Annotated in this window: 49 protein-coding genes and 1 riboswitch; of the genes, 17 read left to right on the forward strand and 32 right to left on the reverse strand. The window is 70.8% G+C overall.

The features are described 5' to 3' along the window. The 6 genes from EJK15_RS34675 to EJK15_RS34700 form a co-directional block, all read left to right on the forward strand. Nucleotides 1–534: DUF418 domain-containing protein (locus EJK15_RS34675; protein ID WP_138714706.1), on the forward strand; the 534-nt coding region annotated here is incomplete at its 5' end. Next, nucleotides 494–1,270 carry a carbon-nitrogen hydrolase family protein gene (locus EJK15_RS34680; protein WP_138714707.1) on the forward strand — a complete coding sequence of 259 codons (777 nt, stop codon included), beginning with the start codon at nt 494–496 and terminating at the stop codon, nt 1,268–1,270. The genes EJK15_RS34675 and EJK15_RS34680, both read left to right, overlap by 41 nt. Before the next feature lie 26 nt (nt 1,271–1,296). Then, the gene (locus EJK15_RS34685) at nt 1,297–1,743 is read left to right on the forward strand and encodes a hypothetical protein (protein ID WP_240777400.1); all 447 of its coding nucleotides are present in this window, start codon (nt 1,297–1,299) and stop codon (nt 1,741–1,743) included. A gap of 42 nt (nt 1,744–1,785) precedes the next feature. Then, complete coding sequence (locus EJK15_RS34690) at nt 1,786–2,181, forward strand: hypothetical protein (RefSeq protein ID WP_138714708.1); 396 nt, start codon at nt 1,786–1,788, stop codon at nt 2,179–2,181. A gap of 34 nt (nt 2,182–2,215) precedes the next feature. Next, on the forward strand, nt 2,216–2,713 hold the full coding sequence (locus EJK15_RS34695) for a sigma-70 family RNA polymerase sigma factor (protein ID WP_240777401.1): 498 nt from the start codon (nt 2,216–2,218) through the stop codon (nt 2,711–2,713). Next, nucleotides 2,710–4,623 carry a hypothetical protein gene (locus tag EJK15_RS34700; RefSeq protein ID WP_138714709.1) on the forward strand — a complete coding sequence of 638 codons (1,914 nt, stop codon included), beginning with the start codon at nt 2,710–2,712 and terminating at the stop codon, nt 4,621–4,623. Before EJK15_RS34695 ends, EJK15_RS34700 begins: the two co-directional genes overlap by 4 nt. A 174-nt stretch (nt 4,624–4,797) precedes the next feature. Here EJK15_RS34700 and EJK15_RS34705 read toward each other — a convergent pair whose 3' ends face one another. From EJK15_RS34705 to EJK15_RS76535, 5 genes are all read right to left on the reverse strand, one after another. Next, nucleotides 4,798–6,039, reverse strand: a complete 1,242-nt coding sequence (locus EJK15_RS34705; protein ID WP_138714710.1) for an FAD-dependent oxidoreductase — start codon at nt 6,037–6,039, stop codon at nt 4,798–4,800. 11 nt (nt 6,040–6,050) lie between these two features. After that, nucleotides 6,051–7,280 (reverse strand): FAD-dependent oxidoreductase, encoded by a 1,230-nt coding sequence (locus EJK15_RS34710; protein WP_138714711.1) that lies wholly within the window; start codon nt 7,278–7,280, stop codon nt 6,051–6,053. Nucleotides 7,281–7,291: 11 nt separating this feature from the next. Next, the gene (locus EJK15_RS34715) at nt 7,292–7,567 is read right to left on the reverse strand and encodes a hypothetical protein (protein ID WP_138714712.1); all 276 of its coding nucleotides are present in this window, start codon (nt 7,565–7,567) and stop codon (nt 7,292–7,294) included. A gap of 260 nt (nt 7,568–7,827) precedes the next feature. Then, nucleotides 7,828–8,088, reverse strand: coding sequence for a hypothetical protein (locus EJK15_RS34720; protein ID WP_138714713.1), 261 nt, complete (start codon nt 8,086–8,088; stop codon nt 7,828–7,830). 4 nt (nt 8,089–8,092) lie between these two features. Further along, entirely contained in the window at nt 8,093–8,221 is a 129-nt protein-coding gene (locus tag EJK15_RS76535; RefSeq protein ID WP_276615456.1) for a hypothetical protein, read from the reverse strand. Nucleotides 8,222–8,354: 133 nt separating this feature from the next. On the opposite strand from EJK15_RS76535, the gene EJK15_RS34725 reads away from it, so the two are divergent. Then, nucleotides 8,355–11,108, forward strand: a complete 2,754-nt coding sequence (locus EJK15_RS34725; RefSeq protein ID WP_138714714.1) for a helix-turn-helix transcriptional regulator — start codon at nt 8,355–8,357, stop codon at nt 11,106–11,108. 70 nt (nt 11,109–11,178) lie between these two features. Here EJK15_RS34725 and EJK15_RS34730 read toward each other — a convergent pair whose 3' ends face one another. Together EJK15_RS34730 and EJK15_RS34735 are read right to left on the reverse strand one after the other, a co-directional pair. Continuing rightward, nucleotides 11,179–12,666: a carboxyl transferase domain-containing protein gene (locus EJK15_RS34730; RefSeq protein ID WP_138714715.1), complete on the reverse strand. Its 1,488-nt coding sequence runs from the start codon at nt 12,664–12,666 to the stop codon at nt 11,179–11,181. Between the two features lie 77 nt (nt 12,667–12,743). Then, complete coding sequence (locus tag EJK15_RS34735) at nt 12,744–13,901, reverse strand: CaiB/BaiF CoA transferase family protein (protein ID WP_138714716.1); 1,158 nt, start codon at nt 13,899–13,901, stop codon at nt 12,744–12,746. A 76-nt stretch (nt 13,902–13,977) separates the two neighbouring features. Between EJK15_RS34735 and EJK15_RS34740 the strand changes: the two genes are divergently transcribed. The 3 genes from EJK15_RS34740 to EJK15_RS34750 are packed head-to-tail and all read left to right on the forward strand — an operon-like array spanning nt 13,978 to nt 15,535. Further along, complete coding sequence (locus EJK15_RS34740) at nt 13,978–14,508, forward strand: uridine kinase family protein (RefSeq protein ID WP_138714717.1); 531 nt, start codon at nt 13,978–13,980, stop codon at nt 14,506–14,508. A gap of 42 nt (nt 14,509–14,550) precedes the next feature. Continuing rightward, the gene (locus tag EJK15_RS34745) at nt 14,551–15,072 is read left to right on the forward strand and encodes an RNA polymerase sigma factor (protein WP_240777402.1); all 522 of its coding nucleotides are present in this window, start codon (nt 14,551–14,553) and stop codon (nt 15,070–15,072) included. Beyond that, entirely contained in the window at nt 15,062–15,535 is a 474-nt protein-coding gene (locus EJK15_RS34750; protein ID WP_138714718.1) for a hypothetical protein, read from the forward strand. Before EJK15_RS34745 ends, EJK15_RS34750 begins: the two co-directional genes overlap by 11 nt. 12 nt (nt 15,536–15,547) lie before the next feature. Here the strand turns inward: EJK15_RS34750 and EJK15_RS34755 are convergent, their stop codons facing one another. From EJK15_RS34755 to EJK15_RS71090, 6 genes are all read right to left on the reverse strand, one after another. Next, a complete protein-coding gene (locus tag EJK15_RS34755) occupies nt 15,548–16,225 on the reverse strand; it encodes a histidine phosphatase family protein (protein ID WP_206061264.1) in 678 nt (225 codons plus the stop codon). A gap of 24 nt (nt 16,226–16,249) precedes the next feature. Beyond that, nucleotides 16,250–17,005, reverse strand: a complete 756-nt coding sequence (locus EJK15_RS34760) for an ABC transporter ATP-binding protein (RefSeq protein ID WP_138714719.1) — start codon at nt 17,003–17,005, stop codon at nt 16,250–16,252. Continuing rightward, entirely contained in the window at nt 17,002–17,889 is an 888-nt protein-coding gene (locus EJK15_RS34765; protein WP_206061265.1) for an ABC transporter permease, read from the reverse strand. The genes EJK15_RS34760 and EJK15_RS34765 overlap by 4 nt, the downstream gene beginning before the upstream one ends. Then, complete coding sequence (locus EJK15_RS34770) at nt 17,886–18,872, reverse strand: ABC transporter substrate-binding protein (protein WP_138714720.1); 987 nt, start codon at nt 18,870–18,872, stop codon at nt 17,886–17,888. The genes EJK15_RS34765 and EJK15_RS34770 overlap by 4 nt, the downstream gene beginning before the upstream one ends. Further along, nucleotides 18,869–20,008 (reverse strand): agmatinase family protein, encoded by a 1,140-nt coding sequence (locus EJK15_RS34775; protein ID WP_138714721.1) that lies wholly within the window; start codon nt 20,006–20,008, stop codon nt 18,869–18,871. The genes EJK15_RS34770 and EJK15_RS34775 overlap by 4 nt, the downstream gene beginning before the upstream one ends. Nucleotides 20,009–20,059: 51 nt before the next feature. Continuing rightward, a riboswitch (guanidine-I (ykkC/yxkD leader) is annotated at nt 20,060–20,158 on the reverse strand. A gap of 127 nt (nt 20,159–20,285) precedes the next feature. Continuing rightward, entirely contained in the window at nt 20,286–22,295 is a 2,010-nt protein-coding gene (locus tag EJK15_RS71090; RefSeq protein ID WP_171074701.1) for a PQQ-binding-like beta-propeller repeat protein, read from the reverse strand. 195 nt (nt 22,296–22,490) lie between these two features. On the opposite strand from EJK15_RS71090, the gene EJK15_RS34785 reads away from it, so the two are divergent. Continuing rightward, a complete protein-coding gene (locus EJK15_RS34785) occupies nt 22,491–23,336 on the forward strand; it encodes an amidohydrolase family protein (protein ID WP_240777403.1) in 846 nt (281 codons plus the stop codon). Next, nucleotides 23,336–24,094 carry an amidohydrolase family protein gene (locus tag EJK15_RS34790; protein ID WP_138714723.1) on the forward strand — a complete coding sequence of 253 codons (759 nt, stop codon included), beginning with the start codon at nt 23,336–23,338 and terminating at the stop codon, nt 24,092–24,094. The genes EJK15_RS34785 and EJK15_RS34790 overlap by 1 nt, the downstream gene beginning before the upstream one ends. Before the next feature lie 14 nt (nt 24,095–24,108). On the opposite strand, the gene EJK15_RS34795 is transcribed toward EJK15_RS34790, so the two are convergent. Together EJK15_RS34795 and EJK15_RS34800 are read right to left on the reverse strand one after the other, a co-directional pair. After that, nucleotides 24,109–25,050: a dihydrodipicolinate synthase family protein gene (locus EJK15_RS34795; protein ID WP_206061266.1), complete on the reverse strand. Its 942-nt coding sequence runs from the start codon at nt 25,048–25,050 to the stop codon at nt 24,109–24,111. Nucleotides 25,051–25,166: 116 nt separating this feature from the next. Beyond that, a complete protein-coding gene (locus tag EJK15_RS34800; RefSeq protein WP_138714724.1) occupies nt 25,167–26,318 on the reverse strand; it encodes a DegT/DnrJ/EryC1/StrS family aminotransferase in 1,152 nt (383 codons plus the stop codon). Between the two features lie 38 nt (nt 26,319–26,356). Between EJK15_RS34800 and EJK15_RS34805 the strand changes: the two genes are divergently transcribed. After that, nucleotides 26,357–27,583 (forward strand): hypothetical protein, encoded by a 1,227-nt coding sequence (locus tag EJK15_RS34805; RefSeq protein ID WP_420847117.1) that lies wholly within the window; start codon nt 26,357–26,359, stop codon nt 27,581–27,583. A 171-nt stretch (nt 27,584–27,754) separates the two neighbouring features. Here EJK15_RS34805 and EJK15_RS34810 read toward each other — a convergent pair whose 3' ends face one another. The 5 genes from EJK15_RS34810 to EJK15_RS34830 all read right to left on the reverse strand — a co-directional run bounded on the left by EJK15_RS34810 (nt 27,755) and on the right by EJK15_RS34830 (nt 33,976). After that, nucleotides 27,755–28,771 (reverse strand): NAD-dependent epimerase/dehydratase family protein, encoded by a 1,017-nt coding sequence (locus tag EJK15_RS34810; protein ID WP_138714726.1) that lies wholly within the window; start codon nt 28,769–28,771, stop codon nt 27,755–27,757. Nucleotides 28,772–28,850: 79 nt separating this feature from the next. Further along, complete coding sequence (locus EJK15_RS34815) at nt 28,851–29,735, reverse strand: Gfo/Idh/MocA family protein (RefSeq protein WP_138714727.1); 885 nt, start codon at nt 29,733–29,735, stop codon at nt 28,851–28,853. 45 nt (nt 29,736–29,780) lie between these two features. After that, complete coding sequence (locus EJK15_RS34820) at nt 29,781–31,595, reverse strand: hydantoinase B/oxoprolinase family protein (protein WP_138714728.1); 1,815 nt, start codon at nt 31,593–31,595, stop codon at nt 29,781–29,783. Beyond that, a complete protein-coding gene (locus EJK15_RS34825; protein WP_138714729.1) occupies nt 31,592–33,631 on the reverse strand; it encodes a hydantoinase/oxoprolinase family protein in 2,040 nt (679 codons plus the stop codon). Before EJK15_RS34825 ends, EJK15_RS34820 begins: the two co-directional genes overlap by 4 nt. A 6-nt stretch (nt 33,632–33,637) precedes the next feature. Further along, nucleotides 33,638–33,976, reverse strand: coding sequence for a hypothetical protein (locus EJK15_RS34830; protein ID WP_240777404.1), 339 nt, complete (start codon nt 33,974–33,976; stop codon nt 33,638–33,640). 107 nt (nt 33,977–34,083) lie between these two features. Here EJK15_RS34830 and EJK15_RS34835 point away from each other — a divergent pair, with 107 nt between their 5' ends. Further along, nucleotides 34,084–34,731 (forward strand): thymidine kinase, encoded by a 648-nt coding sequence (locus EJK15_RS34835; RefSeq protein ID WP_138714731.1) that lies wholly within the window; start codon nt 34,084–34,086, stop codon nt 34,729–34,731. Nucleotides 34,732–34,766: 35 nt separating this feature from the next. Here the strand turns inward: EJK15_RS34835 and EJK15_RS34840 are convergent, their stop codons facing one another. The 7 genes from EJK15_RS34840 to EJK15_RS34870 all read right to left on the reverse strand — a co-directional run bounded on the left by EJK15_RS34840 (nt 34,767) and on the right by EJK15_RS34870 (nt 40,917). Beyond that, nucleotides 34,767–35,174: a MarR family winged helix-turn-helix transcriptional regulator gene (locus EJK15_RS34840; protein ID WP_138714732.1), complete on the reverse strand. Its 408-nt coding sequence runs from the start codon at nt 35,172–35,174 to the stop codon at nt 34,767–34,769. 32 nt (nt 35,175–35,206) lie between these two features. Further along, nucleotides 35,207–35,878 (reverse strand): DsbA family oxidoreductase, encoded by a 672-nt coding sequence (locus EJK15_RS34845; protein ID WP_138714733.1) that lies wholly within the window; start codon nt 35,876–35,878, stop codon nt 35,207–35,209. A 47-nt stretch (nt 35,879–35,925) separates the two neighbouring features. Then, nucleotides 35,926–36,822 (reverse strand): hypothetical protein, encoded by an 897-nt coding sequence (locus EJK15_RS34850; RefSeq protein ID WP_138714734.1) that lies wholly within the window; start codon nt 36,820–36,822, stop codon nt 35,926–35,928. 349 nt (nt 36,823–37,171) lie between these two features. Continuing rightward, nucleotides 37,172–37,900 (reverse strand): SRPBCC family protein, encoded by a 729-nt coding sequence (locus tag EJK15_RS34855; RefSeq protein ID WP_138714735.1) that lies wholly within the window; start codon nt 37,898–37,900, stop codon nt 37,172–37,174. Between the two features lie 102 nt (nt 37,901–38,002). Then, complete coding sequence (locus EJK15_RS34860) at nt 38,003–38,800, reverse strand: hypothetical protein (protein WP_138714736.1); 798 nt, start codon at nt 38,798–38,800, stop codon at nt 38,003–38,005. Nucleotides 38,801–38,813: 13 nt separating this feature from the next. Continuing rightward, a complete protein-coding gene (locus EJK15_RS34865) occupies nt 38,814–40,577 on the reverse strand; it encodes a hypothetical protein (protein ID WP_138714737.1) in 1,764 nt (587 codons plus the stop codon). A gap of 4 nt (nt 40,578–40,581) precedes the next feature. Then, entirely contained in the window at nt 40,582–40,917 is a 336-nt protein-coding gene (locus EJK15_RS34870; protein ID WP_138714738.1) for a hypothetical protein, read from the reverse strand. Between the two features lie 324 nt (nt 40,918–41,241). Here EJK15_RS34870 and EJK15_RS34875 point away from each other — a divergent pair, with 324 nt between their 5' ends. Then, entirely contained in the window at nt 41,242–42,585 is a 1,344-nt protein-coding gene (locus tag EJK15_RS34875) for a cytochrome ubiquinol oxidase subunit I (protein ID WP_138714739.1), read from the forward strand. Nucleotides 42,586–42,596: 11 nt separating this feature from the next. Continuing rightward, nucleotides 42,597–43,481: a cytochrome d ubiquinol oxidase subunit II gene (cydB, locus tag EJK15_RS34880; RefSeq protein ID WP_138714740.1), complete on the forward strand. Its 885-nt coding sequence runs from the start codon at nt 42,597–42,599 to the stop codon at nt 43,479–43,481. Here cydB and EJK15_RS34885 read toward each other — a convergent pair. From EJK15_RS34885 to EJK15_RS34905, 5 genes are all read right to left on the reverse strand, one after another. Next, entirely contained in the window at nt 43,474–44,205 is a 732-nt protein-coding gene (locus EJK15_RS34885) for an ABC transporter ATP-binding protein (RefSeq protein ID WP_206061267.1), read from the reverse strand. The two genes, cydB and EJK15_RS34885, sit on opposite strands and share 8 nt — an antisense overlap. 67 nt (nt 44,206–44,272) lie before the next feature. After that, on the reverse strand, nt 44,273–45,016 hold the full coding sequence (locus tag EJK15_RS34890; RefSeq protein ID WP_138714741.1) for an ABC transporter ATP-binding protein: 744 nt from the start codon (nt 45,014–45,016) through the stop codon (nt 44,273–44,275). After that, nucleotides 45,013–46,002 (reverse strand): branched-chain amino acid ABC transporter permease, encoded by a 990-nt coding sequence (locus EJK15_RS34895; RefSeq protein ID WP_206061268.1) that lies wholly within the window; start codon nt 46,000–46,002, stop codon nt 45,013–45,015. The genes EJK15_RS34890 and EJK15_RS34895 overlap by 4 nt, the downstream gene beginning before the upstream one ends. Continuing rightward, nucleotides 45,986–46,867, reverse strand: a complete 882-nt coding sequence (locus EJK15_RS34900; protein ID WP_138714742.1) for a branched-chain amino acid ABC transporter permease — start codon at nt 46,865–46,867, stop codon at nt 45,986–45,988. The genes EJK15_RS34895 and EJK15_RS34900 overlap by 17 nt, the downstream gene beginning before the upstream one ends. Next, nucleotides 46,861–48,090, reverse strand: coding sequence for an amino acid ABC transporter substrate-binding protein (locus EJK15_RS34905; protein WP_138714743.1), 1,230 nt, complete (start codon nt 48,088–48,090; stop codon nt 46,861–46,863). The genes EJK15_RS34900 and EJK15_RS34905 overlap by 7 nt, the downstream gene beginning before the upstream one ends. A gap of 97 nt (nt 48,091–48,187) precedes the next feature. Between EJK15_RS34905 and EJK15_RS34910 the strand changes: the two genes are divergently transcribed. Further along, on the forward strand, nt 48,188–49,189 hold a 1,002-nt coding region (locus EJK15_RS34910), incomplete at its 3' end, for a LacI family DNA-binding transcriptional regulator (protein ID WP_138714744.1).

The following is a 49,189-nucleotide window of genomic DNA, read 5'->3' on the forward strand; positions in this document are numbered from 1 at the left end:
GGGGTGGGCGGCGGGGCACTGCTGATCCCCGGGTTGTTCCTGATCGGCATGGCCCTGTGGCAGCTGCGTCCGCCCAGGTGGCTGCTGCAGCCGGCGTTCGCGGCGGCCGCGGTGGCCACCGCGCTCCTGACCGCTGCCTGGTCCCTCACGGACGAGTGGATCGTCTACAGCGTGGCCGCGCTGGCCGGGGCGGCGGCGTACGCGCTGGGGCTGCCGCTCCTGCTCCGGCCGTGGCTGTCGGCGGTGCTGGAGCCGCTGGGCAGGATGGCGCTGACGAACTACGTGTCGGGCACCGCGGTGATCGTCCTGACCCTCCCGCTGCTGAAGACGGACCCGACGCGCTGGTCGGTGGTGGCGCTGGCGCTGGTGACCGTGGGCGTGCAGGTCCTGGCCAGCCGGTGGTGGCTGGCGAGGTTCAGGTACGGCCCGCTTGAGTGGATTTGGCGGTGCCTGACCTGGTTTCGACTGGCGCCCAACCGGCTAGAGTCTGGCCGTGACCACAATCGCCCTCTGCCAGATCCCGGTGTCTCCTGACCCATCGGCGAACCTCAAGAGGGCCAGGGAGGCGCTCGCCCGCGCTGAAGGGGCCGAGCTCGCGATCTTCCCTGAGGCCACGCTCACCCGCTACGGCCGGCGCATCACGAGCCTGGCCGAGCCGCTGGACGGGCCGTTCGTGTCGGGCCTGGCCGAGGCGGCGCGGGAGCACGGCCTGGCGGTGATCGCCGGCGTGTTCGAGCCGGGCGAGGATCGCGTGCACAACACGGCCGTGGCCATCGACGCCCAGGGCGCGCTCAAGGCGGCGTACCGGAAGATCCACCTGTTCGACTCGTTCGGCGCGAAGGAGTCCGACCTGGTCGCGCCCGGGGCCGAGCCCGCGGTCGTGGAGCTGGCCGGGGTCAGGGTCGGGCTGATCACCTGCTACGACATCCGCTTCCCCGAGCTGGCCAGAGCGCTGGTCGACAAGGGGGCGGAGCTGTTCGCGGTGATCGCGGCCTGGGGTTCAGGACCGCTCAAGGAGGACCATTGGGTGACGCTGGTCAGGGCGCGGGCGCTGGAGAACACCATGTGGACCGCGGCCGTCGGCCAGGCGCCCAACCCGGCCGAATCGTCGGACGGGTTCGGCGTGGGCCGCAGCATGCTGGTGGATCCGCTCGGCGTGATCCGCGCCGATCTGGGCACCTCCCCCGGCGTGCAGGTCGTCCGGGTGGACCACGAGTGGACCGCCGCCGCGAGAGCCACACTGCCATGCCTTGAACACCGGGTCCTGTAGGGGTCAACCGATCGTAAAGTAGGACCGTGAGCGGAACGCAGATGCAGAAGGTGGTCCCGCCGCGTCTGCTCGTGCCATACCTGTCGGGCAAGCGCACAGTGATCTCCGGGTACGTCTACCGGGTGCAGGACTGCGTCAGGCTGACCACGCCCGACGCGCTCTACTGGGGGCTCGATCTGTCGTTCGAAGGATCGGAGCTGTTCGCCGAGGTGCCCGAGCTGTACGTGATGCGCTGGTACGCCCGCGACGTCGACACCTACGCGGTGCCGTACGGACCGCACATGGGCGGCGACTGGAGCGACGCGCCACCGTTCGCGGGAAACGGGTTCACCACCTCCCCCGACCACGTGGTGCCGCAGTTCCACACCGTTCCGATGCCGATCCCGGCCGGGGCGGAGATCGTCCACGTCACCCGGGAGGGTGAGCGGCCCTTCGCCGGCTACGACGGGCTGACCTGGCGGCCCGCCGCATGAGAGAGCAAAGCGAGCGAACCATCAGACACAGCCGAGTCGCGCATGAGCGATGAGATCGCGCCGGTCGCCTCCGGCTTCGTCGCCCGCTTCGGGGAGCGGACCCTGCCCGCCGCGGTCGGTCCTGACAACGACCAGGTGGTGCTGTTCAGCGAGGTCGAACTGGAGGGGTTCGAGCCGGCGGCCGGCTACTGGCGGCGCCGGGTCAACCGGTCCAAGGTGGAGTGGCTGGTGCTGATCCGCACGGTGGGCGCCTTCGGCGGCGAGCCGTGCATCGTGCTCGACGAGGACGAGGACGGGCTGCACATCGCCTATACCGGGCACAGCGGGATGAAGGCGGAGGCGCTGGGCTACTGGATGGTGGATCACGGCGCCTACGAGGTCGTGGTGCCCCGCGAAGAGGTCTTCTCCATCCGGGTCGAACGCATTCCGGTCCCGTAGTCAACCAACATGCGCCTCGCGTGTCTCTTGAGGTGTGATCGACACACCCACCATGGCGCAGCCGTCGTTCTCTGAGCTGTTCGCCGCCCAGTACCGGCCCCTGGTACGCCTGGCGGGCCTGCTCGGCGCCGACGATCCCGAGGACATCGCCCAGGAGGCGTTCGCCCGGCTGCACGTCAGGCGGCTGCGGGACGACGCGGCCGCGCTGGCGTACTTACGCGCGACCGTCTGCAACCTGACCCGCAACCGCCTGCGCCACCTCAGGCTCGTCCGCCTGCGCCGCCCCGACCCGCCCGAACCGGCGCGCAGCAGCGAGCACGACGTGCTCGTCGCCGAGGAGCACCGCGAACTGCTGGCCGCCGTCGACCGCCTGCCGCGCCGCCAGCGCGAGGCCCTGGTCCTGCGCTACTGGCTGGACCTTTCCGAACGTGAGATCGCCGACGCCATGGGCGTGTCGCCCGGCTCGGTGAAGACGCACGCCAGCAGGGCCCTGGCCGCCCTCGGCAAGACGCTGAAGGAGGAGGACGCGTGAACGACCTGGAAGAGCGTCTGCGGGCCGCGTTCGACGCGCGCGCCCAGACCTTCGAGGCCAGCCCGCACGCATGGGCCCGCGTGCAGGCCCGCCGGCCCCGTGGCCGCCGGGCCCGCCTGCTGGTGGCCGCGCTGCCCGTGGCGCTGCTGGCCGTGTTCGTTCCCGTCCTGCTCAACGGGGGCCTGGGCGGGATCACCGCGACCGATCCCGACGAGGTCCACCGGCAGCTCATGCGGGACAGGACCGCTACCGGCGAGCCGCTGACCGTGGACAACCCGACCGAGGGCAAGCCGCTGCGGATCTGGTTCGCCAAGGCCAAGCTGGGCTACCCCGAGGTGTGCTACCTCGTGGAGCGGGCCGCCGCGGAACCCTATGGCGGCTGCTCGGACGTGCCGGAGATGCGCGACGTCTGGTTCACGGGCAGCACCCTGCGCGACGGGGCCGCGACCGCGCTGGATTGGGGCGTGGCCGCGCAGGACGTCGGCGCCGTCACCGGGGTCACGAAGTCCGGGCGGAAGATCACCGGCACGCTGGTGACCCCGGACGGCGCGCCGTACCGGATCTGGACGGTGACCTACCCGGCCCAAGATGCGATGACCATGGTCGAGTACGCCGACAGGAAGGGCAGGAGCATCGCGCGAACGTCCCGCGACATGCTCTCGCCGCCGCTGGAGCCGGCGATGGGCGCGGCGGTCGAGCTGCCCGATGGCATCACCGCGCGGCCGCACCGGACGAAGGACGGCGCGGAGCTGAGCTGGATGCGGAACGGCGCCTACATCGGCGGGGGCCTGGTCACCATGCGGGACGCGCCGGTGATCGTGAATGTGCGCGATGACGTGATCACCGGCTACGCCCGAGCGGACGTGGCCAGGATCGAGGTGTCCTTTCCCGGCGGGGGGACGACCAGCCTGGAGACCCGGCCCGATCCGTGGAGCCTGGGCGTCGTGTTGTTCGCCGGCGCGAGCACGCAGAGCGACCAGGTCGCGGGCTATCGCGCGCTCGCCTACGACGCGTCGGGCAAGGAGGTCTGGCAGCACGAGGAAGCGTCCGCGGAGAGGCCCGACCCGGGCACTCCGACGATCGGCCCCGTGATGTCCCTTCCCGGCACCGAGAGGTCGGGCAAGCCGACGCGCGTCTGGTTCTTCAAGGCCGACGACGGCCAGCAGACGTTCTGCGCGTCCGGAGGCGCCTCGCCGGGCGAGCGGGGTGTCATGTGGTGCGCCCCGGGCGGCCTGGAGGACTCCTTCCCCGTCGGCTCGACGACCAGCTACCTGCCGGAGCCTGGAGCCGTCATCCACTACGGCCCGGCCCTCGACGACTGGGAGTGGGTCGAGGCGGTGCTCTCCGACGGGCGGCGGGTGCGAGCCGAGTTCCTGCGCGGCGAGGGCGCCCCGCTACGGGTCTGGCACGCCTCGGTGCCGCGCGACGCCGAGGTCGGCGGCTACGTCCTGAAGGTTCATGGCCGGGCGGCCCGGCCGGTCCCCACCTTCGACAAGGCATGCGGCAGGCAGGACGCCTCGTCCGAGGCCGGCCGCCTGGCCCTGCCCGCGGGCATCACGGCGCACCTGAGCGGGAGCTGCATGGCCTTCTGGGAGGCCGGCAAGATGGTGCCGGGCCTTCCCGGGCCGGTCCCCGGCAGGAAGCTGAGCGAGCAGTTCGACGCCCGGTGGCCGGCGTACTGGAGCCATGGCAAACGCGCCTGGTACGGCTACGCGCCTGCGGGCACGGCCAAGGTAGTGCTCGCCCTGAAGCGCGGCGGGACCGCGACGGCCGAGGCCGTGCCCGATCCTTGGGGACAGGGCGTGACGTTGTTCGCGGCCCTGACGCCCAAGGGAGCCGACTTCGGCGAGGGAGCGACCCTCACGGGCTACGGCGCCGACGGCAAGGAGCTGTGGACCTACGACCGCTAGGCCCCTTGATGCTGTTGCCAACTGGGGTTCGGTGAGGACGTCGATGTTGATGGCCGCTCGGTGGTTGGTGCGGTCGACTGGTCCTTTGGCCCGATGTTGGCGAGATCGCGCGTTTGACGGTGCGTGGGCTGACGCGTTCGCGGCGAACTGGCGACGCGGCCATGAGTCAGCCCATCACCCGCTCACTGATCGCCGACGGGCGAAGGAGGGCGCCCGCTCTGGACGAAATCCCCTGGCGACCAGGTAGGCGGGGATCCGGTTGATGAGCCGCGACCGTTGCACCAATCGCATGACCAGTGGCGGCTCGCGCCTGGCGAGCAGGTCGATCCTGCCTTCAAGCGCCGGCCTAAGGGCCTTCTCATGCAGGAGACGCTGCAGGGCCTGGATGATGATCGTTGCGGGCAGGCGGCGCCGCCGTACCTTGGCAAGGTCTGCCCCAGAAACCCGGTGACGCTTGAGCGGCCCGGCGAGCAGCCGGGCGGTCGCTACCGCGTCCTGCACGGCCAGGTTGATGCCGACGCCGCCCGCGGGTGACATGGCGTGCGCTGCGTCGCCGATGCACAGCAGTCCATCGCGGTGCCAGCGGTGGAGCCGGTCAAGGCGTACGTCCAGAAGCTTCACCTGATCCCATGAGGTGAGCGCGCCGGCGCGGTCGGCAAGCCATGGCACCGACTGAGCCATCGCGGTGAACAGCTCTCCGATCGGCATTTTCCTGAGCTCTGGATCGCTGCCCTTCTTGATGAGGGAGCCGCACTGCCAGAAGTCGCCTCGGTCCTGCAGGATGAGCGCGCGCCCCCTGGTGATCAACGGGACCATGCCTTTCGGGTCCGACTCCTTGCGCGGCAGCCGGAACCACCACACGTCCAGTGGTGTGGGCCATTCCTTCACGCGCAGCCCGGAGGCCGCCCGCAACACCGAGGTGCGGCCATCGCACGCCACCGTGAGGCCGGCCTCGATCTGACCGGTCTCGCCCTCACTGGTGCGGTAGGTGACGCCCGCCACCTTTCCGCCTCGGGTGAGGAGGCCAGTGGCTTCGGTGTTCATGCGCAGCGTGTAGGCCGGCTCGGCCGTACCCGCCTCTGCCAGCAGATTGAGCAGATCCCACTGCGGGACCATGGCGATGTACTTGAACCTCCCGGGCAGCACGCCGAGTGTCGCGATGCGCTGCAAGCCGGCGCCGGTGGGCGCCTGGATCTCATCGAGCCGGGTCTGCTGCAGCCGGGCGAACTTCTCGTAGAGCCCGAGGTCCACCAATAGTTCCAGAGTGGTGGGATGAACCGTGTCGCCACGGAAGTCGCGCAGGAAGTCGCCATGCTTCTCCAGCACGGTCACCTCCACCCCGGCCCGCGCCAGCAACAGTCCGAGCATGAGGCCGGCGGGACCGCCCCCGACGACACAGCAGGTGGTCCGTTCCATGAGTGCTCTCCCTAACGTCGGGCGAAGTCCGGGGCGTGCTCGGGCCGCGGGCCGAAGGCGATCAGCACCGCCGGCGCCTTCCGGAAAGCGGTGATGTGACGGCCCAGGAAGATGGCTATCTTGGGCGCTCCCGAGCGTTTGCCCGCGACCGCCGGTGCGAACAGGACCCGATGCAGCAACCGTTGCGCGCGCTGGAGGATGACCGTCGGCATCCAGCGGCGGCGCCTTACCATCGCCAGGTCGCGTTTCGTGACCGTGCCGCGGCGCAACGGCTCAGCCAGCAGCCGAGCCGTCGCCACAGCGTCCTGGATGGCCAGGTTGATGCCCACACCACCGGCGGGCGACATCGCGTGAGCCGCGTCGCCGATGCACAACAGTCCGTCGACGTGCCAGCGATGCAGCCTGTTGAGCCGGACGTCGAGGTAATGGAGGTCGTCCATGGTCCTGATGTGATCGACCCTGTCGGCGTACTGCGGCCTCAGTCGCGCGATCCGTGCGCGAAAGCGCTCCACTCCCTCCGCTCGCAGCCGAGCGTCGGAGCCCTTGACGGTGAAGTAGGCCACCTGGAAGAAGTCTGTCCGTACGAACGTCAGCAAGATCTCGTCACCCCGGAACTCCGGGATGAGCCTGGCGACCTGCCCCTGCTCGTCGGGATGCCGTGGCAGGCGGAACCACCAGGTGTCGAAGGGGACGGGAAACTCCTTGGGGCGCAGCCCGGCTTTTCGCCGCAGGACTGAGTGCCGGCCGTCGCAGGCGACCGTCAGATCCGCGCGGATCTCGCCTTCCTCGCCGTCCCTCGTGCGGCAGCGGACGCCGGTCACCCGGCCGCCGTCTCTGATCAGATCGACCGCCTGGGTGTCCATCCTGAGAGTGAACGAGGGTTCTCGCCTCGCTGCCTCGGCGAGGAAGTTCAGCAGATCCCACTGCGGGATCATCGCGACATAGTTGTACGGCGGGCGTAGACGATCGAAGTCGCCCAGCAGGACCGTGCCGCCTTCAGGGACAGGTATCTCCAGGTTCCCCAGCCGGCTCTGCGGCAGCCCGCGAAACTCCTGGCCAAGGCCGAGCTCGTCGAGAAGCCTGATCGTGGAGGCATGCACCGTGTCCCCGCGGAAGTCACGCAGGAAGTCACTGTGCTTCTCCAGCACGGTCACTCGAATTCCGGCTCTGGCCAGCAGCAGGCCGAGCATCATGCCGGCAGGTCCACCGCCGGCCACCAGAACGGTCGTTCTGTCACGCATGGCCACGCCCGTCATTCCGCGGGGAGCAGGACGGTGGCGTCAGTGGACCCCTCCACCACGCCGGCCCGACGGTGAGCGTCTCTGAGCGCGTCGGACGCGAAGTGCCGGCGCATCCCGTCAGCGTCTGCGCATTCGAACAAGACGACCGCCTCGTCGGGCTGGTCGGCGTTCCTGGAGACCAGGACGGTACGCATCCCGAAGGCCTGCCTGGTGTCGGCGAGACTGTCAAAGGCCTTGCGCCAGGTGTCGTAGTCGGAGAATCGCTGCCTGATCAGTAGGTGCTGCATGATCTGCCCCTCTTGAATCGATGAGGTCAGGTTCCCGTTCGCGCCAGGAGGCGGTAGGCGGACAGCGCGTTGAGGCGTGCAGGTTTCGGCACAGGTGCGCCTCTGTCGTGACGATTGGTAAGAAACCGATCGTAAGCAACGATTGGGTTCGTCCGAATCCGTCACGTGACTGGGTTGGCGAGCAGGTCTAGGCGGAGCCCGGAGCGCCGCATACCCAGATCGAACCTCCGTGCCGCCCAGAAGCTCACGACCAGAGATCGCTAGGCATCAAGGAGCCTGGCGGTGGATGCGGCGAGTTCGATGGGCCCGTCCTCACCGACGAGGACAGTGCCACCGAGGTGGACCAGGTGCCGGTCGAGGACGCAGCTGGGTTCCAGGGAGAAGGTCATTCCGGGGGCCAGCACCAGGCCGTGACCGGCGGTGGAGACCGCCGCAGGCCCGGATGGAGATTGCCGACGGCGATCGCCACCTGGTGTTCGCTTTTCCCGCATGCCGTACGAGCAGACGATCTCCGCCAGCACCAGGTCACCGTCGGTGGCCGACGGTGGTGGCGTATCTGAGGGCGGCGAGTTCCTCCTCGGACTGCTCCAGCACGTGCAGCAGGAAGCTCACCCACGCCGACCTGGACCTGGCCTGTGGCATCAGCTCCAGCACACGACCGCATCCGCGCGGTAAGGATCCACGACGCCCGATCCCGCCCTGGCCTTGCGGAGCCGGACGACCCCAAGGTCCAATGAACGTGGCCCGGTGAGGCCCGAGCACAGGCAAGGTCGCAGGGAGGCGGACAATGGACCTGCCCCAACTTCCCCGGCGCCCACCAGGCAGGTTGCACGGGCGTGCGAGCGAGCAGGCCGCCATCGACGGCCTGCTCCGCGACGCTCGGGATGGCCGCAGCGGCGCCCTGGTGGTTCGAGGTGAGACCGGGATCGGGAAATCCGCCCTGCTCGAGTACGCGGGACACAACGCCGCACACATGCGAATCCTGCGGGGTGTGGGCGTGGAGACCGAGGCAAAGCTGGCATTTGCCGGGCTGCACATGATGGTGGGCAGGTACACCCGCCTTCTCGGCAGATTGCCACACCCGCAGGCGGCGGCGCTACGCAGGGCGTTCGGGTTGGCGGACGCCCCGCCGGCGGACCGGTTCCTGGCCGGCCTCGCCACCTTGTCCCTGCTCAGCGAACTTGCCGATGACGCGCCGCTGCTGTGCCTGGTCGACGATGCGCACTGGCTCGACCAGGCCTCCGCCGACGCGCTGCTGATCGCCGCCCGCCGCCTGGACGCCGAGGGCATCGCGATGATCTTCGCCGCCCGTGACGAACACCCGTTTCCGGCACCCGGCCTCGCTCAGCTGCACCTCTCAGGAATCGACGGTACGGCCGGCGCCGCGCTGCTGGCCGAGCACTCCCGCGACCTGGCCGACCATGTCCGGAGCCGGATCCTGGAGGAGGCCCATGGCAACCCGCTGGCCCTGCTGGAATTGCCCGCGGCGCTGACCCCCGCCCAGCGGGCCGGCGAACAGCCCCCGGACGCCTTCCACATCGGCACGCAGCCGATCTCAGGCCGGCTGCAGGAGACCTTCAACAGGCGTCTCGTGACGCTGCCGGAGCAGACACAGCTCCTCCTGTTGATCGCTGCCGCCGACGACACCAGCGAGCTGAACGTTGTCCTGAAGGCCGGCGAACCGCTCGGCGTAGACGAGACGGACCTCGAGTCCGCAGAGCGGACGGGCCTGATCCGGATCATCCGCGACGAGCTGGCCTTTCGCCATCCACTGGTCCGTTCGGCAGCGTACCGAGGTGCGACGACCGCCCAGCGCCTCCACGTGCACCGGGCTCTGGCCGAGATTCACGGCGAGATCGGCAACGGGGACCGGCGCGCCTGGCACCTCGCCGCGGCGACCATCGGTCCCGATGAAGCCGTCGCCGCGGAACTGGAGCGGACCGCCGAACAGTCCCGCACTCGCGGTGGCCACGCCGCCGTCGCCGCCGCCTACCATCGCGCGGCCCACTTCACCCCGGATCCGGGGCGGCGCGCAGCCCGCCTCGCCGCGGGAGCCCGTGCGGCCGCCAGTGCCGGACAGGCCATACTCGCCGGCCAACTCGCGGAAGAGGCTTTGCCGCACACCACCGACCCGGTCGTCAGAGCGGACCTCGTACGGGTCAGGGCCGCCATCGCCTACGAACGAGATCATCAGTCTTACGGGATGGACCTGCTGGAGGCCGCGTCCGGGGTCGCCGAGCAGCTTCCTGCCACGGCCGCCTTGATGTTCTTCGCCGCGCTGACCGGCTCATGGAGACGGGGAGACTGCGCGGCGGGGCTGGAAGCCGTGGCACGGGCGACCAGTATGACCTCGTCCGACCCTTTTCTGGCACGCGTGACGGCCGCCGTGGCGCACCTGGCCGCTGATGATCTCCAGCAAGGTGTGCCCCTCCTGCGTGAGCTACTCGACGAGTTCCGCAACGGCCTTCGGCTTGCGCTGTGGGAACGAGTCGACATCCACTGGTGGTTCGAATGGATGGCCGATGTCAAGTCCGGACACGAGGAGACGGTCAAACTCGTAGGCGACTGCCGCGCACAGGGGGCCTTCGGCCTCCTGCCTCGCGCGCTGCTGTACCTCGCCCGCTCCCAACTGCTGCTCGGCCGGTACCGCGACCTGCTGACCACCGCCGCAGAAGGACTGCGCATCAGTCAGGACACCTCACAGCCGCACTATGCCGCGCACCTGTCCGGGCTCCTGGCGTGCGTCGCGGCCATCGAGGGTGACGAGCAGCGGTGCTGCGCCCTCACAGAGGAGATCGAGTTCGCGACTCTGAACGAGAGATGCCTGGAAGGTCTCCACGCCCTCAATCTCTTGGACATCGCGTACGGCAGGCACGACCAGCTCATGCGGAGGTTCGCCCACGTGGCGCCGTCTCCCACGCGCAATCTGGCCTTGGCCCACGTCCCCAGCCTGCCCGACTACGTCGAGGCCGCCGTACGCACCGGTGCGCTGGATCTCGCGACCGAGTCGTGCCGCCGCTTCACTACCTTCACGAACGTCACCGGACAGGCATGGGCCGGCCCTGTGGAGCTGCGCTGCCGGGCGCTGCTCGCCGAATCCGACGAGGCCGACGGCCTCTACGCGCAAGCTGTACAGCTCCATCGAACGCAGGATCATCCGTTCGAACGAGCACGGACGGAGCTCCTCTACGGCGAGTGGCTCCGCCGTCAGCGCCAACGCGCCGGAGCACGCCCGCACTTGCGATCCGCGCTAGAGCTCTTCCAACAGCTCGGCGCCGTGCCGTGGGCCGAGCGCGCCCACGGGGAGCTGCGAGCGACCGGCGAGACCCTGCAGGACCACCCGGTCACGCCACACCTGCTGGATCGGCTGACCGCGCAGGAACTCCAGGTGGCACGGCTGGCCGCGACCGGTCTGAGCAACCGGGAGATCGCCGCCCAGCTCTTCCTCAGCCCGAGAACGGTCGGCTACCACCTGTACAAGGCCTATCCCAAGCTCGGCATCGCCTCCCGGAACGACCTCATGCGCATGGCCCTGGACTGACCCGTGACGTTCGAAAGACGATTCCGGCCTTGAGCCGCAGCCGATCCGGGGCGCCCAGCGGTTCGCCAGACTAGGCACCCAGATTGCGGTAGCGGGCCTGGCGGGCCGCGAAACGGTCCGCCGGGCTCGCCCGCAGCAGCACCGCGATCTCGTACTCCAGCGCCCGCCCCACCCGCTCGCAGAACTGCCTGGGCTCGTACGCGGCGTCCGGCAGCTCCGGGATCACCCGGTCCACGATGCCGTCGCGCCGCAGGTCGGTGGCGCGGATGCGCTGCGCCTGGGCGATCTCGGGGGCGAAGTCGACCGAGCGGTAGAGGATCGCCGAGGCGCCCTCGGGCGGCAGCGGCGACAGCCAGGCGTGCTGCGCGCACAACACCCGGTCGGCGGGCAGCAGGGCCAGCGCCGCGCCGCCCGCGCCCTCGCCGAGCAGCAGGCAGACGGTCGGCGCGTCCAGCATGACGAGCTCGGCCAGGCAGCGGGCGATCTCCGCGGCCAGCCCGCCCTCCTCGGCCGCCTTCGACAGGTCGGCGCCGGCCGTGTCGATCACGGTGAGCAGCGGCAGGCCCAGCTCGGCGGCCAGCCGCATGCCGCGCCTGGCCACCCGCAGCCCGGCTGGGCCGAGCGGCGAGTTGGCGCGCTGCAGCCGCCGGTCCTGGCCGAGCACCACGGCCGGCGCGCTGCCGAACTTGGCCAGCGCGAGCAGCAGCCCCGGCTCGTTCTCCCCCGCCCCGGTGCCGCTGAGCGGCGTCATCTCGGTCGCGGCGAGCTTGAGCAGCGTACGCACGCCGGGCCGGTCGTCGCGGCGCGAGCGCGTGATCGCCTCCCACGCCTCCACCGGCCGCAGGTCCTCCTCCGGGGGCGGGCCCGCTTCGATGGCCGACCGGTCGGCGGCCAGCACGGCGAGCGCCCTGATCGCGACCTCCCGCAGGTCGCCGGCCGACACCACCGCATCGAGCAGCCCCTTGCGGTGCAGGTTCTCGGCGACCTGCACGCCTTCGGGAAACGGGTAGCCGTGCAGCGCCTCGAACACGCGCGGCCCCAGGAACCCGATCATCGCCTCCGGCTCGGCGGCCGTGACGTGCCCGAGCGACCCCCACGAGGCGAGCACTCCGCCCGTGGTCGGATGCCGCACGTACACCAGATAGGGCAGGCCGACCGCCCGGTGCGCCTGGATCGCGACGGTGATCTTCACCATCTGGACGAACGCGAGCGCGCCCTCCTGCATGCGCGTGCCGCCCGAGGCCGGGGCGGCCAGCAGCGGCAGCCGCTCGCGGGTGGCCCGCTCGACCGCCGCCACGAACCGCTCGGCCGCCGCCGCCCCGATCGAGCCGGCCATGAATGAGAACTCGCACGCCACGACGGCCACCCTGCGGCCGCCGAGCAGCCCCTCACCCGTGATCAGCGCCTCGTCGTAGCCCGACTTGGCGCGGGCGGCGGCCAGCTCGTCGGCGTAGGAGGAGCCGGGCTCGGCCGGGTCGGCGGGCGGCGCGTCCCACGATTTCCACGATCCCCGGTCGAGGACCGTGTCGATCAGTGTGCGCGCGTCCGGACGGCTCACTATCGCTCCCTAGAAGTCGGACAAAGTTGCAATGTTGACGCTCAGCCTTTTTCCCCGCAGGTGCCACGAATTATCGATCATCGTTCGCGCTCCTCCAGCCAGGCGAGCACCGCGTCGCCGTCCTGGCCGAGCATGGGCGGCGCGGTGTGCTCCACCCCGCTCTGCCCGTCGAAGCGCAGCGGCGGCCCCGGCAGCTCGATGCGGCCGAGCACCGGGTGCTCCACCTCGACGACCAGGCCCTGCGACCGGGTCTGCTCCCACGTGTACACCTCGTCGAGCGACCTGATCGCGCCCGCCGGCACTCCCGCCTCGCCCAGCTTCGCGAGCCAGTGGTCGCGATCGTGGGCGGACAGGGCCTTCTCCATGTCGGCGACCAGCTCGTCGCGGTGCGCGCGCCGGTCCTTGTTCGTGGCGTATCTCGGCGTGCCGGGGTCGATGCCGAGCAGCGCGGCGACCTTTCGCCACTGGCCGTCGTTGGCGGCGGCGATCTGCAGCATGCCGTCGGCGCAGCGGAAGGAGCCATAGGGGGTGATCGAGGCGTGGTGGTTGCCGCCGGCGACGGGCACCTGGCCGCCCACCGTCCAGGCGGTGCCGTGGTAGGCGTGCACGCCGGTGACGGCGGCCAGCAGCGACGTGCGGACGACGCGGCCCTTGCCGGTGCGCTCGCGCTCGTAGAGCGCACCGGCGACGCCGTAGGCGCCGTGGATGCCGGCGAGCAGGTCGGCGATGGAGGCGCCGACGCGGTAGGGCTCGTCGGGCGAGGGGCCGGTCAGCGACATCAGGCCCGCCTCGCCCTGGGCGATCTGGTCGTAGCCGGGGCGACCTCCCTCGGGGCCGTCGTGGCCGAAGCCGGTGATCGACAGGATGATCAGGCGCGGGTTGAGCTCGTGCAGCCGCTCGACGGGGAAGCCGAGGCGGTCGAGCACGCCGGTGCGGAAGTTCTCGACGAGGACGTCGCTCTGGCCTACGAGGCGCTCGATGAGCCGCTTGCCCTCGGGGGACTTCATATCGACGGCGATGGACTGCTTGTTACGGTTGGCCGCCAGAAAATAGGTCGAGATATCGTGATCCGGCCCGACGAACGGCGGCCCCCAGCCGCGCGACTCGTCACCCCCGTCCGGGTGCTCCACCTTGATCACCCGTGCGCCCAGGTCACCGAGCATCTGCGCGGCGTGCGGACCGGCCAGCGCCCTGGACAGGTCGAGCACGACGACGTCGCCGAGGGGTCCGAGCACGGTCAACCTCCTGCTTGCGTTCGGGGCGAAAGAACATTCTCTCAGTTGCCCGTCCCCGTTCATCTACCCTGGGTCGGTGAATTCGCTGGCCGGCCGCATCAGGAACCTGCGGCCCTCGTGCGGTCCGGTCCGCCTGGTGGCCGTGGACGGGCCCGCGGGCGCGGGCAAGACGACGTACGCGGGGAAACTGGCGGCGGCCCTCGGCTGCCAGGTGATCCACAGCGACGACTTCCCCGTGCCGTGGGAGGAGGGCCCGGGCCGCTGGTTCCACGCGCTCGACGAGCAGGTGCTGCGTCCTCTCCAGCAAGGTCTTCCCGGAGGTTTCCGCAGGTACGACTGGGTGCGGGGCGAGTACGCCGAGCATGTCACCGTTCCCGTGGCGCCGGTCCTCGTCATCGAGGGCGTGGGCGTGGCCCGAGCCTCGGCGGCCCATCTGCCGGCGTTCACCGTCTGGTTGGAGGCCCCCGAGCCGGTGCGGCTGGCCCGCGTCCTGGAACGCGACGGGTCCGAGCTGGAGCCCCGGTGGCGGGAGTGGTTCGCGGCGGAGCGGGCGTGGTTCGCAGAGGACCGCACCAGGGACCGCGCCGATCTCATCGTTCAGACGTGAACCCGGCCACCCCGTCTCCCGACTGAGCAGGGTGACGGGAGGATGACGATGATCGATGAACTGCTGGTGGTGCGAGCCCAGCTGGGCGAGCACGCGGCGGTAACCCGGCTGGTACGCGAATGGCACGACCCGGTGTGGACGTACGTTCGGCGCATGCTCGACGCCGAGCGGGCCGACGACGTGACCCAGGAGGTCTGGCTGGCGGTGCTGCGCGGGCTGCCCAGGCTGCGCGAGCCCGCGAGGTTCGCGCCGTGGCTGTTCACCATCGCCAGGCGGGCGGTGACCGACCGGCTGCGGGCGGAGTACTCCCGGGCGGAGGGCGCGCAGGAGGCCGAGCCGGTCGTGGAGGACCCGGTCGAGGCCATGGTGGACCGCGCCGAGCTGCTCGCCGCGCTGGCGGAGCTGCCGGTGGCCGAGCGGGAGATCCTCGTCCTGCACTACCTGGAGGACCTGCCGGTGGAGGACTGCGCGCAGATCTGCGGCATCCCGGAGGGCACGGTCAAGTCCAGGCTCAGCCGGGCCCGTCGCCACCTGAGGGAAAGGGGAACGATCCATGAACGATGAGGAGCCTCGCGTGTCGGCGGAGGAGATGATCGCGCGGCTGGAGCCGGCGATGTCGCCGTGGAAGCGCGTGCGCGGCGTCGCGGCGCTGGTGGCGGGCGTGGCCGGGACGGTGTTCGTGAGCGCGCTGTGGTGGAGCGAGCCGGGGTCGCTTCCGGGCCGCACCCAGCTGGCCTTCGGGCTGTTCACCGCGTTCTGCCTGGCCTGGGCGTGCTACGGAGGCTGGCTGCTGACGCGCAGGGCGCCGCTGTTCGCGACCGATCGGGTGATCGCCGGCTGGCTCGCCCTGGCCGCGTCCGCCGCCACGACCGCTCTGGTGGTCGCGGTGGCCGCGCAGCCGGTGGCCGGGCTGGTGGGTGGGGGCACGTTCGTCGCGGTGTCGGCGGTGCTGACCGTACGCGCCCACGCTCGCCGCGCGGCGCTGCTGCGCCGCAAGCGGGAGCTGACCGGCGAGGGGGAGAGGTGATCGCGGCGAGCGTCACGGGCCGAGGTGGGCGACGTCGTTGAAGCGGACCAACTCGAACCGGGCGCCGCCGGTGCGCCAGACGGAGATGCTGGCGTTCAGCACCGGGGCGAATTCGAGCACGGCCGCCAGCTCCGGATCGGGGCTGCCCGCGATGACGTGGCGCAGCCCCAGCACCACCGAGTCGTGGGCGACGATCAGCACCCGCCGCCCGTCCGCCCGCCCGTCCAGGTCGCCGAGGAAGTCCCGGAGCCTGGTCACGACGTCCCCCAGGGACTCGCCGCCGGGCGGGCGGAAGGCGTAGGCGCCCGCGGCCTCGCGCCGCGCCACCTCCTCGGGGAACCGCTCCTTGATCGCGGCCAGGTTGTAGTGCGCGAACGCCCCCGACTCCTGGTCCCTGAGCCGCTCGTCCACGGTGACCGGGAGCGGATCGACGCCCCACGCCTGCTGGGCGAGCTCCCAGGTGTCGAGCGCGCGCAGGTAGGGCGAGCACCACACCAGCTCGGGCACCTCCCCGGCGGGCAGCGACGCCAGCAGCCGGCCGAGCGCCGTCGCCTGCGTCCTGCCCAGCCCGGTCAGCGTCACCTCGTCGTCGCCGCGCTCGTAGACCAGCGGCGTCTCGCCCGCCTGCCGGAGGGCGAGGTTTCGCTCGCTCTCGCCGTGTCGTACCGCCATGATCAGTGAGGGTCTCATGCGGCCATCTTCACATGCGGATCTTCACTTGCGAGCGCTCGCATGCCCCCTGACGAGGTCCTCGACCCGCGCCCGGAGTGCCAGGAACTCGGGGGTCCGTTTGAGGCCGAGCTCCCGGTGGTCAGCGAGGGGCACCGGAAGCTCGGCCGCCACCCGGCCGGGGTCGGACGTGAGGACGATCACGCGCCGCCCGAGCAGCACGGCCTCCTCGACGTCATGGGTGACCATGAGCACGGTCGCGCGGGTGTCCCGCCACACCTGGTGCAGGAAGACCTGCATGTCCTCCTTGGTCTGGACGTCGAGCGCGCCGAACGGCTCGTCGAGCAGCAGCACGGACGGCTCGCAGGCCAGCGCGCGGGCGATCGCCACCCGCTGCCGCTGGCCGCCCGACAGCTGCCTGGGCAGGGCGTGGGCGAGCGGCAGCAGGCCCACCTCGGACAGGTACCACTCGACCCGGCGCGCGCGCTCGGCGGCGGGCAGGGGCATCAGCCGCAGGCCGAACCCGACGTTCTCGGCGACCGTGAGGTACGGGAACAGCGCCCCCGACTGGAACACCAGCCCGCGCTCGGGCCCGGGTCCGATCACGGGTTCGCCGTCGAGCTCGATCGCACCGCCGCTGATCGGCTCCAGCCCGGCGATCATGCTGAGCAGCGTGGACTTGCCGGAGCCGCTGGCGCCCACCATGCACACGAAGTCGCCGCGCATCACTTCCAGGCCGATCCCGTCGAGCACCCGGTGGCCGCCGTAGTCCTTGACGACGTCGCGCAGCACGAGCGTCATCCCGCCCACCTCCCCACCCTTGACCGGGTCAGCCGCAGTCCGACGTCGATGGCCAGGCCGATGACGCCGATCACGACGAGCACCGCGAAGATCCGGTCGGTCTGGAGGAAGCGCTGGGCGCGGACGATGCGGTAGCCGAGCCCGGACTCGGCGGCGATCAGCTCGGCGACGACCACGAAGTTCCACGCGGCGGCCGCGTTGACGCGCATCGCGTCGAGCATGCCCGGCAGCGCGTACGGCCAGACGACCTTGCGCAGCACCTCGCCGCCGGTCGCGCCGAGCGTGGCGGCGGCCTTGCGCAGCTCGCCCGGCACGGTACGGACCGCGTCGGCGGTCATGAGCGTGTTGAAGAACACCACGCCGATGACCAGGATCGCGATCTTGGACGGCTCGCCGAGGCCGAGCCAGATGATCAGCAGCGGGATGAACGCGGAGGCCGGCATGTACCTCAGCAGCCCGATCACCGGCTCCAGCAGTGCCAGGGCGACCTGGGACGTCCCCATGGCCATCCCGAGCGGCACCGAGATCGCCACCGCCAGGCCGAACCCCGCGCCCACCCTGCCCAGGCTGGCGGCGGCGTCCGACAGGAGCTGCCCGCTCGCCGCCATCTCCGCGAACGCCTGCGCCACGGCGGCGGGCGAGGGCAGGAACGTGGGGTCCACGACGCCGACGGAGCTGACCACCGCCCAGAGCGTCAGCGGCCCGAGCACCGCCACGGCCCGCAATCCCCACCGGGCCCGCGCGGACAAGGCCTGCCTGCGCGGCCGGCCACGCGGGGCACGCTTGGGCAGCGCCGGCCAGTCGGCGCGGTCCCCTGCCCGCCGTCCGATCGCCGGCTCCGCACCCATCGTCCGGGCCGCGGCGGCGCGGGCCGGGCCCGTCACGATGGCGCTCCCTGGACGAAGCGGCCGTCCAGGAGGCCGTCCAGCGGCGGTTCCTCGTCGGCGAGGCCGGATTCGGTGAGGAAGGTCGCGATCTCCTTGGCCTGCTTCTCCAGGCTCCCGGAGCTGAACGCCTCCAGGTTGTCGGCCAGGGAGAAGATCGTGGTCCCGGCGTCGTAGTCGGCGTAGTCCTGTTCACTCACCCCCGCCCGCTTCGCCATGATCGTACGGGCCTCCGCCTTGTTCGCCCCGATCCAGGCCAGCGTGTCGAACCAGGTCTTCACCAGTCCCTGCACGGCCTCGGGCCGGTCGGAGGCGAGCGAGCGCGACACGACGAGATGGTCAGGAATGGCCCCGGGGAAGTCCTTGGAGGTCGCGATGGCCGTGGCGCCGGGCAGCTCCAGCGCGGTCGTCGTGAACGGCGCGAACACCCCGACCGCGTCCACCTGCCCCGCCTTGAACGCGGCCGCCGCCGCGTCCGTGGGCAGCGGCTTGAACGTGATGTCGGCCGGCGTGAGCCCAGCCTTGCGCAGGGCGAGCAGCAGCAGGTAGTGGTCCACGGTCCCCTGCTCGGCGGCGACCGCCTTGCCCTTGAGCTGCGCCACCGACGTGATCCCGGGTCTGGCGATGATCTGGTCGTTGCCGGTGGAGTTGTCGTTCACCAGCACGACCGTCTGCTTGGCGCCACCGGAGATCGAGGCGAGCGTGTCGTTCAGGGTCTGGCTGTTGGCGTCGATGTTCCCGGTGGCCAGGGCGGTGAGGCTGTCGGTGTAGCTGTCGAAGTACTTCAGCTCGACCTCCACCCCGTTCTTGGCGAACAGCCCCTTCTCCTGGGCGATCTGCCACGGGAACCAGCCGGGCCAGGCGGAGAAGCCGAGGGTGACGGGCTTGCCGGCGGAGCCGGTGGCGGCGGGCGTGGACGGGGTTCCCCCGGAGCAGGCCGTGCAGAGGGCCAGCAGGGCGGCGATCAGAAGCCGGCGGGTCATGACGCGGCCTCCTTCCTCTTCGACGGCAGGTGGCCGGAGCGGACCAGGCAGCCGAGTGTGTCGCAGATGACGCGGGTGGCGATCAGGGAGGTGATGTCGGCGTTGTCGTACGGTGGGCTGCATTCGACCACCTCGATGCCGGCCAGCGGCGCGGCGTCGGCGATGATCTGGATGAACTTGAGCACCTCGCGCGGCAGGAACCCGCCGGGCTCGGGCCAGCCGGTGCCCGGCACGAACGCGGCGTCCAGGCAGTCCACGTCGAACGACAGCCACACGGCCTCCGCGTTGCGCCAGGCCACCTCGAGCGCCCGCTCGGCGGCGGCCTCGATGCCCATCTCGACGCAGTCCGTGACCGTCATGATCGTGGTGCCGCGCTCGCGCCCCACTTTCACGCCGGGCCGGGGCGCCTGCCAGCCGCCGATGCCGATCTGCACCAGGTTCTCCGGGGGCACGTTCGGGAGGTCGGTGGCGTGGAACCACGGCGTCGTGTGCATGCGCTCGTCGAGGTCGGTCTCCTGGGTGTCGACGTGCCGGTCGAAGTGGATGATCCCGAGGTTGCCGGACAGGTGCTCGGCGACGCCGCGCACCGTGGGATAGCCGATCGAGTGGTCGCCGCCCAGGACGACGGGGAACGCGCCGCTGGCGTACACGTGGGACACGGCCTTGGAGATCTGGTCGAAGGTCTTCTCGATGTTGCCGGGGATCGTGAAGATGTCGCCGAGGTCGGCGATCGTGATCGACTCGCGCAGGTCCACGCCCAGCTCGAAGCTGTAGGGGCCGTACAGGGCGGAGATCCGGCGCATGCCCTGCGGCCCGAACCGGGTGCCGGGGCGGTAGGTGGTGCCGCCGTCGAACGGGGCGCCGAGCACGGCCACGTCGTAGTCGCCGCACGTGCGCACGTCCTCGACGTACGGGGCCTTGAGGAAGGTGTTGATGCCCGCGAAGTGGGGCAGCTCTCCGCGCGAGAAGGTCGGGATGCGCCGGTCCACGATGGAGTCGGCGCCCTGCAGGCCCAGCTCCAGCGCGCGGGCCACCTCGCGGTCCCAGGCGGTGGTGGGCAGCTCGGCCTCGCGCTCGACGGCGAAGCGGGCCTCGGGTCCGTAGTCCTCGTGGAGCTTGCGGGGGTGCCAATGCATTCGAGCTCCGGATGATCGTTGCCCGGCCGGAAGGCAGCCAAGCGGTGGCTGACCTCCCGGGCTTTTGTCCCGCCGTGGAGCGGCCCAAGGCCGCCTGCACCTCTTGGACCAGGCCCGGTGGAATCCGGCGGAACCCTAGATGCGCCTCACGCTGTCGGTGAGTCCCCTTCAGTGGACTGCCGACCTGTTTCGCCGCCGTGAACAACACGTTCCAGTTCGCTTACCGCGCCCGCGACGCCGAGCACCTCCCACCCGGTTGCTTCGAGAACTTCTCCACCTACCGGCTCTGCTGATACCGGTACAACCGGGGCCCTTCCGCGAAGTAGACGTCTCCCGACCTGTGCACCGCGAGCTGGTGCACAGGTCCCTGCCTGAGCACGGCATGCCGCCCGGTCAGCAGGTTCAGTGAGAACACCTCCCTGCCCGCGTGCGCCCCGTAGAGCTGGTGGTCACGTGGGTTGAGCGCCAGCTGCCCGCTCGCGCTCCTGCTGTCCGACAGCGTCACTCGCTTGATCACCTTGCGGGCGTGGGTGCCGACGGCGAACACCTCTCCGCCCGCGATGCCCCACAGCCTCCCCAGCGAGTCGAAGGCGAGCGCCGGGATCGCGGGCTTGCCGGGGGCGGGGACCATCTCCCAGAGCAGCCTGTTCTCCCGTACCGACCAGGCGAACAGCTTGGCCTCCGGCTGGGTGGGCGGGGTGGCGGACTGGCCGCTGTAGATCGAGGTGCCGCCGTAGACGACGCCGTCGCGGTAGGCGAGCGAGACGATGGACTGATCCTTGATCACGTTGCGCTCGGCATGCTTCAGCGTCCCGGCCTTCGTGTCCCAGATGGCCAGGACGCCGCCGAGGTGACCGAGGTCGGGCATGGTGCCGACGGCGAGATAGCGGCCGGCGGAGACCATGGCCCTGGGCCTGATCTGCTTGTCGGCGGCGAAGTCGAACAGCCTGGCCGGATTGGGCGCGGGCCCCGGTTCGGGGCTGGGCGAGTACTCGGTGCTGTTCCACGGCAGCCCCGGGTCGTAGGAATAGGTCCTGGCCTCCGGATAGGCGCCGATGTAGAGCTTGCCGTCGTGCGTGACCATGTCCTCGCTCTGCGAGAACGTGTGGAACTCCGCGACCTTGCCGGTCCCGGGGTCCAGCGCGGCGAAGCCGCCGTTGAGGAAGCCGCCGGCGTACATGCGCCGGTCGGGCCCCTCCGACAGGGCCGTGACGTCGATCGGCTCGCCCTTGATCCCCGACTGGACGAACGACTTGGCGCCGGTCTGCGGATTGTAGCGGAACATCATGCCGCGCCAGAGCAGGCCGACGATGCTTTTGCCGGGGTAGTCGGGCAGCCCGAGCTCGGCCCAGCCGATGCCCCGGGTGTTCGCCACCCGGCCGGTGATCGGCACGCCGGTGGGCGTCGTGGTACGGCTGCGCGGGTCGTAGCGGACCAGCTCACCGCCCTTGACGAGGTAGACCCGCCCCTCCTCGTCCGGCGGCGAGACGTCCAGGCCGTGTGCCGGATCGATCTTGTCGGCCCACTGGCCCGCCGCGATGTCCCACACGTGGAGAGGCCCGGGGCTCGCCGCGCCGTAGCGCACAAAGAGGAAGCCCGCGGCCACGTTCACGTCGTAGGCCCATTTGCCCGTCGGGTCCAGGCCCTCCGGCGTGGGCAGCCGCTTGATCGCACCGCTGGCGGCGTCGATCTCGAAGACGGCGGCGGGAGCCTCCGTGCCGGCGTAGATCTTGCCGCCCGCGTAGGAGACGCTGCGGATGTAGGCGTGCGACGGGGAGATCTTGCCGTAGTCGCGCACGCCCGAAGCCGGGTCGTAGCCGAACAGCCGGCCGCCCGGCGAGGTGCCGCCGTAGACCGTGGCGCCCTCGCCCGCGGCCACGGACCAGATGAAGTCCTCCGACGCGAGCGGGCGGCCGACGTCCTTGACGCCGTCCTGCTCGGTCCAGCGGAACAGGTGCGCGCCGCCGTACGCGCCCGCGTACACGCTGCCGTCGGGAGTGGCGTCCACCGCCCACGATCCGGGCGCGCCCGGCAGGTCGAAGCGGCCCACCTCGGCCCCGGTCGCCGGATCGACCGCGTTGAGGTGCGCGGGTGCGCCGGAGGAGGCCGCCCAGAGCACGGTCTTGCCGCCGGGACCGGGCGCGACCGTGCCGCCGAGCAAGAGCACGTCCTGCAGGGGGACGCCCAGCTCGGTGATCGCGCCCTGGTCCGCGCTCGCCGGCGGAGCCACGGCCGGCACGAGGGTCATCGCCAACCCGGCGATGAGTAATTTTCTAATTAAGGCCATGACCGTAATCTAGAAACCCGTAGAGCCTGCGTCAAGACATGCATTACGGTCTTATCCGAATCTAAGACACCGCGAGGTCACGAAGTGACGGCCGAGAGAGATCGGAGCATAGGCGCACCTCGCGTTCCTTGCTGATCAATTTTGGCCCAGACCGTAACCTTATGTGCGCTGTTCGTCAATGGCATGATGGCCGGCATGGCGATTAAGGATGGGGCCGGTATTCCTTTCGACGCTTGGCGGCTGGTGGGCGGGCTGGAGGTGGCGCTCGACGTGGACGTGCTGTTCGGGGCGTACCCGGACCGCGACGGGCCGCCCGGCACCCCCGATTCGGTGCTCGCGCTGCTGAGCCGCCACCGCATCCGGGCGGCGGCGGTGGCGAACCTGCGGGCGGCGCTGTTCGATGTCCGGTCGGGCAACGACGAGTTGCTCGCGCCGGCCTCCCCGCCTCCCGCGACCGGCGCAGGCACTGCGACGGCGGTTCCCGTGAGCGGCGCATCCCCGCCGGAGGTCGTTCCCGTGGGCGCCGTGGACCTGCGCGACCCGATCGGCGCGGCCCGCGAGCTGGACCGGCTGGCGGCGGCGGGCGTCAGAGCCGTCCGGTTGTTCCCCGACGAGCAGGGCGTGGAGGCGGGATTCCCGTCCGTCCGGCACGTCGCCCGGCAGGCGGCACGGCTCGGGCTGGCGGTGCTCACCGGCGGTGACGTGCGCAGATTCTGGCAGCCCTTCGCCGGGCTCGGCGCCACCGTGGTCTTCCTCGACACGCACTTCTACCACCTGGGCGACTTCCTGGTCGCCGCCGCGGACGAGCCGGGCTTCCACACCTCCACCCGCCTGCTCAACTCCCCCGACGCACTGGAGCTCGCCGTCGCCGAGCTCGGCGCGGACCGCCTGCTGTACGGCTCGCGCACCCCCCACTACGAGCCCCTCGTCCCCCTTCTGCGCCTGGCCACCAGCGGCCTGAAGCCGGCGGAGATCGCCGCCGTGGCGGGCGGCAACGCGAGCAGGCTCCTGTCATCCGAGTCCACGAGGAGGCCGCTGTAGTGATCATCGACGTGCACGCCCACTGGGGACCGTGGTTCTTCACCATGGACGTGGCCGAGGCCAATCTGGCCACCATGGACCGCTACGGCATCGACCAGGCGATCGTCTCGGCCACCGAGTCCGTCATCTACGACGCGCCCGCGGGCAACCGCGCCCTGGCCTCATACCTGGAGACGCAGGACCGCCTCCTCGGCTACGTCACGGTCAACCCGCGCCGTCTGCGCGAGGCGGAGGAGGACCTGCGGGCGTACCTGCCGGGCGGCAGGTTCGTCGGCGTCAAGATCCACACCGACTACACGGGCTCGCCGATCGCCTCGCCCCAGCTCCGCGAGGCGCTGACGCTGGTCGCCGGGACCGGCCGTCCGGCGCTCGTGCACACCTGGGGCACCTCGGTGCTCGACCTGGCCGGTCTCTGCCTGGACATCCCGGGCCTGCGGGTGATCGCCGGGCACATGGGCGCGGACGGGTTCAGGCACGCGATCGAGGCCGCCGGCGCCTGCGACCGCCTCTACCTGGAGCCCTGCTGGTCGCACGCCCCGGCGGGCCGCATCGCCGAGGTGGTCGCGGGCGTGGACCCGGGCCGGCTCCTCTTCGGCACCGACGCGACCCTGATCGATCCGTCGTCGGCGTTCGGGGCGGTCGCGGCGGCGGACCTCGACGGCGAGACCGCGGAACGGATCGCCTGGCGCAACGCCGCGGACCTCTTCCAGATCCAGCCGCGATCCTGCCGGACCTCGGATCCGGGCCGCAGACTCTAGATCCGGCCGTCGCATCACCGGCCGATGGCCCCGGCGGCGACCACTGCGGCCCGCTCCTCCTCCGGCAGGGGCGGGCCGTAGGGGTCGTGGGCGTGCGACTCCGGGACACGGCCCTCGGCCGCGGCCAGCCACAGCATGCGCCGCACGTAGCCCTCCATGGGCTCGGTGAACGTGGCCCGCGCCAGCCTGTCGAGCCGCCCGGACGCCTCCTCGAACGCGCGCAGGCCGGATCCCCTGAACGCCTCCAGGACGGCGGCCGTCACGCCCACGCTCGCCGCCGCGATCCCGACCAGGGCCGCCTCGGCGCCCCACAGCAGGGACGGGCCGAACATGCGGTCCTCGCCGGTGATCGCCAGCCTGCCCGCCTCCTTGGTGAGCCGGATGGCGCGCTGGCAGCCCATCGCGTCCGACAGCAGCGCCGTCTTGAGCCCGGCCACGCCGGGGTGCTCGAGGAGCTTGCGCATCGTCTCCGCCGGGCACGGGCGCGTGTAGAGGTCGAAGGCGATCATCGGCAGCCGGGCCGCCCGCCACACCTCCTCGTGCAGCGCCACCCGGTCGCCTTCCGACGGGAACACCAGCACTCCGTCCGCGCCCAGCTCGGCGGCCACCCGGGCCTGCTCCGCCACCTCAGCGGGTGACGCGGCCTCGGCGGGTGACGCCACCTCGACGGGGGCAGTGGCGGGCGGTCGCACACCGCCGCCCACGCCGACCAGGACCGGCACGCCCAGGGCGACGGCACGCTCGATGACGGCGGCGCGAGTGTGCGGCGCGAGGAACGGGCCGCGCCCCGTGTGGGCGAGGACAGCCAGGCCGGTGGCGCCGTCGGCCACCAGACCGGCGAAATAGCGCGCGACCACGTCGAGGTCCACCTCGCCGGTCGCCGTCATGGGGGTGGCCGCGGCGGCGATCAGCCCGCCCCGGAGCCGATCCCGGAGGTTCTGTGCCGAAATATCCACCCGAGAGAGCCTACCGCTGCTCTCTTCATCGGCGGCTTCCTTTCGACTGATACCGGCCGCGACCGAAACCTGGTCAAGCGGGTCTTGGCGGGTCAAGAGCTGATGCTTGAATGTAACTACGATCGAGCCCGAAATTTCATCATTTCCTGGGCGATCAGGTCGACGTGATCGCCGGTGTAGTTCTCGTTCCAGTCGATGATCAGCAGGGTACGGTCCACCAGGCGCTCGGCCTCCGGGCAGGCGTTCGGCGCGTAGCCGTCGAGGGGGTAGCGGGAGGCGCCGTAGACGGCCGCCTCCCACACCGGCGCCCTGTTCAGCGGCTCGGCGAGATACCCCGCCCGCGCGGGGATCCCGGCCGCCGCCAGGTGCGCGGCCAGCTCGGGCGCATCGCCGTCCGGGCACACGACCGGAAAGAGCCACCAGGCGTGGCCCTCCGGGCGCGGCAACCGTACCCCGGGGAGATCACGCAGGGCTTCGAGCAGCCGCGCGGCGGTGCGGCGGCGCGCGGCGACCACGCCGGGGAGCTTGGCGAGCTGGGCGCGCGCCACGGCGGCCTGGAGCTCGGTCATGCGGTAGTTGAGCCCGAAGGCGGCGTGCGACCGCCCGGCCGCGCGGTCCCAGCCCTTGTCGGAGAAGAGCCGCATCCGCCCGGCCAGCCCGTCGTCGTCGGTGATCGCCACCCCGCCGTCGCCGCAGGTGATGTGCTTCCACTGCTGCAGGCTCAGGCACCCCACCTGGCCCACCGTCCCCGCGAGCCGGCCACCGGGCAGCTCGGCCAGCCACGCCTGCGCGCAGTCCTCGATCAGCACCAGGCCGTGCTCGTCGGCGAGCGCGCGCAGCTCGTGGACCCTGGCGGGCGCGCCGAACAGGTGGACCGCCATGATCGCCTTCGTCCGCGGGCCGATCAGCCCGGCCACGGCCGCCGGATCGAGATTGCCGTCGGAGGCGTCCACGTCGGCGAAGACAGGAACGGCGTTCTGCGCCAAGATGGGGGCCACGGTCCCGAAGTCCGTGATCGGTGTCGTGATGATCTCGTCTCCCGGGTCGGGCGCGGCCGCGACGACCGACAGATGGAGGGCCGCGGTGCCGGAGCTGCAGGTGATCGCGTGGCGGGAGCCGTACACCTGCGCGATCTCGCGCTCCAGCGCCCGCGCCTCGGTGCCCCAGACGGAGTTGAGCATGCCCGAGCGGATCACCCGCTCGGCGGCGGCCACCTCCTCGTCGCCGAGGGTGCGGCCGTCCGCTTCTGCCATGGAGGGGAACTTCACGGGGCACCTCACAGGATATAATTGCGGTCTTGACCGAAATGAGCGAGAGGGATGCGCGGGTGGGAATCGTCATCGGGATCGTCGGACCGCACGATCTGGTCGACGACGTCGCGGCCGTCTGCGAGGAGCAGCCGGGTGTCAGCGCGCTGCGCCTCGACTACGACCATGAGTCGCAGGCGCCCTCGATCGCCGAGGCGCACGCCGCCTCCGTCGAAGGGTGGCTGTTCACCGGCATCGTGCCGTACATGATCGCCCGCGACGCCGAGGCGCTCACCCGTCCGGCCGCGTTCGTCGACTACTCGGGCGCGACGCTGCTCAACGCCCTGGTACGCCTCCAGCACCAAGGCCACGACGTCACCCGGCTGTCGATCGACACGTTGTCGGCCGCCGACGTCAACGCCACGTTCGCCGAGGCCGGGCTGCCGACCGGCGAGCTGCGCACGCTCCCGTACCGGCCGGAGATGACCTCCAAGAAGGCGATCGCCTTCCACAGGAAGGGGCCCGCGCACGCGGTGATCACCTGCCTGAGCTCCGTGCACGAGGCGCTCCGCGACGAGCTGCACGTGCTGCGCCTGGCGCCCTCCGTCCACTCCGTACGGGTGGCGTTGCGCCAGCTCCTGCTGACCGCCGAGGGGCAGGCGCAGGAGGACGCGCAGATCGCGCTCGGGCTCATCGAGGTGGCCAACGAGGAAGGGCTGCTGCGTGAGGCCACGGCGCTGGGCGGCACGCTGGCGGCCTTCCGCGGCGGCACCCACCTGCTGGTGACGACCCGCGGCCCGCTGCATGACGCCACGGGCGGCTTCACGGGGCTGCCCATGCTGGGGCGGCTGGCCGGCCAGAACGACGTCGTACGCGTCGGGTTCGGCCTGGGCCGCAGCGCGGCGGAGGCGGAGAGCCTGGCTCGCCGCGCCCTGGCCAGGGCCCGGCGGATCGGCGAGGTCGCCGCGGTCCTGTCGCTGCGGGCGGACACGGACATCGTCCTGGAGTCGGTGACGACCGCGCCGGTGGGCCGCCAGAACCTGTCGGTGATCGCCCGCCGGGTCGGCCTGTCGGTGCCCACGCTGGAGAAGCTGCTGGAGGCGCGGGCCGCCGCGGGCGACGAGCCGCTGACGACGCGCGAGATCGCCGACCGGCTGGCCGTCCAGCAGCGCACGGCCCGCCGCATGCTGCACCGCCTGGAACTGGCCGGGCTGGCGGAGCGCACGGGCAACCTCACCAGCGGCTCCAGCGGCCGCCCGCTGACCCTCTACCGCCTCACCCTCTGACCGGCCGCCCCAGGCCTGCGCCGGGATCACCAGACCGCGCCGGAACAGGTCGCGCACGGACGTCTGCGCCTCTGGAGCCGTGCTGAGCACGTGAGGCCCCCCTTTCGTTGGATGGCCCGCGGCCCATGAGACGGCTCACGGGCCATGAGACGCCTGAAACGGCCTCGCGGGTCAGAAGCGCCCGTCACGGCGCTCGAACTTCGTCGGCTTGCCGAGCAGCGGCCCGCCGTCCGCCACCCACCGCGCGGTGTGCTCGATGAGCTCGGCGGGGGTGAGCTCCGGGTAGCCGAACAGCCGGTGGCAGCGCCCCGCGTTGGACAGCAGCGCGGTCGGCGCCTCCTCTCCGGTGAACACCGGCTCCTTGCCGAGCGCCGCGCCGAGGGCCAGCGCGGCCTGCCGTACCGAGATCAGCTCGGGACCCGTCACGTTCAGGACGTACGGCGGCGTGCCCGCCAGCGCCAGCGACCGGAGCGTGACCTCGTTGGCGTATCCCTGCCAGACCACGTTCACCTGCCCCGTCGCCAGGTCGATGGGCTCGCCCGCCAGGACCTTCTGCGCCAGGTCGACGAGCACGCCGTAGCGCAGCTCGACCGCGTAGTTGAGGCGGATCAGCGACATCGGCGTGCCGTACGTCTCGGAGAAGTGCGTCAGCACGCGCTCGCGGCCCAGGCAGCTCATCGCGTAGTCGCCCACGGGCCCCACCGGCGAGTCCTCGGTGCTGCCGCCGCTGGTGACGGGGACGAGCGGATAGACGTTCCCGGTGGACAGTGCGGCGATCCTGCTGTCCCTGAACCGGTCGGCGACCCGCCCGGGCAGGTAAGCGTTGGTGAACCAGGTGGCGTGCTCGCGCCCCTGCGTGCCGAACTTGGCGCCGACCAGGAAGACGACGTTCGGCGCGTCGGGCAGGTCGCGCGGCGCCTCTTCGCCGGCCACGTCGGCGGACACCACCGTGGCGCCCTCCTCGGTGAGCGCCTGGGCGAGCCCCGGCTCGGAGAAACGGGACACGGCGATGACCCGCCGGTCGTGCCCGGCGGCCCTGGTGGCGTTGAGCGCCAGCCGCACCAGGCTCGGCCCCAGCTTGCCGCCGGCGCCCAGGATCAGGATGTCGCCGTCGAGCCTGCTCAGATCGTCCACGAGCCCGGCGCTCGGCCGCGCCAGCCGCTCCTCGAGTTCCGCTGTCGTCCGCACGCGGGTCTCTCCTCCGTCAGCCAGTTACGGTCCAGACCGTAACTGGCGCGCACTTCGGCTGTCAACGGGTACGCCCCCGTCAGGCGCTCTCGCGGGCGGAGACCAGCACTTCGAGGACGGCCCGGGTCTGCGCCCACGGCACCGGGCTGGGCGCGCCGCGCACCATGGAGAGGAACGCGTCGATGGTCCCTTCGTACCCGAGCCCGGTGACCGGATCGTCGCCGCTCTCGATCACGATCGTGTCGGAGCCGTCACGCCTGTGCAGGGTCACGCCGTAGGACTCGCCCTCGGAGACGCCGAGGATCTCGACCGTCCCCGTGATCCCGCTCCCCCAGCGCAGCGCCATCACGCCGGTGTCCTCCGAGCGCAGGCCCTGGTAGTGCCGCTTGGCCCCGGCGGCGCCCACGAGCCGCACGTCGGGCCCGAGCAGGGCGACCAGCAGCTCCACGCCGTGGATCCCCATGGTCACCATGGTGCCGCCGCCCTCGCCGGGCGTGTCCTGCCAGGCGTTGTAGCCGGTCGCCCACATCCCCACGTCGTGCCGTACGGTGGCGCGCACGGCCAGCACCTCTCCGGGATCGACCCGGACCCCGGCGAAGGCGGGCGCGAACCGCAGCACCGAGCTCGACAGCACCCGCTCATGGATCGCCAGCCGGTCGAGGGCGTCGAGCTGGGCCCGGGTGGCGGCGGCCGGCTTGTTCACGAAACAAGGGAGACCGGTCTCCAGAACGCGCGCCAGCGCCTCGGGCACCTGCGGATTGGGCACGGTGAGCACCACGCCGTCGGGCCCGGCGGCCAGCGCCTCGCCGAGGCTGCCCGCCACCTTCGCCCCCGGGTGCTCCTCGGTGAAGCGCCGCAACCGCTCGGGATCCCGCTCCCACACCACCAGCTCGGCGTGGCGGGTCAGGGTGCGGGCGTCGGTGTACGGATGGGTGGTGGCGAGCCCGGCGAGAGCAACACGCACGATCGTCTCCCCTTCTCAACGGAAATGGCGACCATCATGGCAGCCCTACAGCTCGTCCACCTCCGCGTGCGTCCGGCCGCCGGAGAGCTTCGCGTAGCCCGGCCCCCGGTCGAAGAACCGGCCGCCCGGGGGCCGCAGGTTGGCGCGGAGCTCGGCCGTCCCCTCCTCGTCGATGCGGTCTCCGTCCAAGACCACCCCGTAGTCGCCCAGTGCGCCCGCGATCGACACCTTGCCGTCCCGCACGTCGGCCGCCACCGCCCGGGGGTCCCGGTCGTACGGCGAGCCCCAGCCGCCGCCCCCGGTGGTGCGGATGCGGATGACCTCGCCGGCCTGGACAGGGTGATCGTCCACCAGGCCCTCCATCTCCTTGCCGCCGATCTCCACCCGGAACGGCCGCCCCGCCAGGCCGCCGTTGACGCCCCAGCAGGACAGGATCGAGCGGTCGGCGATGGACATGTACGAGGCGTCCCTGAGCATCCTGATGTGCTTGTCGTAGCCGAGCCCTCCACGGAACATCCCCGGCCCGCCCGAGTCGCAGGCCAGCGCCAGCCGCTCCACCCGGAACGGCCAGCGGCTCTCGGCGAACTCCACCGGGATGTTGCGCGAGTCGGGCACCACGTGGATGGTGTCCTCGCCGTCGGCGTACCAGCGCCCGCCGGAGCCGCCGCCCAGGACCTCCCGCATCAGGTACGGCACCCCGTCCGCGTCCGTGCCGTACACGCCCGTGTAGCGGATGGTCTCCTGGTCGGCCGGCATGCGCCCGCCCGTGGCCTTGGCCAGGACGCCGGCGAGCACGCCGAGCAGGCGCAGGATGACGAACGTGCGGGCGTTGGTGGGAGCGGGGAAGATCGGCGTGAGCAGGGTGCCCTTCTCCGGAAAGATCATCTTGATGAGCGGCACGACACCCTCGTTGACGTCCAGCTCCGCCATCCGCTCCGGCGTGTCGGCCAGGTTGCGCAGCACCGGGGCCAGCCACTTCTTCAGGAACACGCCCTCGGCGTAGTCGCCCGCGTGGTTGATCGGGCCCTTGGCCTGCGGTGACGTGCCGGTGAAGTCGATCGTCAGCGGTGCTTCGGCGGCGTGGTCGACGGTGAGCGTGATGCGCTGGGCGTGCAGGCGGGGCTCGTCCACGCCGTCGTGCTCGGCGTAGTCCTCCCACACGTACGTCCCCTCGGGGATCTTCGACAGCAGCTCCCGCCGGAACGTCTCGGTCGTCTTGCCGATGATCGCGTCGAAGCACTCCTCGACGGCCTGCCTGCCATAGCGCTCGAACAGCTCCCCCAGCCGCCGCGCGCCCATCAGGCAGGCCGAGCACTCGGCGTCCAGGTCCCCGGCCAGCGAGTCGGGCATGCGCGAGTTGCGGGTCATGATGCGCAGTGCGGCCTCGTTCGGCACGCCCTGGTCCCACAGCTTGATCGGCGGGACCATCAGGCCCTCCTCGAACACCGACCGCGCGTGCGAGGGCATGGAGCCGGGCACGGCGCCGCCGATGTCGTCGTGGTGGCCGAACGCCTGCACGAACGCCACGACCTCGTCCTCGTGGAACACGGGCACGGTCACGCACAGGTCCGGCAGGTGGCCGATGCCGCCCTCGGAGAGGTAGACGTCGTTGTGGAAGTAGACGTCGCCCGGCTTCATCGTCTCGATCGGGAAGTCGCGCACGATCGGCTGGACGAGCGCGCTGTAGGAGCGGCCGGTCAGCTTGCGCAGGCGCGCGTCGTGGATGCCGGCGCGGAAGTCGTGCGCGTCGCGGATCATCGGCGAGCGCGCCGTGCGCGCGATCGCGGTCTCGACCTCCTTCTCGACCGAGGCCAGGGTGCCCTCCACGATCTCGATGAGGATGGGATCAGTCGTGCTCATCGGTCGCTCACCGATTCCTCATTCGCTCCGCGCCCATCGGTCGCCTTGACCTCCACGTTTCCGTACGAGTCCACGGTGGCGGTGAAGCCGGGGTGGATGGGGATCGTCGAGCCGTACTCCTCGATCACCGCCGGTCCCTTCACCGTGGCGCCGGGGCCGAGCGCGGCCCGCTGGTGGATCGGGGTGTCGCGGGTCTCCTCGAAGTGGACGGGCCTGACGGACGTGGCGCCGTTGCCGGGCTTGTCCAGGGGGCGGAGGGCAGGGCGGGTGATGGGGCCGATGCCGGAGACGCGCAGGTTCACCCATTCGATGCCGTGGCGGGGGTCGTCCCGGTACGCGTACCCGTACAGCTTCTCGTGAGCCTCGTGGAAGCGCTCGACCACGTCGGCCTGCCAATCGGCGTCGATCTCGCCGGCCGGGGCGGCGACGCGCACCTCGTAGCCCTGGCCGTAGTAGCGCAGGTCGGCGCTGCGGACGTACACCGGATCGTCGAAGCCCTCGCGGTCCAGCGCCTCCCCCGCCTGATGCTCCAGGTCGTGGAAGATCTCGGCGGCCTTGCCGAGGGAGAGGTCGCGAGTGACGTACGTGCGGACGTAGTCGTTCTTGACGTCGACCGTGAGCAGCCCGAACGCTGAAACGTTCCCGGGGTCGCGCGGGATGACGACGGCGGGCAGGCCCAGGATGTCGATCAGCCGGCAGGCCAGCAGCGGCCCGGACCCGCCGAACGTCACCAGCGGGAAGTCCCGCACGTCCAGCCCGCGCTTGACGGTGAGCTGCCGGATCGCGTTGCTCTGGTTGAACGCGCTGATCTCCAGGATGCCGGTGGCGGTGCGCTCGGGGCTGAGTCCGAGCTTGTCGGCCAGCGCCTCGACGCCGGCGCGGGCGGCCTCGGCGTCCAGCGGGATCTCGCCACCGAGCAGGTGCGGCGGGATCCGGCCGAGGAACACGTGCGCGTCGGTGACCGTCACCTCCGTCCCGCCCTTGCCGTAGCAGATCGGGCCGGGGTCGGCGCCGGCGGACCTGGGCCCGACCTTGAGCGTGCCCTCGGGTGAGATCCAGGCGACCGAGCCGCCGCCCGCGCCGACGGTGATGATGTCGATCATCGGGATCTTGCACGGGTAGCGGCCGACGGCGCCCTCGGTGGTGATGGACGGCTCGCCCTCGATCACCACGGCCACGTCGGTCGAGGTGCCGCCGCCGTCCAGCGTGATCACCGACTTGTGCCCGGCCGTGGAGGCGATGAGCCCCGCGCCGAGCGCGCCCGCCGCGGGCCCGGACAGGACGGTGGTGATCGGCTGGTTGACGACCTCGCGGGCCGACAGGATGCCGCCGTTGGACTTCATCACGGAGAACGGCCTGCCCAGGCGGTTGGACAGGCTCGCGATGTAGCCGCGCATGGCCGGCTTGACGGCGGCGTCGACGAGGGTGGTGACCGAGCGCTCGTACTCGCGGTATTCGCGCAGCACGTCGCTCGACAGCGAGATCACCGCCTCCGGGTGCTCACGCCACAGCACCTCGCGCATGCGGCGCTCGTGCTCGGGGTTGGCGTAGGAATGCAGGAAGCACACGCCGATCGCGGTGATCCCCTTGGACCGGAACCAGCGGGCCGCCTCGACCGCCTGCTCGTCCGAGAACGGCCGCACCTCGTTGCCCAGGTGGTCCAGCCGCCCGCCGACGGTCTTCACCAGGTTCACGGGAACGATCCTGGGCGGCTTGACCCAGAAGTAGGAATTGCCGTAGCCGTCGGGCACGCTCTGCCTGGCGATCTCCAGGATGAACTCGAAGCCCTCGGTCGTGATGAACCCGAGGTTCGCGATCCGGTCCTCGAGCAGCTGGTTCGTGGCCACTGTGGTGCCGTGCACAATCGAGCCGACATCGAGCTCGCCCAGCTTGTCGATGCCCGCGATGAACCCGTCCGCCGGGTTCGCGGGGGTCGAGGGGGTCTTCGTGGTGAGGATCTCACCGGTCTGCTCATCCACCGCTACGACGTCGGTGAACGTGCCTCCGGTGTCCACTCCGATACGGACGCTTCGCATGGCTCCTCAGCTTCGGCGTCGGCCGAGCACTTCGTCGATGACTCGGGGCGCGTTCTGTGTCCCGACGTACGCGGCAAGCCTGACCACCATCTCCTGGGACTTGGCGAGCTCGGCCTCCACTCTGGCCTTGCCCGACTGTCCCGCCTGCACGCCGAAGTAGGCACCGATGATCGTGCCGACCACCCCCGCCACGCCGGAGAACAGCGCGGCGAACTCCCGGGTGGCGAACACGGCGGCGCCGAAGGCGACCAGGACCGCGACGATGCCCGCCACGACCACGAGGAAGCCGTAACGCCACCGGGTGGCGTCGGCCTGGGCCGCCGTGAGGTCGTCCTGCGTCATCATCGCGTCAAGCGATGGGGGTTTTTCGGTGACCACAATTCCTCCTGAACTCCAGGGGAGAAATGTCCCACGAGGTCATGGATAGCGCCAAGCCGCTACGCTGGCGGCCCGTGAGTGAATTGTCTGCCCTGTCTGCCGTACCGTCCGGTGCCCGGGATGCCGTACTGAAGTTCTACTTCGGCCCGATGGACTGCGGGAAGTCCACCCTGGCCCTCCAGATGAACTACAACCACGGACGTCAGGGCAGGCGGGGCCTGGTGCTGACCAAGCACGACCGCTCGGGCGGCCCCAAGGTGACCAGCCGGATAGGGCTCGGGCTGGAGGCGATCGAGGTGGAGGACTCCCTCGATCTCGTACGGCTGGTGAGCGCGCACGACCGGATCGACTACCTGATCTGCGACGAGGCGTGCTTCTACACCGTCGAGCAGATCGAGCAGCTCGCGGACCTGGTGGACGAGCACGGCGTGGACGTGTACGCGTTCGGGCTGGCCTCCGACTTCAGGTCGGTGATGTTCCCGGCGGCGCAGCGGCTGTTCGAGCTGGCCGACGAGGTGTGCCGGCTGCAGGTCGAGGTGCTGTGCTGGTGCGGGCGGCCCGGGCAGCTGAACGCCAGGGTCGTGGGCGGGGTGATGGCGCGGACCGGCGAGCAGGTGGTGATCGGCGACACGGACGCCTCGCCCGTGCGCTACCAGGTGCTCTGCCGGCGCCACCACCGCTCGGGCGGGCTCGGCGAGGGCGCGGCCCAGCGGACGGCGTGACGGGCGACGGCGGTCCACCAGCCGGTCTGACGTGCTCACACCAGGCGGTCCAGCAGGTCGCGGATGAGACGCGCGTCGTCTCCCGGCAGCCCGGCCAGGAACGCCTCCTCGGCGCCGTCCACGGCGCGTGTGGCCCCGTCCAGGGTCTCGCGGCCGTGCTCGGTCAGCTCGACCATGTTCTTGCGCCGGTCGTCCGGATGCGGCCGGCGCCCCACCAGCTTCTTGCGCTCCAGCCCGTCCAGCAGCCCGACCATCGTCGTCCGGTCGATGCCCAGCCGCTGGGCCGCCTCCAGTTGCGAGAGCGGCTCCGGCGTGCCGAGCACGGACAGCACCGCGAACTCGCGCCCTTCGATGCCGTACGGCTCCAGCGCCGGGCCCGTCAGCTCGGCCAGGCGCAGGTTGGCCTGCTTGAGGAGGTAACCAAGGCGACGACGTCTCGACACACCACGATTCTCGCACCGCGCGCGATCGCCGCTCACACGGCGCAGTAGCCATCGTCGTCGCACCCGTCCGCCGGCGCGGCGAGCTGGATGATCGGCGTCTGCCCGGTGCGCTCGGCCACCTCGTCGATCGCCGCCGTGAACGACTCCTCGGGCTGCGCGCCGGACACCGCGTACTGCCCCTCGAACAGGAACAGCGGCACCCCGGTGACCCCGAGCGTCCGCGCCCTGGCGAGCTGCTCGCGCACCTCCTCGGCGCCCTCTCCCGAGTCCCGTACGCCGGTCTCGGCCGCCAGCTTGGCCAGGACGTCCGGGTCTGCCACGTTCTGCCCTTCGCCGAAGTGGGCCCGGAACAGCCGCTCGGCCATCTCCTCGCCGAGCCCCTGGCGGGCCGCTACCTCGATCAGCCGGTGCGCCTCCAGCGTGCTGGCGCTCACGGCCCTGTCGTAGTCCAGCTCCAGGCCCTCGGCGGCGGCCACGGAGAGCACCCGGTCGACCATCTGGCGGGCGTTCGCCCCGAACTTCCGCTCCAGCTGCGGGATCAGCGGCTCACCTGCCACCGGGGCATCGGGGTTCAGCTGGTACGGCCGCATCGTCACCTCGAGGGTGCCGCCCTTGGCCCGGAACCGCTCGGCGGCCCTGGCGAACCTGACGTGCCCGATATAGCACCAGGGGCACACGACGTCGGAGAAAATCTCAACCTTCACGCACACAGACAACCCGCCGCCGGCGGCTGCGATTCCCCCGTGGGAGTTCAGCCGGCGGCGAGTTCCTCCAGCCGGTACGGCAGGTAGACCGAGTCGTCGACCAGCGCCGACGCACCCCGCCACCAGCCGAACCACTCGCCGCTGCGCCACATCCAGTCCACCCGCTCGATGGCGGCCACCACGTCGCCGACCGTCGCCCAGCGCTCGCCGAGCTGCTCGAGGGAGGCGCCGTGGCGGATCGCCCAGGCACGCAGGATGCCCACGGCGGCGGCGGGCACCTCGCGTGCGTAGGGGTCGGGGCTCTCCCCCGGCAGCCGGTGCGGGCCGAGCCCGGCTGCCACCCCCCAGCTCCACTGCGCCTCGGCGGGCCGCGAGTAGCGCAGGGAGTGGAAGTCGAGATTGGATCCGAGATCCTCGTCGGCCCGCCGGGTGACGACCGCGTCGAGCCGCCCGCCGGCGTCGAAGTGCACCACGAGCCGCTGCCCCGGCTTGACGCCCGGCGGCAGGTCGAAGCGGTCCTCGGCCTGCCAGGAGTTGAGGTCGACCTGGGCGGCGGCCGCGCCCCAGAGCTGGTCGGCGGCGTCGTCGGAGATCCAGGCGGCCAGCATCTCCAGCGCGGTCAGGTCGGTCCACGGCTCGATCGCGACGGCCGTGCGCACCACCTCGTCGGGCGGCGGCAGCTTGCCGCCCCTGGGCCGCGTCCACCAGTCCACGCCCAGCTCGCGGGTGCCGACCAGCAGCGCGGCAAGGGCTGCCAGCTCGGCCGACCGCCTGGTGAGCGAGGCGCCGAGGGCGAGTTCGAGTGACCGGTCGGTCCGCTCGTCCCCGAGCACGGGGCGCACGTCACCGATCAACATCTCGGCGGTCGGACGTTCCTCGCCGAGCAGGTTGCGTACGATCCGCCTGGCTTCGGTCCGTGCGTCTTCCGCGTGTGCCTGCCGCATACAGCCACGCTACGCCCGGAGATCCTTTTCCGCGAGAGCCCAGCCGGCGTACGCCCCGGCGGCGGGGCGTACGCGCAGGCGGGTCAGGACCGGTGGCGGCGGGAGCCGCCGCCCCCCGGACAGCGCAAAGCCCGGGCTCCTGTCGTCCGGCAGTCCACCCGGGCTCACTTCCACTCCCATCAGCGATGGGCGGCATGTTCAGCGTACCGATCGCACACGGAAAGTCGCCGCAAAGCGCGAAGCCCGTACTCCTCACCGAGGATCGCCTTGGCCTTCTCTCCGGTCGTCGCCAGGGGAGGCAGCCGCACCGCGCCCACCCCCTCGCGAGCGGGCGCGCGTAGGGGATGGGTCAGGAGCCGCGGGGGCCAGAGGTGCGGCCGAGGAGCCAGCCCACCGCGACGCCCGTGAGCGCGATGCCCGCCCCCATGCCGAACGACGCCAGCATCACCCACGGCCGCGTCTCGGTGTGCCGCTTGGCGGGCCGCTCGTAGACGGCGCCACCCGCACCTGCCTCGGCCGCCAGCACGCCCGGAGCGGCGGCCACCGGAGCGGACGCGCCCGAAACGGCACCCGCCGGGGCGGCCATGCCCGGGGCGCCGACCGGCTCGGGAACGGCGGTCACGGGAGCGAGGGCGGCGGGCGGGGCGCACAGGTGCTCTTCGACGGCCGCGAAGAACTCCTTCGCCGTCCGCTTGGCCACCGAGCCGAGCATGCGCTGCCCGACCCCGCCGATCGTCCCGCCGATCACCGCATCGGCCTCGTAGTCGACCCGGGTCCCGCCGTCCGCCTCGCTCAGCCGTACCTGGACGGTGGCGTCCACCGTCCCCGGCGCCCCCTGGCCGCGCGCCTTGAGAGTGAAGCACTCGGGCGCCAGCGGGTCCGTCAGCGCGACCTCCCCCTGGTAGACGCCCTTGATGGAGGCGACCCCCGCGTTGACTGTCATCTTGTACGTGTCCGGCCCGGTCTCCTCCAGGCGCTCACACCCCGGGATCGTCCGCACCAGCACCGCCGGGTCCTGGAGCGCCGCCCACACTCGATCTCTCTGAACGCCGATCACGGCACTGCCCGCCACTTTCATGCCGCCACTCTAGGCAGCCGAGAGCAGGCGGATAAGGGCAACACCTGCCATGCGGACGGCCTGCTCCTCCAGTTCCGCTCCAAATCTCGCCAGGGACCGGCGTCAGGAGTCCCCGCCCGAATATTCGTAGGCGTACTCCTCCGGGTTCTCCCTCTTCACCGTCAGCCGCTCGGGCCCGAAGAGCAGGCCGTTCTCCATGAAGCAGTAGAACCATCGGAACCACTCGTCGAGGCCCTCGTTCATCAGCTGCTCAAGCTGGGACACCAGGATGCCCTTCATGCCCCGCGCCTCGACCGCCACGGTGGTGGCGCCGATGAAGTTCAGGAGGCCCGACGTGGTGCGGCATCGCCAGGGTGACAGGAACTGGTCGGGATCGGCGAAGTGATTGTGGTTCGTGAGCAGCAGGCGACGTGCCTTCCTGTCAAGGGAGAAGACGACCGGCAGGAGCAAATCCTCCGCCAGGGTGTACTGGTGGTGGATGTCAAAGCCGTCGAGAGCCGGCGGTGCGCCGACGCCTTTGAGATGATGCAGGGCGGCCTCGTAGGGGCACACGAACATCAGTCGGAGGGCGTCGTCCTCCACGGCGAGCCTGAGCAGCGAGACGAACTGGTCAGGTGCCGAGGCGGCCGCGTCGTCGGAGTACAACCCGGCCGACACGACCCGGAAGAACGACTTCACCAGGTCCTTGATTCCGTCTGCGGGAACCGCCGACAGCGGGATGCGAAGGGTGGCGTACGGCACCGGCACCCACGTGTCACCTGCCGGAGGGCCCTGGCGGCGAAGGACCTTCTCCCTGTTGACGCGTCCGAGTTCCTCGATGAGGGCGTTGTTCTCCCGCACATCGGACGTGTCGGCGAGCCTGGCGCGCAGCCCGTCGATGCGCGCGGCGAAATCGTTCATCCCTCACCTCCGGTCACACTGTGCTGAAGAGGCCGCCACCCGCGTCGAAGAGCAGCGGGTCGTCGAGGATCTCCCGTCCGCGCTTGCGGACGAAGTCGACGAGTTCCTCATACGTGTCCTCGCAGCCGTGGAAGGCACGCGCGGCCGCGAACCGGTTCGCGGCGGCCTCGCGGGAGATCGGTACGGACGAGAGCAGGGTGATCGTCGCCAGCCCCCGGAGCCGCGCCCTCGTCCCCACGACTCCGTAGAAGCCTGCCTTGTCAAGGATCGCCAGCGCCGCGGACCGCTGCTCACCGGAGAGGTGCGGTGTCGCCGCTTCGGCCGCGATTCCTCGTCGCCACTCCGCGACGTTCTCCGAAATGCAGGTCGCGAGCGTGTCGATGACACCGTCCTCTTTCACATGGTCGCGCGCCATCCGGCGCAGCTCTTCGAGTGCGTCCAGCACTTGGGAGCCGTTCATGCGGTAGCCGAGCACCTGACTGCGCATGGGCTCCGGTAGCTGCCGGGAGGCGCTGATCGAGCAGATCCGCCCATCGATGCCGAGGGCGACGAAGGAGGCGGAGAGCGCCGGAAGCAGGTAGCCGTTCACCGTGCCGTCGTAGGTGCCTGGGAGCAGATCAATGTCGTCCACGGCGGGGGCGGAGTAGATGGGCGCGCCGCGGAGCAGCGCGATCAGGCGCCGCTTGGCGGTGACTGTGATCTGGACAGGCTCGTGGATGAGGCAGAAGGAGTCCCGTTGCGCCACCATCCACATGAGTGCGCGGTGCACCTCCGCCAGGTCGCCGGCGTCCGCCCGCTCGTCGAAGGCGGCCGCCTCACCCACCAGGCAGTCGATGCCGCGCCGCCAGAGTTCCTGATCGTCAGAGGTGACGGGCATGGCGCCGAGCCTCTCCCGCTGGCCGTCGTACGACTGCCAGTCGACGTACAGGTCGCCGGACCACTTGCTGTGGCGGCCATTCAAGACATGGTCCACGAGCTCGGCGAGCACCTCCTGCTCAAGGCCGTTCACAAGCCGCGACCACACATGATTGAACTGGTTGGAGACGGCCTGGTATCGGTCTCGGCGACCGTCGTCCGGCTCCAGCAGCCGAGCGACCAACGTCATGTCGCAGAACACGTATTGACGGATGAACGCGAGGAACACCTCGGCGTTCCACAGCCGCGAGTCGCGCAGGGCCAGCGTCACCCAGACGTTCTTGATGAAGAGATAACCGCCCAGATAAGGCTCGTTGGATCGCCGCAAGGGCTCGGCGAGCAGACTCGCCTTGCGTTTGATGACATGCGCGGAGGTCCGCTCCCGCAGCAGGAACGCCAGCAACGCGAAGTCGAGAGTCTCGGCGTCGGCGTTCGTGAACTCAGGTCCGGACAGCAGGTTGCGGGCATACAGCAGCAGCGTTTCGTGCATGGGCGGGTAATAGAGATCGCCGTCAATGTTCGGCGTCACGTCGAATTCGGCGAGCTGGCCCGTGCCTTCCACGAGAGGGAAGAGCAGACCACGCATCATGTCGTAGGCAAGGAAATCGAGGCCGATGCTGTACCGGTCCGCCCCGCCATCCATGATGCGGAGGGCCGGCCGCAGGTACAGGTACGTCATGGCCTGGCCGACGGGCGTGTTGAAGCACCAGTGGTGGGTGTACTCGTGAATGAAGGCGGGCCAGGTGTACGCGGGCATCTTCCCCGAGATGAGCCCGGCGAGCTGCGAGCGCGCGTCGCTCGCTGCCAGCTCGCTGAAGTTGGTCACCGGATGCGTGAAGCTGCGCAGGTGACTGGATTCCATCGAACTACGCCGTGAGCTCTGGCACGGGAACGCCGGACAGTTCACTGAGCGCATCCATGACCTGTTCCTCGACCGGCCGATCCTTGACCATCTCAAATTCCACGGTGTAGACGACGCGCCGGCCGTCGGGATATTCGACCTCGATCCGTTTCTTGAACCGGTCTTTGGAGCTGCGCATGACCAGGAAAGCGATCAGGCCCTTCAACGCGATGCCTCCGACGACGGCGATCAGCGTGACCGCCTCGCCCGACGCGCCTTCCCGCATCGGTGCCTCTTCGAACGCCACCAGGTCGGTCTGCTCTTCGAGTTCCAGCTTGTCGTCGTAGTCCAGACCGCCCACGCGGAATCGCAGTCCTGGCATGCCGCCGCCTTTCCTGGAAAACTCCGGTCAGCCCGAAACCGGTCTCCGATGCTATGCCGCCGCCCCTGGACGACGACCTAGGGACGCACCTAGGGATAACCCTTGTGCTGTGGTCCGCCCTGCGGCGGACGGGTGAATCAACCCGGCGGGTGACGTCCCGGCCCACGCTTGCCGGGCATCCTCGGAACGCGGCAACCAGCACAGAACGATGTGACCAAGGTCGCATCCCATTGCTCTACGTCTTGTAGTACTACTTCAAGTAGATGTACTACAGCCTGTAGAGCTCAGGAGTCGGCGGGGAAGATGGACGCACTTGACCTGGCGCGGTGGCAGTTCGGGGTAACCACCGTGTACCACTTTCTGTTCGTGCCCCTGACCATCGGTCTGGGGATCTTCGTGGCCGGCCTGCAGACGGCCTGGCATCGCACGGGGAAAGAGCACTACCTGAAGCTCACGAAGTTCTTCGGGAAGCTGTTCCTGATCAACTTCGCCATGGGCGTGGTGACCGGCATCGTGCAGGAGTTCCAGTTCGGCATGAACTGGAGTGAGTACTCCACGTTCGTCGGCGACGTCTTCGGGGCGCCGCTGGCGATGGAGGCGCTGCTGGCCTTCTTCATGGAGTCCACGTTCCTGGGGCTGTGGATCTTCGGTTGGGACAAGCTGCCGAAGAAGGCGCACCTGGCGTGCATCTGGGCGGCGGCCATCGGGTCCAACCTGTCGGCGTACTTCATCCTGGCGGCGAACGCCTGGATGAAGCACCCGGTCGGCTACGAGGTCGTGGACGGCAAGGCCAGGATGACGGACCTGTGGGCGGTGCTGACCAACTCGACGGCGCTGGCCCAGGTGCCGCACGTGATCGGGGCGGCGTTCATCGTGGCGGGCGGCTTCGTGCTGGCCGTGAGCGGCTACTGGCTGCTCAGGACGCGCGCGGAGATGTGGCGGAGCGCGGCGCGGGCGGCGCTGGTGATGACGGCCATCGCGGGGGCGGTCGTCGCGGGCACCGGCGACATGTCGGGCAAGCTGCTGTACGAGCAGCAGCCCATGAAGCTGGCCTCCGCCGAGGGCCTGGAGCACGACACCGCGGGCGCCGGGTTCAGCCTGGTCCCCGGCATCGAGATCCCGAACGTCCTCAGCTTCCTGGCCACCAACGACCCCGACGCCACCGTCCAGGGCACCGAGGACCTGCAGCGCCGCTTCGAGCAGGAGTTCGGCCCCGGCGACTACCGGCCGGACCAGACCATCGTCTTCTGGTCGTTCCGGGTGATGTTCGGCTTCGGGATGGCCACGGTGGGCCTGTCGGTCCTCGCCCTGTGGCTGACCCGCCGCAAGCGCGGGTTCCCGAGGTGGCTGTCGCGGGCCTTTGTGCTCGCCCTGCCGCTGCCGCTGGCCGCGATGATCGCCGGCTGGCTGCTGAGCGAGATCGGCCGCCAGCCCTGGACGGTCGCCGGTGAGCTGCTGACCGCCTCCAGCGTGTCGCCCGGCGTGACAGTGGCCGAGGTGGCCATCTCGCTGACGATCTTCACGCTGCTGTACGGCGGGCTCGCGGTGGCCGAGGCCGTGCTGCTGACCAGGCACGTGCGCCAGGGCGTCGAGGAGCCCGAGCCCGTCCCCGCGGCGGAGCGGCGCGAGCCGTCCCTGATGTACTGAGAGGCCCGACCATGATCGATCTTTGGTTCGTCATCATCGCCTTCCTCTGGACGGGCTACTTCGTGCTGGAGGGCTTCGACTTCGGCGTCGGCCTGCTGGCGCCGGTCGTCAGCGCGAACGCCGCCGAGCAGCGGCAGACCCTGCAGACCATCGGCCCGGTGTGGGACGGCAACGAGGTGTGGCTGATCACCGCGGTCGGCGCCATGTTCGCCGCGTTCCCGGCCTGGTACGCGGGCGTGTTCAGCACGTTCTACCTGCCGGTCACGCTCATCCTCGCAGGCCTGATCGTGCGCGGCGTCGGCCTGGAGTGGCGCGGCAAGGTGCGCAACCCGGTCTGGTGCGACCTGGGCATCATGGTGGGCAGCGGGCTGCCGGCGTTCCTGTGGGGCGCGGTCTTCGCCGACCTGCTGTTCGACAGCGCTCCCGCGGCCGTGCTCGGCGGCGCGTTCACGCTGACGCTGTGCGCCCTGCACGGCGCCGTCTTCCTGGCGCTCAAGACCACCGGCCCGGTACGCCGCCGCGCCCGCACAGCGGCCATGGTGACGAGCGCCGTGGCGATCCCGGTGGCCGTGTTCGCGCTGTCGAACCTGGGCACGCTCCCCGCGCTGGCCGCCACGGCGGCGCTGGCCGCGGCGGCGGCCCTGATCTGGCGGCGCAGGGAGGGCTGGGCGTTCGCGGCCACGGCCGCCGCGGTCGTCCTGGCCACGCTGGCGGTCTTCATGGAGCTGCGGCAGCAGCCGCTGCCCGGGCTGACGCTGGCCGAGGCCGCCTCCGGCTCGTACACGCTGACGATGCTGAGCTGGATCGGGCTGATCACGTTGCCGTTCGTGCTGGTGTACCAGGGGTGGACGTACTGGGTGTTCAGGAAGCGGGTCCAGGCGGTTCCCATCAGCTAGCGGGGGCACCCCCGAGGTAGAGCCGGCCGAGCCTCGGGTCGGCGGCCAGCTCGCGCGCGGGTCCGGAGATGTGCACGCGGCCGAGGTCGAGCACGCAGCCGACGTCGGCCATCTCCAGGGCCCGGCGCGCGTTCTGCTCCACCAGCAGCACCGCGACGCCGGTCCGGCGCATGAGGTCGATCTGGTCGAACACGGTCTGCGTGTTGCGCGGATCGAGCCCCATGGACGGCTCGTCGAGCAGCACCACCTTGGGCTCCAGCATGAGCGCGCGGGCGAACTCGACCTGCTTCTGCTGCCCGCCCGACAGCAGCCCGGCCATGCTCCCCCACCGCTCGGCCACCACCGGGAACAGCTTCTTGACGACCGCGATCCGGGCGTTCAGCGTGGCCTGGTCGCGGACGGTGAACCCGCCGAGCCGCACGTTCTCGGCCACCGTCATCTCGCGGAACACGCTGTGGCCCTGCAGCACGTGGGCGAGGCCGCGGCCGAGCAGCCGCTGCGGCGACAGCCCCGTCACATCCTGCCCGGCCAGGAGCACGCGCCCCGACCTGGGCGCGAGCAGGCCGCTGGCGACCTTGAGCGCGGTGGACTTGCCGGCGCCGTTCGGGCCGACGAGGCAGACGACCTCGCCGGCGCGGACGGTGACGGTCAGGCCGCGCAGCACCGGCGCGGCCCTGCCGTACCCGGCCTCGACGTCTTCCATGGACAGCACGACCTCAGACACCGCGCCATCAGCCACCGAGCCATCAGGCACCGAGCCATCAGGCACCGAGCCATCAGCCATCGAGAACTCAGACACCGAGATACGCCTCCAGCACCCGCGGGTCCTCCCTCACCACAGCGGGCGGGCCCTCGGCGATGGGCGCGCCCCGGTCGAAGACGACGACGTGGTCGCACATGCCCATCACCATGTCCATGTTGTGCTCGACGACGAGGAACGTGCGCCCCTCGGCGTTGAGGTCGCGGACGAGCGAGACGATCCGGTCGATCAGCGCCGGGTTGACGCCGCCCGCCGGCTCGTCCAGCAGCACCAGCTCCGGCTCGGCCATGAGGGCCGCTGCCAGCTCCAGGAGCTTCTGCTGGCCGTAAGACAGGTCGCGGGCCTCGGCCTCCTCCAGATGCTCGATGCCCATCCGGCGCAGCCAGTGCCGGGCCCGCTCGACCTCACCTTTGTCGCGCAGCCCGGCCAGCAGCTCGCGCAGCCGGGTGCGGCGGACGGCGACCAGCATGTTCTCCATCACGGTCAGGCGCGGGAAGATCCGGCAGAGCTGGAAGGTGCGGCCGATGCCGGCGTGCGCGATGCGGTGCGGCGAATGGCGGGTGATGTCGCGGTCGCGGTAGAGCACCCGGCCCGCGTCAGGTTTGATCATGCCGGTGATCAGGTTGAAGAACGTGGTCTTGCCCGAGCCGTTCGGCCCGATCAGGCCGTTGATCTTCCCTTCCCGCAGCTCGACGGTGGCGCGATCGACGGCCAGCACGCCGCCGAACGACTTGGTCAGCCCCTCGGTACGCAGCGAGGTCGCCGGGTCACTCATTGGGCCACCCCCTGGAGCCGTTGCTCGGCCGTCTCGTCCGGGATGGACGGCCCGGCCCGCCGCCTGGTGAACCTGGAGAGGATGCCGTCCGGCATGAAGAGCACGACCAGCACCAGCACCAGGCCCGTCGCGGTCAGGTGGATCTGCGTCTCGCCCAGCGCGATCAGGAAGTACTCTCCCGCCGGGGCCACGATGAGCGCGCCGAGCAGCGGCCCGAACAGGTGCCGCACGCCGCCGAGCAGGCTCATCAGCACCATGTAGGAGCTGATCAGGATGGAGAAGACGAAGATCGGGTCGAGGCTGCCGAACCACATCGCGTAGAGCCCGCCGGCCAGCGCCACGAACAGGGCGGACACGGCGAACGCCGTCACCTTGTACGCCGCCGTCGGCACGCCCAGCGACTCGGCCTTGTCCTCGTCCTCCCTGATGGCCCGCAGGCCCGCGCCGAAGCGGGATCGGGAGATGTACCACCAGGAGGCCAGCGCGAGGCCGAGCAGCGCCAGGAACAGGTAGAAGAACACCATGTGGGTCTGGCCGCGGTGCAGGTCGGGGAAGGGCGAGGGCACCTGCAGGCCGGTGGAGCCGCCGGTGAGCGAGCGCCAGCCCTGGACGACGAGGTTCATCATGGACACGAGCGCGATCGACACGATCACGAACGACGCGCCGCGCACCCGGACCGCCGCGATGCCGACGACCACGGCGAACACCGTGACCAGCAGCGCCGACACGAGCAGCGCCACGACCCACGGCACCCCGGCCCGCACGACGAGGAGCCCGGTGCCGTACGCGCCGAGGCCGAAGAACGCCGAGTGGCCGAGCGAGACGTAGCCGGTGAAGCCGCCCAGGAGGTTCCAGGAGGTGGACATGGCGGCGTACATGACGGTCAGCGCGCCCGCGTACACGAGGTAGTAGTTGGGCACCAGGAACGGATAGGCGACCGCCAGCGCGGCGACCAGCAGCGGGATCCCTCTAGAAGCGATGTGCAAGCCGGCCTCCGAAGAACCCCTGGGGGCGCGCGAGCAGGGTCAGGAAGAGGAAGACGTAGAACATCATCGTGGCCCAGGTCGCGTCCACGGTGACCAGCACGAGCCCCTCGACCACGCCCAGCAGGACCGCCGCCAGCGCCGCGCCGACCACGCTGCCCAAACCCCCGACCACGATGATGGCCATGAGCTTGCCGATCCACACCCAGTGCGAGGCGGGGAAGAACGGCGTGATGAGCGCCAGCACCGTGCCGCCCACGGCCGCGGTGGCCAGGCCGACGCCGAAGCCGTAGCCGGCGACGCGCTCGGTCTGGATGCCGACGAGCCTGGCCGCCTCCCGGTGCTGGATGGTGGCCCGCAGCGACTGGCCGAACCTGCTCTTGATCAGCACCGCGAACAGCACGACGAGAGTGATCGCCGCGACCCAGAATGCGATGATCTTGTCGTACGGGAGGTGCACGCCGCCGATGGTCAGGGACCGGGTGGCGTACTCCATGCTGACCGACTTGTACGAGCCGGTGTAGAACGTGCCGAGCAGCCCCTCGATCGTCAGCGCGATGCCGAACGTCAGCAGCACCGACATCATCGCCATGTTCTCCGGCGCCAGCCGCGCGATGAGCAGCCGCTGCACCGCCACGCCGAGGGCGAAGAACAGCGGCACGGTCAGCGGCAGCGCAAGGAACGGATCGACGCCGAACACGGTGTGCACGGTGTAGGTCAGGTAGGCGGCCAGGAACAGGAACGCCGGATGCGCCACCATGACCACCCGCATCACGCCGAAGTACAGCGACAGGCCCGAGGCGAGCAGCGCGTACAGCCCGCCGGTCAGCACGCCCAGGGCCAGTCCCTGCAGGAGCAGGCTCACCATTCCTTCTTCGGGTAGACGATGTCGGCGGTCTTGGCCTCCTCGGGGAGCACGATCTCGATCTTGCCGTCGACGTACTGCTGGATCATGTGCGCCTGCTCGGGCCTTCCCTGGTCGTCGAAGGACAGCGGCCCCACGATCGTGTCGAACGTGCCCTGCCTGATGTGGTCGGCGAGCTTGTCCTGGCACTCCTTCGTGGGATCGACGCACTTGACGGCGTTCACGGCCGCCTCGACGATCTGGCCGACGGTGTAGCCGTTGGCGGCGTCCTCGTTGGCCTCGCTCTTGAACATCTCCTTGTACCGCTTGACCATCTCCTGGTTGTCCGTGAACGTGGCGGTGGCCGACCAGCCGACCGGCGAGACGATGTGCTCGACCGCCCCCTTCACCGCTGTGGGGAACTCCGCCAGCGTCGGCCCCGTCGAGAACGCCGCCAGCTTGGGCTGCACCTTCAGCTCCTGCAGCGCCCGCACCAGGCCCACCGAGTCCTCGAACTGGGTGCCGCCCACCACGATGTCCGGCTTCGCGGCGGCGATCTTGGCGGCGATGGGCGAGAAGTCGGTGGTCTCCGGCGGGTACACCTCGTCCACCACCGTCTTGATGCCGGCCGCGGCCAGCTTGTCGCGCAGCCCGTACGCGGTGCCCTGCGCGAACGGGTCGTCCAGGCTCGCGTACGCCGCCGTCTTGGGCTTCTCGTCGTCCGGCAGCTTGGTGATGTATTCGGCCAGATAGTTGTAGTGGTCACCGGCGATCGCCGGTGCCGCGTAGAACAGCCGCTTGAAACCCTGCTCGAAGACCTCCTTGGCGGCTCCGGCCGGCTCCACGAACAGCATGTTGTACGACTCGGCGACCTTCGCCGCCGGGATCACGAGCCGCGAGGAGAACGGCCCGAACACCAGGTTGACCTTGTCCTGAGTGATCAGCGACTCGTAGTCGGAGCTGACCCGGTTGGGGTCGGAGGCGTCGTCACGGAAGATCAGCTCGACCTTCCTGCCCAGCAGGCCGCCCTTGGCGTTCACCCGGTCGGCCCAGACCTGGTAGCCCTCCTGGATGCCCTTGCCGGGCTCGGAGAAGTCGCCGGTGAGCGGGAGCGAGATGCCGATCTTCACCGGCCCCTGCTGCTGGCCCGGCGACTGGGCGGCGCCGGGTTCGTCGGTCTTCGCGCAGGCGGTCAGCCCTAACGTGCATATCGAGATGATCGCCAGGCTCTTGAGAACTCGTGCCATCGAGGGAACCCCCGTCTGGAGAGGTGCCACGTAAGCGCTTTCGGAAGCGCTTTCGGTTACGATTACACGGGATTCAGCCCCGGACAAGGGGGTTCGCATGCCAGGACGCCCGCCCCGCCTCGTCGACGTGGCCAAGGCCGCGGGGGTCTCGCTGGCCACCGCCTCGCGCGCCATCACCGGCAGCACCGGGGTCAGTCCGCAGGTGGCGGCGCATGTGCAGGCGGTGGCGTCCCAGGTCGGCTACGTGCCCAACAGCCACGCGCGGGCGCTGGCCGGCGGGCAGGCGTCCATGGTCGGGCTGATCGTGCACGACGTCGGCGACCCCTACTTCGGCGAGATCGCCAGGGGCGTGCTGCGCGAGACCGAGAGCCTCGGCTACCTGGCACTGATCAGCCAGACCGAGCGCGACCCCGGCGCCGAGCTGGCCAGGATCCGCGCGCTGCGCGCCCACCGGGTGACCCGCATCGTGCTGGCGGGCTCCGGCTACATCGAGGCGGCGACCGAGATCGACATCGCGGCCGAGGTCCGCTCGTACAGCGCGGCGGGTGGCCGGGTGGCCGTGATCGGCCGGCACCACCTGCCGGTGGACGCGGTGCTGCCGGACAACGCGGGCGGAGGCGCCACGCTCATGCGGCACCTGCTCGACCTGGGCCACCGCCGACTGGGCGTGCTGGGCGGCCCGGCCAACCTGACCACGGTCGAGGACCGGCTCTCGGGGCTGCGGACGGCGTTCGGCGCGGCCGGGCTCGACTGGCGCGCCGTCCCGGTCGTCCACGGGGACTTCACCAGGGAGGGCGGCGCGGCGGCGACCGCGCGGCTGATGCGCGCGCACCCCGGCCTGACGGCGGTGGTCGCGCTGAACGATCCCATGGCGGTCGGCGCGCTGTCATGGCTGCTGAACCACGGCCGCAGGGTGCCCGGCGAGATCTCGGTGGCCGGGTTCGACGATGTGCCGGTGGCGCGCGACGTCTACCCCGCGCTCACCACGATCAGGCTGCCCATGGTCGGCATGGGCAAGCAGGCGCTCGAACTGGTGCTCAAACCGGCCGCCTCCCGCCCGCGCCGCCGCCGCACCCGCCACGAGCTGGTCGTCAGAGCC

Origin of the sequence: Nonomuraea basaltis, from assembly GCF_005893125.1 — a bacterium.
Lineage (GTDB): Bacteria > Actinomycetota > Actinomycetes > Streptosporangiales > Streptosporangiaceae > Nonomuraea > Nonomuraea basaltis.

Excerpts from the sequence above, each read along its gene's own strand:
- EJK15_RS34690 (WP_138714708.1), top strand. The coding sequence starts at position 1,786 with ATGAGCGATGAGATCGCGCCGGTCGCCTCCGGCTTCGTCGCCCGCTTC.
- EJK15_RS34705 (WP_138714710.1), bottom strand. The coding sequence starts at position 6,039 with ATGGAACGGACCACCTGCTGTGTCGTCGGGGGCGGTCCCGCCGGCCTC.
- EJK15_RS34710 (WP_138714711.1), bottom strand. The coding sequence starts at position 7,280 with ATGCGTGACAGAACGACCGTTCTGGTGGCCGGCGGTGGACCTGCCGGC.
- EJK15_RS34715 (WP_138714712.1), bottom strand. The coding sequence starts at position 7,567 with ATGCAGCACCTACTGATCAGGCAGCGATTCTCCGACTACGACACCTGG.
- EJK15_RS34725 (WP_138714714.1), top strand. The coding sequence starts at position 8,355 with ATGGACCTGCCCCAACTTCCCCGGCGCCCACCAGGCAGGTTGCACGGG.
- EJK15_RS34745 (WP_240777402.1), top strand. The coding sequence starts at position 14,551 with ATGACGATGATCGATGAACTGCTGGTGGTGCGAGCCCAGCTGGGCGAG.
- EJK15_RS34750 (WP_138714718.1), top strand. The coding sequence starts at position 15,062 with ATGAACGATGAGGAGCCTCGCGTGTCGGCGGAGGAGATGATCGCGCGG.
- EJK15_RS34755 (WP_206061264.1), bottom strand. The coding sequence starts at position 16,225 with ATGAGACCCTCACTGATCATGGCGGTACGACACGGCGAGAGCGAGCGA.
- EJK15_RS34760 (WP_138714719.1), bottom strand. The coding sequence starts at position 17,005 with ATGACGCTCGTGCTGCGCGACGTCGTCAAGGACTACGGCGGCCACCGG.
- EJK15_RS34770 (WP_138714720.1), bottom strand. The coding sequence starts at position 18,872 with ATGACCCGCCGGCTTCTGATCGCCGCCCTGCTGGCCCTCTGCACGGCC.
- EJK15_RS34775 (WP_138714721.1), bottom strand. The coding sequence starts at position 20,008 with ATGCATTGGCACCCCCGCAAGCTCCACGAGGACTACGGACCCGAGGCC.
- EJK15_RS71090 (WP_171074701.1), bottom strand. The coding sequence starts at position 22,295 with ATGGCCTTAATTAGAAAATTACTCATCGCCGGGTTGGCGATGACCCTC.
- EJK15_RS34785 (WP_240777403.1), top strand. The coding sequence starts at position 22,491 with ATGGCGATTAAGGATGGGGCCGGTATTCCTTTCGACGCTTGGCGGCTG.
- EJK15_RS34805 (WP_420847117.1), top strand. The coding sequence starts at position 26,357 with ATGAGCGAGAGGGATGCGCGGGTGGGAATCGTCATCGGGATCGTCGGA.
- EJK15_RS34820 (WP_138714728.1), bottom strand. The coding sequence starts at position 31,595 with ATGAGCACGACTGATCCCATCCTCATCGAGATCGTGGAGGGCACCCTG.
- EJK15_RS34825 (WP_138714729.1), bottom strand. The coding sequence starts at position 33,631 with ATGCGAAGCGTCCGTATCGGAGTGGACACCGGAGGCACGTTCACCGAC.
- EJK15_RS34830 (WP_240777404.1), bottom strand. The coding sequence starts at position 33,976 with ATGATGACGCAGGACGACCTCACGGCGGCCCAGGCCGACGCCACCCGG.
- EJK15_RS34850 (WP_138714734.1), bottom strand. The coding sequence starts at position 36,822 with ATGCGGCAGGCACACGCGGAAGACGCACGGACCGAAGCCAGGCGGATC.
- EJK15_RS34855 (WP_138714735.1), bottom strand. The coding sequence starts at position 37,900 with ATGAAAGTGGCGGGCAGTGCCGTGATCGGCGTTCAGAGAGATCGAGTG.
- EJK15_RS34860 (WP_138714736.1), bottom strand. The coding sequence starts at position 38,800 with ATGAACGATTTCGCCGCGCGCATCGACGGGCTGCGCGCCAGGCTCGCC.
- EJK15_RS34865 (WP_138714737.1), bottom strand. The coding sequence starts at position 40,577 with ATGGAATCCAGTCACCTGCGCAGCTTCACGCATCCGGTGACCAACTTC.
- EJK15_RS34875 (WP_138714739.1), top strand. The coding sequence starts at position 41,242 with ATGGACGCACTTGACCTGGCGCGGTGGCAGTTCGGGGTAACCACCGTG.
- cydB (WP_138714740.1), top strand. The coding sequence starts at position 42,597 with ATGATCGATCTTTGGTTCGTCATCATCGCCTTCCTCTGGACGGGCTAC.
- EJK15_RS34890 (WP_138714741.1), bottom strand. The coding sequence starts at position 45,016 with ATGAGTGACCCGGCGACCTCGCTGCGTACCGAGGGGCTGACCAAGTCG.
- EJK15_RS34900 (WP_138714742.1), bottom strand. The coding sequence starts at position 46,867 with ATGGTGAGCCTGCTCCTGCAGGGACTGGCCCTGGGCGTGCTGACCGGC.
- EJK15_RS34905 (WP_138714743.1), bottom strand. The coding sequence starts at position 48,090 with ATGGCACGAGTTCTCAAGAGCCTGGCGATCATCTCGATATGCACGTTA.